The 55742-nt window shown below is 69.6% G+C and carries 55 protein-coding genes (2 of these 55 running past the window's edge); 36 read left to right on the top strand and 19 right to left on the bottom strand.

Translation table 11 applies throughout. The features are described from left to right. On the bottom strand, window positions 1-653 hold the 5' portion of the coding sequence (locus AC1RN5_RS00575) for a YebC/PmpR family DNA-binding transcriptional regulator (protein ID WP_493039352.1). The gene continues 91 nt to the left of window position 1, outside the view; 653 of the gene's 744 nt are visible here — the first part of the coding sequence; the start codon lies at window positions 651-653; the stop codon falls past the left edge of the window. 117 nt (window positions 654-770) lie between these two features. On the opposite strand from AC1RN5_RS00575, the gene AC1RN5_RS00580 reads away from it, so the two are divergent. Then, on the top strand, window positions 771-1004 hold the full coding sequence (locus AC1RN5_RS00580; protein ID WP_493039353.1) for a hypothetical protein: 234 nt from the start codon (window positions 771-773) through the stop codon (window positions 1002-1004). On the opposite strand, the gene AC1RN5_RS00585 is transcribed toward AC1RN5_RS00580, so the two are convergent. The 5 genes from AC1RN5_RS00585 to AC1RN5_RS00605 all read right to left on the bottom strand — a co-directional run bounded on the left by AC1RN5_RS00585 (window position 973) and on the right by AC1RN5_RS00605 (window position 4773). Beyond that, window positions 973-1389, bottom strand: a complete 417-nt coding sequence (locus AC1RN5_RS00585; protein ID WP_493039354.1) for a hypothetical protein — start codon at window positions 1387-1389, stop codon at window positions 973-975. The two genes, AC1RN5_RS00580 and AC1RN5_RS00585, sit on opposite strands and share 32 nt — an antisense overlap. Continuing rightward, on the bottom strand, window positions 1386-1967 hold the full coding sequence (locus tag AC1RN5_RS00590) for a histidine phosphatase family protein (RefSeq protein WP_493039355.1): 582 nt from the start codon (window positions 1965-1967) through the stop codon (window positions 1386-1388). The genes AC1RN5_RS00585 and AC1RN5_RS00590 overlap by 4 nt, the downstream gene beginning before the upstream one ends. Continuing rightward, window positions 1964-2749 carry an SDR family NAD(P)-dependent oxidoreductase gene (locus AC1RN5_RS00595; protein WP_493039356.1) on the bottom strand — a complete coding sequence of 262 codons (786 nt, stop codon included), beginning with the start codon at window positions 2747-2749 and terminating at the stop codon, window positions 1964-1966. The genes AC1RN5_RS00590 and AC1RN5_RS00595 overlap by 4 nt, the downstream gene beginning before the upstream one ends. Window positions 2750-2810: 61 nt before the next feature. Further along, window positions 2811-3644 carry an alpha/beta fold hydrolase gene (locus AC1RN5_RS00600; RefSeq protein WP_493039357.1) on the bottom strand — a complete coding sequence of 278 codons (834 nt, stop codon included), beginning with the start codon at window positions 3642-3644 and terminating at the stop codon, window positions 2811-2813. 163 nt (window positions 3645-3807) lie between these two features. Beyond that, window positions 3808-4773, bottom strand: coding sequence for a quinone oxidoreductase family protein (locus tag AC1RN5_RS00605; protein ID WP_493039358.1), 966 nt, complete (start codon window positions 4771-4773; stop codon window positions 3808-3810). Window positions 4774-4869: 96 nt separating this feature from the next. On the opposite strand from AC1RN5_RS00605, the gene AC1RN5_RS00610 reads away from it, so the two are divergent. The 7 genes from AC1RN5_RS00610 to AC1RN5_RS00640 all read left to right on the top strand — a co-directional run bounded on the left by AC1RN5_RS00610 (window position 4870) and on the right by AC1RN5_RS00640 (window position 10667). Beyond that, window positions 4870-5553: a VOC family protein gene (locus AC1RN5_RS00610; RefSeq protein ID WP_493039359.1), complete on the top strand. Its 684-nt coding sequence runs from the start codon at window positions 4870-4872 to the stop codon at window positions 5551-5553. A gap of 322 nt (window positions 5554-5875) precedes the next feature. After that, a complete protein-coding gene (locus tag AC1RN5_RS00615) occupies window positions 5876-6394 on the top strand; it encodes a hypothetical protein (RefSeq protein ID WP_493039360.1) in 519 nt (172 codons plus the stop codon). A gap of 4 nt (window positions 6395-6398) precedes the next feature. Further along, window positions 6399-7037 (top strand): LpoB-related protein, encoded by a 639-nt coding sequence (locus AC1RN5_RS00620; RefSeq protein WP_421933112.1) that lies wholly within the window; start codon window positions 6399-6401, stop codon window positions 7035-7037. 8 nt (window positions 7038-7045) lie between these two features. Then, window positions 7046-8218: a COG3014 family protein gene (locus AC1RN5_RS00625; protein ID WP_493039361.1), complete on the top strand. Its 1173-nt coding sequence runs from the start codon at window positions 7046-7048 to the stop codon at window positions 8216-8218. An 11-nt stretch (window positions 8219-8229) separates the two neighbouring features. After that, complete coding sequence (locus AC1RN5_RS00630) at window positions 8230-8691, top strand: DUF1425 domain-containing protein (RefSeq protein WP_493039362.1); 462 nt, start codon at window positions 8230-8232, stop codon at window positions 8689-8691. A 19-nt stretch (window positions 8692-8710) separates the two neighbouring features. After that, window positions 8711-9565 (top strand): hypothetical protein, encoded by an 855-nt coding sequence (locus tag AC1RN5_RS00635; RefSeq protein ID WP_493039363.1) that lies wholly within the window; start codon window positions 8711-8713, stop codon window positions 9563-9565. A 211-nt stretch (window positions 9566-9776) separates the two neighbouring features. Continuing rightward, window positions 9777-10667, top strand: a complete 891-nt coding sequence (locus AC1RN5_RS00640; RefSeq protein ID WP_493039364.1) for a patatin-like phospholipase family protein — start codon at window positions 9777-9779, stop codon at window positions 10665-10667. Between the two features lie 134 nt (window positions 10668-10801). Here the strand turns inward: AC1RN5_RS00640 and AC1RN5_RS00645 are convergent, their stop codons facing one another. After that, window positions 10802-11965: a DegT/DnrJ/EryC1/StrS family aminotransferase gene (locus AC1RN5_RS00645; RefSeq protein ID WP_493041461.1), complete on the bottom strand. Its 1164-nt coding sequence runs from the start codon at window positions 11963-11965 to the stop codon at window positions 10802-10804. A 128-nt stretch (window positions 11966-12093) separates the two neighbouring features. After that, the gene (locus AC1RN5_RS00650; protein ID WP_493039365.1) at window positions 12094-13680 is read right to left on the bottom strand and encodes an AMP-binding protein; all 1587 of its coding nucleotides are present in this window, start codon (window positions 13678-13680) and stop codon (window positions 12094-12096) included. A 333-nt stretch (window positions 13681-14013) separates the two neighbouring features. Between AC1RN5_RS00650 and AC1RN5_RS00655 the strand changes: the two genes are divergently transcribed. Continuing rightward, entirely contained in the window at window positions 14014-15510 is a 1497-nt protein-coding gene (locus AC1RN5_RS00655; protein ID WP_493039366.1) for an ATPase domain-containing protein, read from the top strand. After that, window positions 15510-17183: a response regulator gene (locus AC1RN5_RS00660; protein WP_493039367.1), complete on the top strand. Its 1674-nt coding sequence runs from the start codon at window positions 15510-15512 to the stop codon at window positions 17181-17183. Before AC1RN5_RS00655 ends, AC1RN5_RS00660 begins: the two co-directional genes overlap by 1 nt. Before the next feature lie 109 nt (window positions 17184-17292). Here AC1RN5_RS00660 and AC1RN5_RS00665 read toward each other — a convergent pair whose 3' ends face one another. Together AC1RN5_RS00665 and AC1RN5_RS00670 are read right to left on the bottom strand one after the other, a co-directional pair. Further along, window positions 17293-17697, bottom strand: a complete 405-nt coding sequence (locus AC1RN5_RS00665) for a DUF2177 family protein (RefSeq protein ID WP_493039368.1) — start codon at window positions 17695-17697, stop codon at window positions 17293-17295. A gap of 11 nt (window positions 17698-17708) precedes the next feature. After that, on the bottom strand, window positions 17709-18734 hold the full coding sequence (locus AC1RN5_RS00670) for an SAM-dependent methyltransferase (protein ID WP_493039369.1): 1026 nt from the start codon (window positions 18732-18734) through the stop codon (window positions 17709-17711). A 134-nt stretch (window positions 18735-18868) separates the two neighbouring features. Here AC1RN5_RS00670 and AC1RN5_RS00675 point away from each other — a divergent pair, with 134 nt between their 5' ends. The 4 genes from AC1RN5_RS00675 to AC1RN5_RS00690 all read left to right on the top strand — a co-directional run bounded on the left by AC1RN5_RS00675 (window position 18869) and on the right by AC1RN5_RS00690 (window position 25004). Further along, window positions 18869-20212: an NAD(P)/FAD-dependent oxidoreductase gene (locus AC1RN5_RS00675; protein ID WP_493039370.1), complete on the top strand. Its 1344-nt coding sequence runs from the start codon at window positions 18869-18871 to the stop codon at window positions 20210-20212. A 2-nt stretch (window positions 20213-20214) separates the two neighbouring features. Further along, window positions 20215-20994, top strand: a complete 780-nt coding sequence (locus AC1RN5_RS00680) for a DUF1365 domain-containing protein (protein WP_493039371.1) — start codon at window positions 20215-20217, stop codon at window positions 20992-20994. Window positions 20995-21345: 351 nt separating this feature from the next. After that, window positions 21346-23145: an ABC transporter ATP-binding protein gene (locus AC1RN5_RS00685; RefSeq protein WP_493039372.1), complete on the top strand. Its 1800-nt coding sequence runs from the start codon at window positions 21346-21348 to the stop codon at window positions 23143-23145. Further along, window positions 23142-25004 (top strand): ABC transporter ATP-binding protein, encoded by a 1863-nt coding sequence (locus AC1RN5_RS00690; protein WP_493039373.1) that lies wholly within the window; start codon window positions 23142-23144, stop codon window positions 25002-25004. The genes AC1RN5_RS00685 and AC1RN5_RS00690 overlap by 4 nt, the downstream gene beginning before the upstream one ends. Here the strand turns inward: AC1RN5_RS00690 and AC1RN5_RS00695 are convergent. The 3 genes from AC1RN5_RS00695 to AC1RN5_RS00705 are packed head-to-tail and all read right to left on the bottom strand — an operon-like array spanning window position 25001 to window position 26461. After that, on the bottom strand, window positions 25001-25294 hold the full coding sequence (locus AC1RN5_RS00695; protein WP_493039374.1) for a type II toxin-antitoxin system RelE/ParE family toxin: 294 nt from the start codon (window positions 25292-25294) through the stop codon (window positions 25001-25003). The two genes, AC1RN5_RS00690 and AC1RN5_RS00695, sit on opposite strands and share 4 nt — an antisense overlap. Further along, entirely contained in the window at window positions 25284-25568 is a 285-nt protein-coding gene (locus AC1RN5_RS00700; RefSeq protein WP_493039375.1) for a type II toxin-antitoxin system ParD family antitoxin, read from the bottom strand. Before AC1RN5_RS00700 ends, AC1RN5_RS00695 begins: the two co-directional genes overlap by 11 nt. Window positions 25569-25624: 56 nt before the next feature. Beyond that, on the bottom strand, window positions 25625-26461 hold the full coding sequence (locus AC1RN5_RS00705) for a TauD/TfdA dioxygenase family protein (RefSeq protein ID WP_493039376.1): 837 nt from the start codon (window positions 26459-26461) through the stop codon (window positions 25625-25627). Window positions 26462-26531: 70 nt separating this feature from the next. Here AC1RN5_RS00705 and AC1RN5_RS00710 point away from each other — a divergent pair, with 70 nt between their 5' ends. After that, window positions 26532-27203 carry a Crp/Fnr family transcriptional regulator gene (locus AC1RN5_RS00710; protein WP_493039377.1) on the top strand — a complete coding sequence of 224 codons (672 nt, stop codon included), beginning with the start codon at window positions 26532-26534 and terminating at the stop codon, window positions 27201-27203. On the opposite strand, the gene AC1RN5_RS00715 is transcribed toward AC1RN5_RS00710, so the two are convergent. Next, window positions 27200-27652 carry a winged helix-turn-helix transcriptional regulator gene (locus AC1RN5_RS00715; RefSeq protein WP_493039378.1) on the bottom strand — a complete coding sequence of 151 codons (453 nt, stop codon included), beginning with the start codon at window positions 27650-27652 and terminating at the stop codon, window positions 27200-27202. The genes AC1RN5_RS00710 and AC1RN5_RS00715 overlap by 4 nt on opposite strands. Window positions 27653-27745: 93 nt before the next feature. Between AC1RN5_RS00715 and AC1RN5_RS00720 the strand changes: the two genes are divergently transcribed. Genes AC1RN5_RS00720 through AC1RN5_RS00730 form a run of 3 tightly spaced genes read left to right on the top strand, consistent with a single transcriptional unit; the run spans window position 27746 to window position 30808 of the window. Further along, a complete protein-coding gene (locus AC1RN5_RS00720; RefSeq protein ID WP_493039379.1) occupies window positions 27746-28504 on the top strand; it encodes an SDR family NAD(P)-dependent oxidoreductase in 759 nt (252 codons plus the stop codon). Next, the gene (locus AC1RN5_RS00725) at window positions 28504-29109 is read left to right on the top strand and encodes a 2-hydroxychromene-2-carboxylate isomerase (protein ID WP_493039380.1); all 606 of its coding nucleotides are present in this window, start codon (window positions 28504-28506) and stop codon (window positions 29107-29109) included. The genes AC1RN5_RS00720 and AC1RN5_RS00725 overlap by 1 nt, the downstream gene beginning before the upstream one ends. Before the next feature lie 40 nt (window positions 29110-29149). Continuing rightward, on the top strand, window positions 29150-30808 hold the full coding sequence (locus AC1RN5_RS00730) for a M28 family metallopeptidase (RefSeq protein WP_493039381.1): 1659 nt from the start codon (window positions 29150-29152) through the stop codon (window positions 30806-30808). 88 nt (window positions 30809-30896) lie between these two features. Here AC1RN5_RS00730 and AC1RN5_RS00735 read toward each other — a convergent pair whose 3' ends face one another. After that, complete coding sequence (locus AC1RN5_RS00735; protein ID WP_493039382.1) at window positions 30897-31322, bottom strand: hypothetical protein; 426 nt, start codon at window positions 31320-31322, stop codon at window positions 30897-30899. Between the two features lie 162 nt (window positions 31323-31484). After that, window positions 31485-32171: a hypothetical protein gene (locus AC1RN5_RS00740; protein WP_493039383.1), complete on the bottom strand. Its 687-nt coding sequence runs from the start codon at window positions 32169-32171 to the stop codon at window positions 31485-31487. 147 nt (window positions 32172-32318) lie between these two features. Between AC1RN5_RS00740 and AC1RN5_RS00745 the strand changes: the two genes are divergently transcribed. The 13 genes from AC1RN5_RS00745 (at window position 32319) to AC1RN5_RS00805 (ending at window position 46922) form a co-directional block, all read left to right on the top strand. Continuing rightward, window positions 32319-32777: a DUF7832 domain-containing protein gene (locus tag AC1RN5_RS00745; RefSeq protein WP_493039384.1), complete on the top strand. Its 459-nt coding sequence runs from the start codon at window positions 32319-32321 to the stop codon at window positions 32775-32777. A gap of 117 nt (window positions 32778-32894) precedes the next feature. Then, the gene (locus AC1RN5_RS00750) at window positions 32895-33026 is read left to right on the top strand and encodes a hypothetical protein (protein WP_493039385.1); all 132 of its coding nucleotides are present in this window, start codon (window positions 32895-32897) and stop codon (window positions 33024-33026) included. A gap of 124 nt (window positions 33027-33150) precedes the next feature. After that, on the top strand, window positions 33151-33801 hold the full coding sequence (locus AC1RN5_RS00755) for a LemA family protein (protein ID WP_493039386.1): 651 nt from the start codon (window positions 33151-33153) through the stop codon (window positions 33799-33801). Next, window positions 33798-34595, top strand: a complete 798-nt coding sequence (locus AC1RN5_RS00760; RefSeq protein WP_493039387.1) for a TPM domain-containing protein — start codon at window positions 33798-33800, stop codon at window positions 34593-34595. Before AC1RN5_RS00755 ends, AC1RN5_RS00760 begins: the two co-directional genes overlap by 4 nt. Then, window positions 34595-35287 (top strand): TPM domain-containing protein, encoded by a 693-nt coding sequence (locus AC1RN5_RS00765; protein ID WP_493039388.1) that lies wholly within the window; start codon window positions 34595-34597, stop codon window positions 35285-35287. Before AC1RN5_RS00760 ends, AC1RN5_RS00765 begins: the two co-directional genes overlap by 1 nt. Before the next feature lie 164 nt (window positions 35288-35451). Beyond that, window positions 35452-36819 carry a PAS domain-containing protein gene (locus AC1RN5_RS00770; RefSeq protein WP_493039389.1) on the top strand — a complete coding sequence of 456 codons (1368 nt, stop codon included), beginning with the start codon at window positions 35452-35454 and terminating at the stop codon, window positions 36817-36819. Between the two features lie 19 nt (window positions 36820-36838). Next, entirely contained in the window at window positions 36839-38155 is a 1317-nt protein-coding gene (locus tag AC1RN5_RS00775) for a CitMHS family transporter (RefSeq protein ID WP_493039390.1), read from the top strand. Window positions 38156-38210: 55 nt separating this feature from the next. Continuing rightward, the gene (locus AC1RN5_RS00780) at window positions 38211-38678 is read left to right on the top strand and encodes a (2Fe-2S)-binding protein (RefSeq protein WP_421933083.1); all 468 of its coding nucleotides are present in this window, start codon (window positions 38211-38213) and stop codon (window positions 38676-38678) included. Between the two features lies 1 nt (window position 38679). Further along, complete coding sequence (locus tag AC1RN5_RS00785) at window positions 38680-40869, top strand: xanthine dehydrogenase family protein molybdopterin-binding subunit (RefSeq protein WP_493039391.1); 2190 nt, start codon at window positions 38680-38682, stop codon at window positions 40867-40869. Window positions 40870-41078: 209 nt separating this feature from the next. Further along, complete coding sequence (locus AC1RN5_RS00790) at window positions 41079-42326, top strand: TetR/AcrR family transcriptional regulator (RefSeq protein ID WP_493039392.1); 1248 nt, start codon at window positions 41079-41081, stop codon at window positions 42324-42326. A 51-nt stretch (window positions 42327-42377) separates the two neighbouring features. Then, entirely contained in the window at window positions 42378-45740 is a 3363-nt protein-coding gene (locus tag AC1RN5_RS00795; RefSeq protein ID WP_493039393.1) for a carboxyl transferase domain-containing protein, read from the top strand. Between the two features lie 71 nt (window positions 45741-45811). Further along, window positions 45812-46387: a hypothetical protein gene (locus AC1RN5_RS00800; protein ID WP_493039394.1), complete on the top strand. Its 576-nt coding sequence runs from the start codon at window positions 45812-45814 to the stop codon at window positions 46385-46387. Window positions 46388-46430: 43 nt separating this feature from the next. Then, a complete protein-coding gene (locus AC1RN5_RS00805; RefSeq protein ID WP_493039395.1) occupies window positions 46431-46922 on the top strand; it encodes a hypothetical protein in 492 nt (163 codons plus the stop codon). A 21-nt stretch (window positions 46923-46943) separates the two neighbouring features. Here the strand turns inward: AC1RN5_RS00805 and AC1RN5_RS00810 are convergent, their stop codons facing one another. Together AC1RN5_RS00810 and AC1RN5_RS00815 are read right to left on the bottom strand one after the other, a co-directional pair. Continuing rightward, window positions 46944-48290: a VWA domain-containing protein gene (locus AC1RN5_RS00810; protein WP_421933077.1), complete on the bottom strand. Its 1347-nt coding sequence runs from the start codon at window positions 48288-48290 to the stop codon at window positions 46944-46946. Window positions 48291-48309: 19 nt separating this feature from the next. Continuing rightward, window positions 48310-49224, bottom strand: a complete 915-nt coding sequence (locus AC1RN5_RS00815) for an AAA family ATPase (protein ID WP_304697521.1) — start codon at window positions 49222-49224, stop codon at window positions 48310-48312. Between the two features lie 206 nt (window positions 49225-49430). On the opposite strand from AC1RN5_RS00815, the gene AC1RN5_RS00820 reads away from it, so the two are divergent. The 3 genes from AC1RN5_RS00820 to AC1RN5_RS00830 are packed head-to-tail and all read left to right on the top strand — an operon-like array spanning window position 49431 to window position 53666. Then, the gene (locus AC1RN5_RS00820; protein WP_493039396.1) at window positions 49431-50060 is read left to right on the top strand and encodes a cupredoxin domain-containing protein; all 630 of its coding nucleotides are present in this window, start codon (window positions 49431-49433) and stop codon (window positions 50058-50060) included. Window position 50061: 1 nt separating this feature from the next. Then, entirely contained in the window at window positions 50062-52413 is a 2352-nt protein-coding gene (locus AC1RN5_RS00825) for a putative bifunctional diguanylate cyclase/phosphodiesterase (RefSeq protein ID WP_493039397.1), read from the top strand. Between the two features lie 11 nt (window positions 52414-52424). Further along, the gene (locus AC1RN5_RS00830; RefSeq protein WP_493039398.1) at window positions 52425-53666 is read left to right on the top strand and encodes a hypothetical protein; all 1242 of its coding nucleotides are present in this window, start codon (window positions 52425-52427) and stop codon (window positions 53664-53666) included. Here the strand turns inward: AC1RN5_RS00830 and AC1RN5_RS00835 are convergent. After that, window positions 53663-54310, bottom strand: a complete 648-nt coding sequence (locus AC1RN5_RS00835) for a methylamine utilization protein (protein ID WP_493039399.1) — start codon at window positions 54308-54310, stop codon at window positions 53663-53665. The two genes, AC1RN5_RS00830 and AC1RN5_RS00835, sit on opposite strands and share 4 nt — an antisense overlap. 104 nt (window positions 54311-54414) lie before the next feature. Here AC1RN5_RS00835 and AC1RN5_RS00840 point away from each other — a divergent pair, with 104 nt between their 5' ends. Continuing rightward, window positions 54415-55293 carry a DUF3034 family protein gene (locus AC1RN5_RS00840; RefSeq protein ID WP_493039400.1) on the top strand — a complete coding sequence of 293 codons (879 nt, stop codon included), beginning with the start codon at window positions 54415-54417 and terminating at the stop codon, window positions 55291-55293. Next, window positions 55293-55742: the 5' portion of a group I truncated hemoglobin gene (locus tag AC1RN5_RS00845; RefSeq protein WP_493039401.1), read on the top strand. The gene runs 27 nt beyond the window's last position; 450 of the gene's 477 nt are visible here — the first part of the coding sequence; the start codon lies at window positions 55293-55295; the stop codon falls past the right edge of the window. The genes AC1RN5_RS00840 and AC1RN5_RS00845 overlap by 1 nt, the downstream gene beginning before the upstream one ends.

A 55742-nucleotide genomic window follows, 5' to 3' on the forward strand; every position in this document is an offset into this window, starting at 1 on the left:
TTCATCAGGGTGCCCACCGAATCGCCGGAGATCGGGGTCAGGTTCTTGGGTCGCCAGATGATCTTGGTGGACTTGGCCTCGCCGAGGCTCGCCTCCAGCGCGCTGGCCACCTCGGCGAAGGCCTCGTAGGCGGTGAAGATGGTGTGGGTCTCATTGTCGGACTCCACATCCTCGGCGCCGGCCTCGATGGCGGCCTCCATCACCTTGTCCTCGCTGCCGACCTTGGCCGGATAGACGATCTGGCCCAGGCGATCGAACATGAAGGCCACCGAACCGGAGGCGCCCATGTTGCCGCCGTTCTTGGAGAAGGTGGAGCGGATGTTGGCCGCGGCGCGGTTGCGGTTGTCGGTCAGGCCCTCGACGATCAGGGCCACGCCGCCGGGGCCGAAGCCCTCGTAGCGCACCTCGTCATAGGACTCCGCGTCGCCGCCAGCCCCCTTCTTGATGGCCCGGTCGATGTTGTCCTTGGGCATGGACTCGGCCTTGGCGTTGGCCACGGCCAGGCGCAGGCGAGCGTTCATGGTGGGGTCGGGCAGGCCCGACTTGGCGGCCACCGTGATCTCGCGCGACAGCTTGGAGAACAGCTTGGAACGCACCGCGTCGGCGCGCCCCTTGCGGTGCATGATGTTCTTGAACTTGGAATGTCCGGCCATGAGTGGTCTGTTGTTCTCGTTCAGGCGGTTCTTAAATGGGTTGAGGGCTTCTACCGTCCGCGGGCGGGGATGACCAGCGGGGGAGGAACCTCCCCGATTTCGAAGGGTTTGAGTGGCATGAGAGACCAGTACGAGCCGATGAGCGACTATGCCGAGGCCTGGGACGGTTCCCTGATCTACGGCAAGGAGCATCCTCGGAATGGATTGGGCCCGGTGGCGGCCTCGGGCGCCATGTTCGGGTCGTTTGTCCTGGGCGCCCTGGTGGGCGTCGGCGTCATGGTCCTGCTGCGCCAGCTCGACGACGCCAATGACGGCGGGGTCATCCTGCGGCGGGTCCAGCCCGCGCGCTGAGGGCCGTCAGGCACATTAGGCAGCCGACCGCCGAGGCCGCGCCCATGCCGTAGCGCTCGGCGTCGCCCTGGGCGGCGAGGTTGGCCAGGGTGTTGAACCCCAGCTGAACGGCGAGCAGCAGGTTGAGCCACCAGAAGGGCCGCCGGGGCAGGCGCGCGCCCAGGTCGCCAGCGCGCACGAGCATCACCAGGGCGGCGAGCGCCAGATAGACCGCCGCCCCGGCGCTGGCGACCTTCAGCGTGTCGGGCAGCACGGCGGGGCTTGCTCCGCCCCAGGCCATCTCGCCGAAGGGCGCGCCCAGAGCCAGGGCGACCTGGAAGCCGGCGAAGCCCAGGCAGAACATCGCCGCGCCTCGCGCCGCCCAGGCTCCGAGTCCATGCCTCATGCGGGTTCGCAGTCGATCTGGACGACCTCGCCCTTTTCCAGGCGATAGATGGCGTCCTGCGGCACGGGCAGGGTCAGCATCATCTCACGTGGCAGCCCGCCATAGAGTCCACGCAGGATGCGGCCCGACAGGCCGTGGGAGACGAGGATGATGTTCTGCGTCTCGTCCACGGAGGCCAGCCAGTCCGACAGGCGCGCCAGCACGCCCTCGAAGCTCTCGCCGCCGGGCGCCCCGAAGTAGCGCTCGGGATAGGGCAGGTCGATGGGCCTGCGCGCCTCCAGCTCATCCAGGGACAGGCCTTCCCAAGACCCCATGCTGACCTCCGCCAGCCGGGCGTCGAGTTCGGGGGCCAAGGCTCCGCCCATGGTCTGGGCGATGATACGCGCGGTGTGATGGGCGCGGCCCAGGGGGCTGGCGACCATCCGCCACCCGGCCGGGTCCGGGACCAGGCGGGTCAGCAACTCGCCCATCCGCCGGGCCTGGGCCTGGCCAAGCTCGGTGAGGGGAGAATCCGATCCGCCCTGGTACCGGCGCGCCAGGTTCCATTCGGTCTGGCCGTGGCGCGCCAGGTAGATCACCGCTTGCGGCGCACGACCGGGTGCGACGAGGAGAGCCCGCCGTCGACGGCGATGGCCTGGCCGTTGACATAGGAGGCCTCGTCGCTGGCCAGGAACAGGGCGGCGTTGGCGATCTCGATGGGCACGCCGCCGCGGGTCAGCGGGTTGAGCTGGCCGATCTTGTCCTCGTTGCCGCGCGCCCGGGCGCCGTCGAAGATCGGCTGGGTCATGCCGGTCTCGATCAGGCCGGGGCAGATGGCGTTGACCCGCACCCCGGTGCCGTAGAACTCGTTGGCCGCGGTCTGGGCCAGGTTGATGACCCCTGCCTTCGAGGCCGAATAGGGCGAGCCCCCGGCGCCCGACCGGATGCCGGCCACCGAGGCGGTGCAGATGATCGAGCCCTTGCCCTTGGGGATCATCACCCGGCTGGCGTGCTTCACCAGCAGGAAGGCGCCGATCAGGTTCACCCGCAGGATCTCGGCCCAGAAGGCGGCGTCCTGATCGTCGAAGGCGGTCCAACCGCCGGAGATGCCGGCGTTGGCCCAGGCCACGTCGAGGCCGCCGTATTCGGACACCGCCTTGGCTGTCAGGCTGGCCACGAAGGCCTCCTCGCCCGCGTCGCCGGTGAGGGCGACGACCTTGCCGCCGGCGTCGGTGACCATCTTGGCGGTCTCCTGGACGGTGTCCATCTTGTCGGCGATCACCAGGTTGGCGCCCTCCTGGGCGAACAGCACGGAGGCCGCGCGGCCGATGCCCGAGCCGGCGCCGGTGATGACGGCGGTCTTGCCGGAGAGACGTCCCATGGGAATTTCCTCAAGTTTGGCTGATCCGGCCTAGGCCGGTGGAAGGTGGGGGATGGGCGCCTCAGCGCGCCCGGGCGGCGGCGTCCAGGATGGCGTCGGCGACGATGTCGAACAGGGCCGGCGGCAGGTCGTGGCCCATGCCGGCGATCACCCGAAGCTCCGAGCCCGGAATGGCCGCGGCCGTCGCCTCGCCCCCGGCCAGGGGCACCAGGGGATCGTCGGCGCCGTGCAGGACGATGGTGGGGACCTTGAGGGCCTTCAGCTTCTCGGTGCGGTCGCCATAGGCGCGGATGGCGGCCATCTGGCGGGCCGAGCCGGTGGGGTTGAAGGCCCGGCCATGCTCGGCGATCACCCGGGCGCGCAGGGCGCCCTGCGGCCACGGATAGCCGGGGCTGCCGATGGTGAGCGCGTTGTTGACCCCGTGGGCGACGAAGGCCTCGAAGTCGGCCTGCGGATTGGGCGGCGGGGTGGAGAGCACCGCCGCGGCGGCCGGGGTGGAGTCCATGGTGCCCGGCCCGCCGGTGGCCGACATGATCGAGGTGAGCGAGAGGGTCCGGTCCGGGTGCTCGATGGCCACCACCTGGCCGATCATCCCGCCCATGGAGACGCCGGCCACATGGGCCTTGGCCGCGCCCGCCGCGTCGAGCACCGCCATGGCGTCGGCGGCCATGTCCGAGAGCGTGTAGGCCTGGCCGGGCTCGAACCAGGTGGAGAGGCCGGTGTCGCGGTTGTCGAACCGCACGGCGCGGTAGCCCTTGGCGGCCAGCTTGGCGCAGAAGGCCTCCGGCCAGCGGGTCATCTGCGAGCCCAGGCCGTTGATCAGCAGGATGGTCTCCGGCCCTTCGCCGAACACCTCGTACTCGATCGCGACGTCGCCGTTGCGGGCCTTGGGCATGGTCGTTTCCCCTCGTTGGCGTGATTGAACCCCATCGGTGTCATCCCGGAAAGCGCGAAGCGCTTGTCCGGGACCCAGACGCACCGGGCCCTCTGGAGAGGTCGGCGCCTCTGGGTCCCGGACAAGCCGCTCGCGCGGCTTTCCGGGATGACAGATGGGATGCTTACGGCACCATCACCACGCGGCCGACGGCGGCGCGGCTTTCGATATAGGCGTGGGCCGCGGCGGCTTCGGACAGCGGGAAGACCCGGTCGATCACCACCTCCAGCTCGCCCTTGGCGGCGTCGTTGATCAGCTTCTGGATGTTGTCGTGCACCCGGTCGGTGGAGATCTCGGCGCCGAGGAAGACCCCCGACAGCGAGCGGTTGCCGCCCATCAGCGAGCCGACATCCACGACCATGGGCTCACGCCCGGCGGCGCCGACCATGGAGACCCGGCCGCGATAGGCCAGGGCGTTGATGGAGCCCTGCAGGGTGGGGCCGCCGACGGAGTCGACGATCACGTCAACGCCCTTGTTGTCGGTGAGGCGGCGGGCTTCCTTCACCACGTCGTCGCGGGTGTAGTTGATGCCGTGGTCGAGACCCAGGCGCTTGAGCTTCTCCAGGCGCTCGTCGGAGGAGGCGGTGGCCAGGATCAGGCCCGCGCCGGCCCGCTTGGCCAACTGGATGGCGGCCACGCCCACGCCCGAGGCGCCGGCCTGGATCAGGACGGTCTCGCCCTTCTTCATGCGGCCGAACTCGAACAGGCAGTCGTCGGCGGTGCCGAAGGTGACCGGAATGGCCGCGGCCTTCTTGATGTCGTAGCCGTCGGGGACGAGCCAGCAGTTGCGAGCGGCCACGGCGCGCATGGAGGCGTGGCTGCCGTAGTTCATCACCGTGGCGACCCGCTGGCCGACCCTCAGGTGCTCGACCTCGGGGCCGACCTCGACGATGGTCCCGGCGGCCTGGTAGCCCACCACGTGGGGCTTGGTGGCCAGGGGCCCGCGCCAGCGGCTGAGGGTGTCGCCGCCCTCGATGGCGATGGCCTCGACGGCGATGATCACGCCCTTGGGATGGCAGGTGGGGTCGGGCAGGTCCTCGTACTTCAGGACTTCGGGCCCGCCGTTCTCGTAATAGACCGCAGCCTTCATGGGTCGCTCCTAATGACTTAAAACAAATGTTTGACTTAGGTCTCACGCCCTCGCTGATGAGACAAGGCGAGGAAATCTAAAGGCGGAAACGGGCGCATGGAACTGGCGAAACCCCGGGTGGACATCGGGCTGTCCACCAACGATCTGCAGCCCATGTTGGCGTTCTGGCAAGAGCAGGCGGGCATCCCCTTCGACCACCTGCTGAGGATCCGCCGCGGCCAGGACCAGCACCGCCACGACGCCCTGGGCTCGGTGCTGAAGATCAACCACCATGCCGAACCCCTGCCGCAGACGGCCCCCAGCGGCTACCGGGAGCTGATCGTCGCCCGGCCCGGCCTGACGTCGCCCAGGACCCTGACCGACCCCGACGGCAATCGCGTGACCCTGGTTCCGCCGGGCCTCGGGGGCGTCACCCAGATCGGCGTTCGCCTGGCCATCCGCGACCTGGCCGCCCACTGCAGGTTCTACCGGGAAGGGCTTGGCCTGACCGAGGAGGCGCCCGGCGCGTTCCGGGCCGGTGAGACCCTGCTGATCCTGGAGCAGAGCCCCGACGCGCCTTCCGACGCCGGCATGGCGGGCAAGGGTTGGCGCTACATCACCTTCCAGGTCTTCAAGGTCGACGAGGAACACGCCCGCATCCTGGCCAAGGGCGGCCGCGAGGCCATGCCCCCCACCACGCTGGGGACCACGGCGCGGATCTCCATGGTGCGCGATCCCGACGGCAACTGGATCGAGATCTCCCAGCGCGCCTCCATCGTCGGAAACCTCGACGCCCATTGAGGCGACGGGCGGGCGCCAAACGCCGGCTCATAGTCCATTTGGATCATGCGGCGGCTCGCCGCAGGGGTCAGACAGGATGGGCGAACACCAAAGACCTACCCCCAAGGGTCGACCATGCGTCCTGTCATCACCGCTTCCCGCGCGCCCGCGCCCGCCGCCGATCCCGGCGCGCGAGCCTGGGCTGACACGACCCTGGCCGATCGTGGGGGCGGCCCTTCGGCGGAATGCGGAGCACCCGGCGCAGCCTGGGGACCGCAGAGAGCTTCCGCCGGCGGGCCCGACATCAACCCGTAAGATCCTATCGGCTGGGGGGCCAACCAACATGAAGAAGATCCACATTCCCGTCGTCGTCGCCGGGGCTCTGATGCTGACCGCCTGGGGCGCGCCCCAGATCGCCGCGCCCACGGCGCTCACCGCGCCGGCGCCCATCGAGGGCTCGGCCGGCAAGTACGCCTCGCCCTTCACCTCCGACGGCGTCACCGCCGGCTGGGTGACCAAGTCCATGCAGGTCAAGGCCGCCGGCCAGATCGGCTCGATGGCGGGCAACTACGCCGGCCAGAAGGCCATGGAACAGGTGCCCTTCGTCGGCGGCTTCCTGGGCAAGAAGGCGGGCGCGGCCATGGGCCGGGGCATCGCGCTGAAGGCCATCGGCGGCGAGGAATTCCTGCGCTCGTCCACCGACCTTTCGTTCAATTCCCTGAACGACATGGCCCTCTACATGTACGTCAACTACTCGTCGAACCCCGAGTACCAGAAGATCCTGGACGCCACCTACGCGATCTATCCGGAGTTCCAGACCGCCTACCTGCCGGCCCTGCAGACCGCCTCCGTCGGCAAGTAGGATCATGCGTATCCAACTTCCGCTCATCGGCCTGGCGGCCGCCCTCGGCGTCGCGGCGGCTCCGGCCGCCGCGGCCCCCAAGCTGAAGCCCCAGGGCTCCGCCACGGTCTATCGCGACACCACCACCTCCGACGGGGTCAAGGGGATCGGCACCGAGAGCCAGGACATAGTCTCCATGGCCGACGCCATGTTCCGCGACCTGCTGAACGTGCCCGAGCTGATGAACCGCCCGACCCCGCCGCGGATCATCGTCGACCCGAAGTACTTCCGGAACGAGAGCTCCGAGATCATCGACAAGGCCCTGATCACCGACCGTATCCGGGTCAACCTGCTGCGCGCCGCCGGCGGCCGCATGCGCTTCATCGGCCGCGAATACGCCGGCGCGGTGGAGGAGGAGCGGGCGCTGAAGGACGAGGGTCGCGTCGATGTGGGCACCACGGGCCGCACCCGGGCCCAGGCCGGCGCCGACTACCGGCTGGTGGGCCGCATCGGCACCCGCGACGCCATCGACACCCGCACGGGCACGACCTCGCGGTTCAGCCAGTACACCTTCGAGCTGCTCGACATGGAGTACGGCGAGATCATCTGGTCGAACCTGTACGAGTTCAAGAAAGAGAACCGCGACGACGTCGTCTACCGCTAGGCCCGACGATGAAACCCGCAGTCCTCGCCGGCGCGCTGCTGCTGGCCGCCGCCCGCGCGGCCCAGGCCGCCGCGCCGCCCCCCTTGCCGCCCGTGCCCTATGAGGCGGGGCCGGAGGCCTTCGTCGGCCGCCTGGCCACCGACCTGCCGGCCAACCGGGTGCTGAACCAGATGGAGATCGGCGCCCGGGCCTTCTGGCGCGCCGACTACGCCACCGCCAGACCGGCGCTCGACGACGCCATCGCGCGCATCGACTCGGTGTTCTCCGACAACGCCAACGCCGCCAAGGCCCGCAAGCTCTGGTACGACGAGGGCTCGAAGGACTTCAAGGGCGAGCCCTACGAACGGGCCATGGCCTTCCTGTACCGCGGCCTGATCTACCTGCACGACGCCGACTACGAGAACGCCCGGGCCGCCTTCCGGCGGGGCCTGATGCAGGACGCCTTCGCCGAGGAGGACCAGAACCGGTCCGACTTCGCCCTGCTGCTGTTCCTCGACGCCTGGGCCAGCCACCTCAACGGCGACACCGACCTGCGCGACGAGACCCTGGTCCAGCTCAAGAAGTTGCGCCCCACCTATGGCGGCATCGGCGAGAAGGACGACACCCTGGTCCTGGCCGAGACCGGCCTGGCGCCGCGCAAGCTGGGGGACGGGGCGGCCCACGCCTTCTTCGTCTACCGGCGCGGCAAGCCCATCGCCGAGAACCAGGTCCAGGTGATGAACGGGGCGGCCCCCATGCAGGCCTATCCGATGGAGGACCTCTTCTACCAGGCCTCCACCCGGGGCGGCCGGGAGATCGACAAGATCCTGGCCGGCAAGGCCCAGTTCAAGGCGACCACCGGCGGGGTGGGCTCCTTCCTGGCCGACACCACCGTGGCGCTCTCCTCCAACAACGCCGCCTTCAGCGCCAATGGCCAGTACGGCGACGCGGTGGCCGCCGTGGGCGTGCTGTCGGGGGTGTTCCTGATCGTCTCCTCCAATTCCAAGCCCCAGGCCGACGTGCGCACCTGGAGCTCCCTCCCCGACACCATCCATGTCCTGACGCTCGCCTCCGGCGGCCGGCCCATGACCCTCAACGCCCACTTCCTGAAGGCGGGCGTCCCGGTGGAGGGCGCCGACAAGCCCATCGCCTGCGCCACCGACGCCAACCGCAAACAGCTGTGCCTCGTGCGCGCCCACTAGAGAGAACCCCGATGACCACGCTCCGCAAACATCTCGCCATCGCCTGCGCCGCCGCCGCCCTGGCCGCCGGTCTTTCGGCCTGCGAGACCACCCCGCCCGAGGGTGGGGTCCGCATCGACCAGCAGAACAACATCCGCCCCGAGCTGAACTCGGTCCGGGTGATCGACGGCACGCTCGCCCGCTATGTCGGCGCCAAGTTCAAGGTCGACAGCCTGCTGGACACCGAGGGCGCCTATGTCTCCACCGGCCCCACGGGCTTCAAGAAGATCACCGTCCAGATCCGCAACAAGACCAATGTCGCCCTGCCGCTGCAGGCCCGCGCCAGCTGGTACGACGCCGCCGGCGTCCCCACCGACGGAGCCCAGTCCTGGACCTCCCTCTTCGTCCAGCCCAACGCCATGGTCACCTTCGAGCAGAGCTCCGCGCGGCTGAACTCGGCCCAGTACTACGTGGAAATCCGCGGCGCCCAATAGGGCCAGACAGGAGGGTTCGATGACCGCTTTGAAGCTTCTCGCCCCGGCGCTGGCGGGCCTGCTGGCCGCCGGCCCGGCGCTCGCCCAGACCTACCGGCCCCAGGCGCCGGCGGTGACCTATCGCGAGGGCATGCCCGAGGTGAACGCCCCGCCGCCGAGCGTCAATCCGGACGCCGGCAACTACAGCGCCTCGAGCGCCTTCGCCCGCTGGTACGCCGGCGCCGGGCGGCCCTCGATGCTGCTGTTCTGGAACCGCCAGCTCATCGAGGACGCCACCAGCCAGTACGACAGTGTCCAGACCACGAGCTCGGCCGCGGTGGCGATGGGGGCGGGCGCGGCGGTCAGGGGACGGGGCTGGGCCGCCGGCGCCTCCAGCGGCATGGCGGCCTCCGCCAGCGAGAGCCGCCAGTACCAGGAGCGCATGACGGACTCGAGCTACGGCTTCCGCAGCAACAACTTCTCGCGCGGCGTCGAGAGCTCGATCCTCAACACCTTCTTGTCGGCCGGCGCCCGGATCGTCGACCGCGAGGCGGTGATCCGCAAGGTCTCGGCCAAGCAGAGCCGCGAGGACCGGCTGGACATCCAGTACCTGGAGACCTTGGCCCTGGGTCAGGGCATCCAGTACCTGATCGAGGTCCTGCCCGACGATGACCTCGCCTCGCCCACCGGGGTCACCTTCACAGTGAAGGTCACCCACCTGCCGACCTCCACGGTGCGCGCCCAGTTCACCACCTCCGGCGATCCGCCCCGGGGAGCCGCCAAGTGGGTGGCCACCAATGGCGCGGGCTTCGAAAAGCGCGCCGCCGCGAGCCGTCAGACCCCCCAGCTGATCGGCGCCCAGGTGGCCTACGACACCATGACCAAGCTTCGCTAGGGCGCCGCTCCGGCGCACGGAAAGGGCCTGGGGATGGCCCGTCGTCTTCCCCTTCTTGGGAGGGCGGAACGGCTGGGCTTGGGGGAGTTACCGGCCGGATCTCCAGACAGGCGCGGCCACCCCCCGGCGGCCGCGCCTGTCGCTTGCATGGACAAGGCCAGCCGCCTGGCCGATCCTGGCCGCAACAAGACACAGCCGGGAAGAGACGATCATGACGACGCGGGCCTTGGTGCTGGGCGGGGGCGGGCCGGTGGGCATCGCCTGGGAATCGGGCCTGATCGCGGGCCTCGCCCAGGGCGGGGTGGACCTGGGGAAGGCCGACTTCATCCTGGGCACCTCGGCGGGCTCCTTCGTCGGCGCCCGACTGGCCCTGGGGGCGGACGCCGCCACCCTGGCCGACCCCATCCTGGCCGAGCCGCCGCCGGCCCCGCGTCCGCCCGGCGAGGCCCGCGCGCCGGGCGCCGACCTTTCCGTCCTGGTGAAGATGATGGCCGAGGCGCAGGGCGGGGTCCGCGATCCCCAGGAGGTCCGCGCCGAGATCGGCGCCTTTGCACTGGCGGCCAAGACCTCCGACGAGGCGACCTTCCTTCAGAGCTTCGGGCGGTCCTTCGCGAGCCTGCCGCAGGACGCCTGGCCCGAGCGCGGCTTCGCCTGCACGGCGGTGGACGCCCTGACCGGCGAATTCAAGATGTGGACCAAGGCGTCGGGCGTCGGGGTCACCCGGGCGGTGGCCTCCTCCTGCAGCGTGCCCGGCGTCTATCCGCCGGTAACCCTCGAGGGCCGCCGCTATATCGACGGCGGCATGCGTTCGACCATCAACGCCGACCAGGCCGTGGGCCATGACCTGGTGGTGGTGATCCAGGTGCGCGGCGGCGCCAACGCCGGCGCGGCGGCCGAGGCGACCGCCGCCCGGGTGGAGGCCGAGCTCGACGTCCTGCGGGACGCCGGCGCCAAGGTGGTGCTGATCGGTCCCGACGCGGGCAGCCAGGCGGCCATGGGCCTCAACCTGATGGACTTCCGAAAGCGCGCCGACGCGGCGCGGGCGGGGCTGGCCCAGGGCCTGGCCCAAGCGGCGGAGTTGACGGCGGCCTGGGTGGGGTAAACCCCCAACCGCTCGTCCCGGCGAAGGCCGGGATCCAGGTGAAGCCCACGAGAGACGGCGCGAACCCTAGGTCCGACCGCGGGTCGACCCCAAGCTCGGCGGATGCATCTGGGTCCCGGCCTTCGCCGGGATTGCTACCCGTTCCGCTTCACGAAGGCCCGGATGGCGGCGATCACCTGATCCTGGTCGTCGGGGGTCAGGTAGGGGTGCATGGGCAGGCTCATGACCTTCTCCGCCGCGGCGTCCGTCACCGGCAGGCCGCCGGGGGCCGGGTAGCGGGAATAGACCTCCTGGCGGTGGATCGGGATCGGATAGTAGACGGCGCTGGGGATCTCAGCGGCCTTCAGGTGGGCCACGAGGCCGTCCCGGTCCTCGGTCTCGATAGTGTACTGGGCCCAGACGCTGACCCCGCCCTCGATCACCGTCGGGACCCGCACCACGTCGTTCAGGCCCGCCGCATAGCGGTCGGCCACCACGTTCCGGGCGCGGATCTCGTCCTCGAAGATGGTCAGCTTCTGCAGCAGCACCGCGGCCTGGATGGTGTCCATGCGGCTGTTCATGCCGATGCGCATGTTCAGGTACTTCGGGTCGTGGTCGAAGGTCTTGCCGGCGATGTCGGACTTCACCGCCTGGCCGTGGACCCGCAGGGAGACCAGCAGGTCGTGCAGCCGCTCGTCCTTGCACAGCACCGCCCCGCCGTCGCCGTAGCAGCCCAGCGGCTTGGCCGGGAAGAAGCTGGTGGTGGTGACGTCGGCCCAGTGGATCGGGTGCTGGCCGTTCAGGGTGCAGCCGAAACCCTGCGCGGAGTCGGCGATCAGCTTCAGGCCGTGCTTCTTCGCGACCGCCGAGATGGCCGGATAGTCGGCGGGCTGGCCGAACAGGTCGACGGCGATGACGGCGCGGGGCGTCAGCCTGCCCTCCGCCTTAACCGACTCGATGGCGGCGTCCAGCTTCACCGGATCGAGATTGTAGGTGCCGGGCAGCACGTCGACGAACACCGGCGAGGCGCCCACCAGGGGCATGACCTCTGCGGTGGCCGCGAAGGTGAAGGAGGGGCAGAAGACCGCGTCGCCGGGGCCGATCTCCCAGGCCATCAGCGGCAGCTGGATCGCCTCGGTGCCCGAGCCGCAGGAGAGCACGAAGGGCGCCTGGCCGAAGTCCGACAGGGCCTTCTCGAACTGGGCGATCTCCGGGCCCATGATGTAGGCGCCCGAGCGCACCACCTTCAGGATGGCGTCCTCCAGCGGCTGGCCGAGGCGCGCCCGCTGGGCCTGGAGGTCGATGAACGGAATGGGCATGGCGTTGAAGTCCCGGGTCACGAAGCGGCGCGCTTCATGACACGGGGAGTCTAGCCAAGCCAAACACGCTTGTTTTCGAAAAATTGCGGCGAAGCCCCCTCTCCCGCGTGCGGGAGAGGGGGAGACCCCTAGATCTGCCGGGCGCGGCCTTCCCAATAGGGGGCGCGGACCTTGTTGCGCTGGATCTTGCCGGCTTCCGAGCGCGGCAGCTCGGTGACGAAGTCCAGGCCGCGCGGCACCTTGTAGGCCGCGAGCGTCTGGCGGCCGAAGTCCAGGATCTCCTGGGCCAGCTTGTCGGAGGGTTCGTAGCCGGGCTTGAGCAGGATCACGGCGCGGACCTGTTCGCCCCACTCGTCGTGCGGGATACCGACGGTGGCGCTGTCGGCCACGGCCGGGTGCTTGATCAGTTCGTTGTCGATCTCCTGCGGATAGATGTTCACCCCGCCCGAGATGATGGTCTCGGCGTTGCGCCCGGTGAGGAACAGGTAGTCGTCCTCGTCGAAATAACCGACGTCGCCCATGGTGAAGAAGCCGTCGCGCCGGTTGGCGTTGGTCTTGGCCTCGTCCTTGTAATAGGTGAAGCCGCCGCCGGGCGGGAGCTGGTGGTAGATGCCGCCGGGCACGCCGGGGGGCAGCTCGTTGCCCTCCTCGTCGAGGATGCGGACCTGCAGCATCTGCGGACGCTTGCCGACGCTGCCGGGCTTCTTCAGCCACTCCTCGGAGGTGATGGCGAAGCCCGCCCCGCCCTCGGAGCCGGCGTAGTATTCGCTCAGCACCGGGCCGAACCACTCGATCATGGCGTGCTTGACCTCCGGCGGGCAGGGGGCCGCGCCGTGCACGATGTATTGCACGTGGTCGATGGGGTAGTTGGCCTTCACCTCCGGCGGCAGGGACAGCAGCCGCTGGAACATGATGGGCACCAGGTGGAAGTGGGTGACCTTCTTTTCCGAGATGGTCTTCAGGACGTGCTCGGAATCCCACTTGTCGATGAAGTGCAGCGGCACCCCGGCGTTCATCGAGGCGTTGATGTCGAAGGCCAGGGGGGCGGCGTGATAGGCCGGGCCGGCGCACATCTGCACCGAGGTCTCCGGATCATAGCCGCGCAGGGCCAGCATGCTGGGCGGAATCACCGGCGGGTTGGCGCGGTGCACGCCCTTGGGCCGGCCGGTGGTGCCGGAGGTGTACATCATCTGGCTGCCGCGCACGGGATCGGGGATGTCCGAACCGTCCTCGGGCGCCAGGGTCGCGTCGTAATTCAGGAAGCCCTCGATATCGCCGCCCACCGACAGCTTGATCAGCAGGTCGGGACATTCGGCGGCGGCCGGCGCGGCGGCGGCCACGCGGGCCTCGGCCACCAGGGCCTTGGCCTCGCAATCCTTGATGATGTAGGCGATCTCGTCGACCGTCAGGTGCCAGTTCACCGGGGTGATGCGCAGGCCGCTGCGCTGGGTGGCCGCCAGGGTTTCGATGAATTCGGCGCGGTTGGAGCAGAGCAGGGCCAGGCTGTCGCCGGCCTTCAGCCCCGCCTTGCGCAGGGCGCGCACCAGCTTGTTGGCGTTGGCGTTGACCTCGGCGAAGGTCTTGGTGCGCCCGGAGGGGTCCACCACCGCGGTGCGGTCCGGCGCCTGATCGGCCCAGAAGGCCACGGTCATGCCGTGGTTGGCCGATTCATCCAGAGCCGCGGTAAAGTCTTCTCGCGTCTTAAATTCCTGCATTCAAATTCCTCCCGTCGCCCGGTGGCCGGCTGCGGCGTTCACGCGGTGCAATCAATTTTCTATGGTCCGGGGCGGCGTTTTGTCGGCGATCGCGGGCGCAATATGCCTGCGACGGTGACCGTTTCCGCTCCGGAACCCCACAATGACAGGGCTTGCCGCGCCCGACAACGCTCCCTGAAATCCGGACGCTGACCGGATCGGGAACCCGGCCGGCGCGCCAGCGTTCGCGCCAGGTTGGGGAGCGGAAAACCAGTTCATCCGTTGAGTGTTGCTGACGGTCCCGCGCGGCGAAGCTTGCCGAGCCCGTCCCCTGGAAACAACGCGAGTAGGCGCTTGACTGTTCAGACGAAGATCGAAGGCCGGCTGGCCAGTACGGGCGTCGAGGGACTCGACGACATCCTGCGCGGCGGCCTGGCCCGCAACCGCGTCTACCTGATGGAGGGCACGCCGGGGGCCGGCAAGACCACGGCGGCCCTGCAGTTCCTGATGGCCGGCGCCGAGGCCGGGGAGCGGGGGCTCTACATCACCCTGTCTGAAACCCGCGACGAGCTGCTCAGCACCGCGGAGTCCCACGGCTGGACCCTCTCGGACCTGATCACCATCTTCGAGCTGATCCCGCCGGAGAACCTGCTGGACGAGCAGCAGCAGCAGAGCCTGCTCTATTCCTCCGACCTCGAGCTGGGGGAGACCACCAAGCTGATCTTCCAGGCCATCGAGGAGAGCAAGCCCTCGCGGGTGGTGATCGACAGCCTGTCGGAGATCCGCCTGCTGGCCGGCGGCTCCCTGCGCTATCGCCGGCAGATCCTGGCCCTGAAGCACTATTTCGCGCGCCACGGCGCCACCGTCCTGATGCTGGACGACATGACCACCGACACCAATGACAAGACCGTCCACAGCGTCGCCCACGCGGTGATCCGGCTGGAGGAGCTGGCGCCCGTCTATGGCGCCGAGCGCCGGCGGCTGCGGGTGGTGAAGTACCGTGGCCAGGCCTTCCGGGGCGGCTACCACGACTTCATGATCCGCCACGGCGGCCTGGCGGTCTTCCCGCGCCTGGTGGCCTCCGAGCACCGGGTGGCGTTTCACCGGGAGAGCCTGGCCAGCGGGATCGAGGGCCTCGACACCCTGCTGGGGGGCGGGGTGGCCCGCGGCTCCAGCACCCTGGTCCTCGGCCCCGCGGGCACCGGCAAGTCGCTGCTGGTGCTGCAGTTCGTGGTGGCCGCCATCGCCCGCGGCGAGAAGGCCGCCATGTTCGTCTTCGACGAGGAGCTGGGGCTGCTCTTCGCCCGCGCCAAGGGCCTGGGGATCGACCTGGAGGCCCTGCGCGAGTCCGGCTCGCTGCTGATCGAACAGATCGACGCCGCCGAGCTGGCGCCGGGCGAATTCACCCACAAGGTCCGCAGCTGCGTGGAGACCCTGGACCTGCAGACCATCGTCGTCGACAGCCTCAACGGCTACCAGGCCGCCATGCCCGAGGAACAGTTCCTGGTGCTGCACATGCACGAGTTGCTGACCTTCCTGAACCGCCGCGGCGCCACCACCTTCCTCACCGTCGCCCAGCACGGCCTGGTGGGGGACATGAAGGCGCCGGTGGACGTCACCTACCTGGCCGACACCGTGATCCTGCTGCGCTACTTCGAGGCCTCGGGCCGGGTGCGTCGGGCCATGTCGGTGATCAAGAAGCGCACCGGGGCCCACGAGGACGCCATCCGGGAGTACCAGATCGACGGCCGCGGCCTGACCGTCGGATCGCCCCTGGAGGGCTTCCAGGGCGTGCTGCGCGGGGTGCCGGTCTATGTGGGGCAGGCTGGTTCCCTGCTGGAAGACCGCTAGTGCCCACCTCCGTCTCGCGCTCCGAGACCGCCCTGATCCTGACCCCGGTGGGGCGGGACTCGCAGATCGCCGCCAACCTGCTGTCCGAGGCCGGCGTCGACAGCCGCATCTGCGCCGGCATCGAGGACATGTGCCGCGAGCTGGCCAAGGGCGCCGGCTTCGCCCTGGTGGCCGACGAGGCCCTGCACACCGCCGATGTCGGCCCCCTGGCCGCCTGGGTGTCCGACCAGCCGCCCTGGTCGGACTTCCCCTTCATCCTGCTCACCGAGCGGGGCGGCGGACTGGAGCGCAATCCCCTGGCCACCCGGCTCACCGGGGCCCTGGGCAATGTGGTCTTCCTGGAGCGGCCCTTCCATCCCACCAGCCTGGTGAGCGTGGCCCGCACCGCCCTGCGCGCACGCCGCCGTCAGTACGAGGCCCGGCAGCGTATCGAGGAGATCCGCGAGGCCGAGAGCCAGCTCGAGCGCCGGGTGGACGAGCGCACCGGCGAGCTGGCCGCCGCCAACCGCCAGCTGGTGGCCCAGATCGAGGAGCGTGAGCGGGTGGAGGCGGCCCTGCGCCAGGCCCAGCGCCTGGAGGCCGTCGGCCAGCTCACCTCCGGTGTCGCCCACGACTTCAACAACCTGCTGACCGTGGTGCTGGGCAATGTCCGCCAACTGGCCAAGGACGTCACCGATCCCATGGTCCGCCGCCGCCTGGACATGATGGAGCAGGCCGCCCAGCGGGGCGCCAAGCTCACCGCCCAGCTACTGGCCTTCTCGCGACGCCAGAAGCTTGAGCCGCAGCTGGTGGACCTCAACCAGACGGTCTCCAGCATGCGCGACCTGCTGCAGAGCACCATGGGCGCCCACGCCCGCATCGAGACCGAGCTGGACCCCGACCTCTGGCGGGCGATGATCGACCCGACCCAGATCGAGCTGGTGATCCTCAACCTGGCCATCAACGCCCGCGACGCCATGGCGGTCGGCGGCGTGCTCACCGTGGGCACCGCCAACGCCAGCCTCGGCGCCCCCCGCCGTCCGGAGGAGCCGCCGCCGGGCGACTTCGTGATGGTCAGCGTCTCCGACACCGGCTCGGGCATGACGCCGGAGGTGTTCGCCAAGGCCTTCGAGCCCTTCTTCACCACCAAGGCCGTCGGCAAGGGCTCGGGTCTGGGCCTGTCCCAGGTGTTTGGCCTGGCCAAGCAGTCCGGCGGCGGGGTGCGCATCGACACCCGCCCTGGCGAAGGGACCTCGGTGAAGGTCTATCTGCCCCGCTCCCAGGCCGCCCCCGGGCCGCTGACGGCCAAGCAGGCCCGGCCCGCCCGCGTCGACGGGCGCCCGGTGGTGCTGCTGGTGGACGACGATAGCGCGGTGCGCGAGATCACCGCCGGCATGCTGGACGAGCTCGGCTACGCCGTGGTGGAGGCCGGCAGCGGCGGCGCCGCGCTGGAAACCCTGCAGGGCCGGCCCGACGTCGACCTGATGCTGCTGGACTTCGCCATGCCCGGCATGAACGGCGCCGAGGTGGCCCGGGAGGCCCGCAGCCGCCGGCCGCAGCTGCCGATCATCTTCGTCACCGGCTACGCCGACCTCGACGCCCTGGCCCACGCCGGCGAGGCCGGGGTGATCACCAAGCCCTTCGAGGACCACGAGCTGGCCGGCAAGCTGCGGGCGGTGCTCGAGGGCGCCTAGGGCGCGCCAGGGCTAGGTGGACGCCGGCTAACCCGCCTGGCGCGCTCTACGTCTTGGAATTAGAGCCTTTTTGAACGGGTCAGATGTTTCCATCTGACCCTAAAAGGCTCTAGCCGAACTTCGCCCGCGCCCAGCGCAGGACGAAGTAGCCGGCGGTGGCGGCCAGGCCGGTGACGAAGGTGCCCCAGGCGACATCGGCCACGGTGATCTTGGTGGCCCAGACCTTCAGGGTCGCCTGGTTGGTCAGGTCATAGGTGGCGTAGGCGAGCGCGCCCACCATGGCGCCGTTGGTCATGGCCTTGGTCCAGGAGGTGGCCGGCGAGACCGCCAGCGCCATGATCCCCAGGATGTAGACCAGGTAGAAGACCGCGGCGGCCTTGAGGTTGACCTCGTCGGCCAGGACCGGGTCGAGGGTGGGGCGGTACAGCCGCGCGTTGCTGAAGGTCAGCCAGACGGCGTCGACGGCGGCGAAGACCAGGCCGGTCCCCAGATAGGCGATGATGTATTTCAGCATGTCGGGTCCCCTCAGGCCGGTCGCAGGCGATAGTGGCTGACACCCCACTCGGCGCCACCCCGGTGGCCGAACAGGCCCGCCGTGGCCAGGAAGAACAGCCGCCAGCGCCGCCGCCACAGCACCGCCTCGTCGCCATAGACCGCCCGCAGCACCGGACCGATCACCGCGGCGTTGCGATCGTAGTTCGCCAGCCAATGATTGGCGGTCTTCTCGTAATGGGTCCCGCTCCAGCGCCAGTCGGCCTCGACCGTGAACAGGTCGGGGAATTCGCGCATCAGGTCATGGCTGGGCATCACCCCGCCGGTGAAGAAGTGCTGGCCGATCCAGTCGGCCTCGTCGTTCACGTCGAAGCGGTACGGCGTGCTCTTGTGGGTGAAGACGTGGATGAACATCGCCCCGTCGGGCTTCAGCCAGCCCTTGGCCTTGGCGAGCAGGCCGCGCCAGTTGGCCATGTGCTCGAACATCTCCACCGAGACGATGCGGTCGAAGGCGCGGGCCTCGGCCTGGAAGTCGTTCATGTCGGCGGTGATCACCGTCAGGTTGGTGAGCCCCTGGGCGGCGGCCCGGCCGCGGATGAAGTCCCCCTGGCTCTTGGAGTTGGACACGCTGGTGATCCGGGCGCCCGGCAGGTTGCGCGCCATCCATAGGGACAGCGAGCCCCAGCCGCAGCCTAGCTCCAGGATCTGCTGGCCGTCCTTGAGGTCGGCGTGGGCGGCGGTCTGCGCCAGGGCCTGTTCCTCCGCCGCCTCAAGGGTGGCCGCCCCGTCATAGAGGCAGCAGGAGTATTTCAGCTGCGGACCCAGCACCGCCTCGAAGAAGGCGGCGGGCAGCTCGTAGTGCTGGCCATTGGCCTCGGCCGTGTGCTCGGCGATGGGGCGCTGGGCCATCTCCAGGGCGAACCGGGCCTGGGCGTCGGCCGGCGCGCCGGCCAGCTGCCTGCGCGCATTGGCCACGAGCAGGTCCACCGCGGCGCGGCGCACAAGGTCGGGAAGGGGCGCGCCCTCGAAGGCCTGGATGGTGTTGGCGACAAGCCTCATGGCGACGGACCTCTGCTGGTTCGGAGAAGGAAGCCTCCAGGACCATTACGGATGCAGCTTGGCGGCGGATGCGGCGTTTGCATCCGGGGCGGACAGCTTTGCGTACCTCCACCAGCTTCGCTCCAGGAGGTCCCGTGACGCTCGACACCCCCCACAAGCCGCTCCGCATCGCCGTCGTCGGCGGCGGCATCGCCGGACTCTCCGCCGCCTGGCTGCTGGGGGAGCGCCACCAGGTCACGGTGTTCGAGGCCGACGGCCGCCTCGGGGGCCACGCCAACACCGTCGAGGCCATGGGCCCGAAGGGTCCGGTCCCGGTCGACACCGGCTTCATCGTCTACAACGCGCCCAACTATCCCAACTTCACCGCCCTGTTGGCCCACCTGGGGGTGGAGAGCCAGGCCGCCGACATGGCGCTCAGCGTCTCCCTGGACGACGGGGCCTTCGAATATTCCAGCGGCGCGATCTTCGCCCAGAAGCGCAACCTGTTCAGCGCCCGGTTCTGGGGCATGCTGCGCGACGTCGCCCGCTTCTACCGCCAGGGCCCCAAGGACCTCGCCGCCCTGGAGGCGCCGCTCACCTCGCTCGACGACTATCTGGTGGAGAAGGGCTACTGCCAGGCCTTCCGCGACGACCACCTGATCCCCCAGGCCGCGGCCATCTGGTCCACGCCGCTGGCGGCCATCCGCGACTATCCGGCCGCGTCCCTGATCCGTTTCTTCCAGAACCACGGCATGATGACGATCTTCGGCCGCGGCGCCTGGCGCACCGTCACCGGCGGCAGCCGCAGCTATGTGGCCCGCCTCACCGAGGCCTTCGCCGGCCAGGTCCGCACCGGGGTGCGCGTGGTCTCCATCCGTCGCGACGCGCACGGGGTGGAGCTGCGGGATTCCACCGGCCATGCCGAGCGGTTCGACCAGGTGGTGATCGCCACCCATGGCGACCACGCCCTGCGCCTGCTGGAGGACGCCACGCCGCAGGAGCAGCGGCTGCTAGGGGCCTTCAAGTACAGTCGCAACCTGGCGGTCCTTCACACCGACGCCAGCCTGATGCCCCGGCGCCGCGGCGCCTGGACCAGCTGGAACCACATCGGCCGGCGCGCCGCCCCCGGCGAGGGCTGCGTCACCTATTGGATGACCCGGTTGCAGAGCCTGAAGAACGCGCCGGACCTGTTCGTCACCCTCAACCCCACCAAGGCCATCGCGCCCGAGGCCGTGATCCACACCGACGTCTATGAACACCCGCTGTTCGACGCCGGCGCCATCGCCGCCCAACGGGAGATCTGGTCCCTGCAGGGCGCGCGGCGGACCTGGTTCTGCGGCTCCTATTTCGGCCACGGATTCCACGAGGACGCCCTGCAATCGGGCCTGGCGGTAGCCGAGGCCCTTGGCGGGGCGCGCCGGCCCTGGACGGTGGAGGGCGAGTCCGGCCGCATCCACCTCGACGCCGCGCCGCTGGATCTCGCCGAGCAGGCCGCCTGACCGTGTTCGCCTCGGGCCTCTATCCCGGGATCGTCACCCACACGCGGCGACGGCCGCGGGCGCACCGGCTGCGCTATCGGATCTTCATGCTGTTGCTGGACCTGGACGAGCTGCCGGCCCTCGACCGGGCCCTGAAGCTGTTCGGGCAGGACCGACTGCGCCTCACCAGCTTTTCGCCGGCCGACCACCTGGACGGCGCTGCCGTCTCGCTGAAGAGCCAGGTGGAGGGCGAGCTTCAGGCGGCCGGCCTGCCCACGGGCGGACCGGTCCGCCTGCTCTGCATGCCGCGTATCCTGGGCGGGGTGTTCAATCCGCTGAGCGTCTATTTCTGCCACGGCCCGGACGGGACGCTGTCGGCCATGCTCTACGAGGTGCGCAACACCTTCGGCGAACGCCACAGCTACCTGATCCCCGCCCGGGGGCCGAGCGTGATCGAACAGGCCGCCGACAAGGTCTTCTATGTCTCGCCCTTCATGGACATGGACCTGGCCTACGCCTTCCGCATCCAGCCCCCCGGCGAGCGGGTCGCCGTCACCGTCGACGTCCACGACGCCGAGGGCCTGCTGCTGGCCGCCACCTTCGCCGGCGACCGGGTGGAGCTCAGCGACGCGGCGATCTGGCGGGCCTGGCTCGGCCACCCCCTGATGACGCTGGGCGTCATGTCGGCCATCCACTGGGAGGCGCTGAAGATTTGGCTGAAGGGCGAGAAATTGCGGTCCCGGCCCCCGGCGCCGGGCCATCCGGTGACCGTGGTCCCGGCGTCCCGGGTCAGCGCGGCCTGAGTCCCTAAAGCGTGTCATCCCGGTTTCCGCGGCACGCGGAAGACCGGGATCCAGACGCGCGGGTTTCTCAGGACAGATCGGTGAGTATGGGTCCCGCACTTCCGCGGCTTCGCCGCTCCATGCGGGATGACACGGGGAGGGGTTGGCGGGGTTCCCGGCGTCTCAGAAACATCAGCGCAATGATCCCCGCCTATTCGACCCTGGCGTGAAAACAGCCCTGGCGCGCCCGGAACCGGCGCCTCAGAATGTTTTCATACAAGACGATGGAAATTTGAGATGAGTGATTCACACCCCTCCCGGCGGGGTGCGGCCTCGGCTGACTCCGAGCCAATCCAAGTCGATGTGAAGACCATGCCCCGCGTATTGCAGCGGATCGTGGTGCTGGCGTTCAACTACCCCGGGCTGGTGGCGCTCGCCATGCTGTGCTCCCTGGGCGCGGCCCTGGCCAGCCTCGCCCTGCCGCGCCTGCTGGGCCGCGCCGTGGACCAGGCCCATGGCCTGCTGCTGCTGGGCGCCTCCCATGCCGCGCAGACCCAGCGCGCCCTGCTGCTGACCGCGGTCCTGGTGATCGGCGCCACCATCGTGCGCGGCGCCATGACCATGTGGTCGGGCTATCTCGGCGAGCTGGTGAGCCAGAAGGTCGGCCACGACCTGAGGCTGCAGTTCTTCCAGCAGCTCCAGCGCCTGTCCTTCGGCTTCCACGACAAGATCCACTCCGGGGACCTCATCACCCGGGGCATGCTCGACCTGGAGGGCGCGCGGGTGTTCATCCAGGGCGGGCTGATGCCGCTCCTGACCCTCTTCCTGCTGCTGGGCTTCGCCGCCTGGCAGATGCTGGCCACCGACCTGACCCTGGGCCTGATCGGCCTGGCCTTCGTGCCCTTCTCCGCCGCGGCGCTCGGGCGGATGGGCTTCCTGCTGCGGGTCACCTGGCTGCGGTTCCAGGAGCTGATGGCCCAGCTGACGCTCACCATGGAGGAGAACCTCCAGGGCATCCGCGTGGTCCGCGCCTTCGCCGGCAAGGCCTTCGAGATGGCCAAGTTCGACCGCGCCTCGGTGGACGCCCTGGCCTATTCCTACAATCGCATCACCCTGCGCTTCCGGGCGGTGGCGGTGATGCAGGTGACCTTCAACGCCTCCATGGCCGGGGTCCTCTGGTACGGCGGCCACAAGGTGGCGGCCGGCACGATGAGCGTGGGCACGCTCACGGCCTATCTCACCTACATGACCCTGCTGCAGGGGCCGATCCGGCAGATCGCCATGATCTTCAACGCCGCGGCCCGGGCCACCTCCTCGGGCGCCCGCCTGTTCGAGGTGCTGGACCTCGAACCCGAGATCGCCGACGCACCGGACGCCAGGCCCCTGGCGCCCACCAAGGGCGTGCTGCGGTTCGAAAGCGTCGACTTCGGCTATGTCCCCGGCAAGCAGGTGCTCACCGGCGTCGACTTCGAGGTCGGGCCCGGCCAGACCCTGGGCATCGTCGGCCCGCCCGGCTCGGGCAAATCCACCATCGCCAACCTGATCCCCCGTTTCTACGACGTGAACGGCGGCGCCATCACCATCGACGGGGTCGACATCCGCGACGTGACCCTGGCCTCCCTGCGGGAATATGTCGGCCTGGTGCAGCAGGAGGCCTTCCTGTTCGACAGCTCCATCGGCCACAACGTGGCCTATGCCGATCCGTGGGCGGAGGAAGACCGCATCGTCGGCGCCGCCAAGACCGCCCAGATCCACGAGCACATCATCGGCCTGCCCGCCGACTACGAGACGCGGGTGGGCGAGCGGGGCGTGGCCCTGTCCGGCGGCCAGCGCCAGCGGATGAGCATCGCCCGCGGGGTGGTGCCGGGGCCGGGGATCATGATCTTCGACGACTCCACCGCCGCCATCGACGCGGTGACCGAGCGTCGCGTGCGCGACGCCCTGGCCGAAGCCACCCGCACCAAGGCCACCATCATCATCGCCCACCGACTGTCGTCCCTGATGCACGCCGACCAGATCATCGTCCTGGACGACGGGGTGGTGGTGGAGCGGGGGAACCACGCCCAGCTGCTGAAGGCCGGCGGGGTCTATGCCGACCTCTATGAGCTGCAGTCGCGCTCCGACGCGGCGGCCACCCTGGACGACGCCCCGTTGGAAGAGGTGCAAGCGTGACCGAGACCACCGCCGGCGCCGCGCCCCGCAAGACCCCCCGCGCCTCCCTCGGAACCTCCGAGGGCGACGACATCTTTGGCACCTTCGACGTCAATATCGCCCGCCGCTTCCTGGCCTTCCTGGCGCCGCACAAGCGCTCCCTGATCCTGGCCCAGGTCGCGGTGCTGGCCTCGGCCGCCACCCAGGTGGCGGTGCCGGCCATGATCGGCCAGGCCATCAACGCCGCCGTCGCCCACGACGGGGCGCGGCTGGACAGGACCCTGGTGATCTTCGCCCTGGTGGCCTGCGCCTACGCCGCCTGCTTCTTCACCGGCGAGTGGCTGTCCTCGCGCCTGGCCCAGCGGGTGATCTTCGACATCCGCCGCAAGATGTTCGCCCACTTCCAGGACGTCTCCCTGTCCTTCATGGACAAGACCCATGTGGGACGGATCATGGCCCGGCTGCAGGGGGACGTGAACGCCCTGCAGGAGTTCCTGGAGAACATGAACGGGGCCCTGGGCGACTTCGTCATGCTGGTGGGCATCACCGTGGTGCTGCTCACCACGGACCTCAAGCTCGGCCTGCTGACCCTGACCGTGCTGCCGGCCCTGATCGCCATCCGCGCGGTCTGGCTGCCCTTCTCCAAGAAGAGCTTCCGGGTGGCCCGGGACGCCTCCTCGACCGCCAACTCGGCCCTGGCCGAGAACATCAACGGCATCCGCACCGTCCAGGAGAGCCGCCGCGAGGCGCTGAACTTCGAGCTCTTCAAGGAAAAGGCCCAGGAGAACTTCACCGCCCAGGTCCACGCCTCCTGGATGACCCAGATCATGGTCCCGACGGTGGACGTGCTCACCGGCCTGGCCATGGCCATCGTCATCATCGTCGGCGGCAATGCGGTCCTCGGCGGCACGCTGAACGTGGGCGTGATGGTGACCTTCATCCTCTATGTGCAGCGGTTCTTCGAGCCGGTCCGCATGCTGTCGATGCAGTACACCATCATGCAGCGGGCCATGGCCGCCGGGCACCGGATCTTCGAGGTGATCGACGTCCCCGTCACCATCGCCGACAAGCCCGACGCCATCGAGCTGAAGGACGTTCCGGCCACGGTCGAGTTCCGGAACGTGACCTTCGGCTACGACCCCAAGCGCCCCATCCTGCACGACATCAGCCTGATGGTGCGCCCCAAGGAAGTCGTGGCCCTGGTGGGGCCCACCGGCTCGGGCAAGACCAGCATCATCGCGCTCACCCACCGCTTCTACGAGGTCGACCAGGGCCAGGTCCTGGTGGGCGGTCACGACGTGCGCGAGGTGACCCTGGATTCGCTGGGGGCCAATATCGGCATGGTGCTGCAGGAGCCCTTCCTGTTCACCGGCACCATCGAGCAGAACATCCGCTACAATACGCTCACCGCCACCAAGGACGACGTGATCGCCGCGGCCAAGGCGGTCAGCGCCCACGACTTCATCATGCGCCTGCCCGATGGCTACGACACCCAGCTTGGCCAGCGGGGCCGCAACATCTCCATGGGCCAGCGGCAGCTGATCAGCTTCGCCCGCGCCCTGGTGGCCAACCCGCAGATCCTGATCCTCGACGAGGCCACGGCCAATATCGACTCCTTCACCGAACAGGCGATCCAGAAGGCGCTGAAGGTGCTGTTCGCCGGCCGCACCTGCATGGTCATCGCCCACCGGCTGGCCACCATCCGCGACGCCGACCGCATCGTGGTGCTGCAGCAGGGCCGCATCTTGGAACAGGGGAGCCACGACCAGCTGATGAAGACCGGCGGCCTCTACTCGCACCTGTACACCTCGGCCCACGCCTCCTTCGACGACCAGGTGGTGGCGGTCACCGGCGACGCGGAATTCGCGACCCGGACCTAGTCCTCGCCGAGTTCGCGGCCGGCATAGAGGACCCGGTCGATCGTCACGACGCCCTCGCCAAGGTGGAAGGCGAGGGTGACGCGGCCCTCGAAGCCCACCGTTCTCAGGCCCGGACGGATTTCGTCTCGCCGGGTTCCGCGTTCAGGGAAGTCGGCGAAGGCCCGGCAGTAGGTCTCGATACGCTCGACATAGGCCATCGCCCGCTGCGGACTGGCCTGCTCGGCGATATAGTCATAGAGGCCGATGATGTCGGCCCGCGCTTCCGGCGAGAAGACGACCCTAGCGCGCACGCTTGGCGGTCTGATCGGCGTGCCGGGCACGGATCTCTGAGAAGACGTCCTCGGCAAGAATGCCGCGCGCCGGATCTTCCATCATCGCGTCATAGACCGGCGCCACCTCGTCCCGCAGCCATCGCTCCACCGCGGCATCCCGCTCCTGCAACGCCCGGAGGCCAGCGCGCACCACCTCGCTGGCCGAGGCGTAGCTGCCGGAATCCACCAGGGCGTCGATGTAGCGAGCCTGCTCGGTCGGCAGGCTGAAGGTGCGTTTGGCGGCGGCGGACATGGCGACGAATCCCGTGCGAGTATGACTATTGCATACCACGCCGAGCCGCTCGGCGCCTAGTTCAGCGGACCCCCGTCCAGGGTGATGCGGTGCATCAGGCGGTACTGGCCGGGATAGTCGTTCAGGGCCTGGTGCCAGGTGCAGCGGTTATCCCAGATGGCCATGGAGCCCTTGGCCCACTGGAAACGGTGGACGAACTGCGGCTTCACGGCGTGCTGGTAGAGGTAGCCCAGCAGGGCCATGCTCTCCTCGCGGGTCCAGCCGACGATGCCGGTGGTGAAGGCCGGATTGACGTAGAGCGCCTTCTTGCCGCTGCCCGGGTGGGTGATGACCATCGGATGGATCGCCTCGGGCACGTCCTTGTGGCCGGCGAGCTCGGCGCGGTCGGTCATGGCGTAGACGCTGCTCTCCCCGAAGACGTGCTCCGACGCGTGGTGCGCCTTCAGGGTGGCGAGCGTCGCCTTCAGGCCGTCGGAGAGGGCGTCGTAGGCGGCGTACATGTCGGCGAACAGGGTGTCGCCGCCGGTGGGCGGGGTCTCGATGGCCAGCAGCACCGAACCCATGGCGGGCGCGATGTCGTAGCTGTGGTCGGTGTGCCAGCCGCCGCCGATATTGGTGACCTGCTCCGGCGTCTTCTCGACCTTGGCGATCTCGGGATAGCGCTCGGTCTTGGGGAAGTAGCGGTTGACGACGATGGGGGCGAGGCGCCTGGCGAAGGCGATCTGCTGCTCGGGCGTCATCTGCTGGCCGTGGACGAAGGCCACGCCGCGGTCGAAGACGGTGGCGCGGATCAGGTCGATCTCGGCGTCGGTGGCCCGGTTCAAGTCGACACCCTGAACCAGGGCGCCGCAGCCTTCAGTCGGGCGGATCGAGAGGTCGAGGGTGGTGGTCATGGCGGGCTCCTGTTGAGGAGAGCCTAGGCCGGCGGCTTGGCGGAGTTTGTCACCAAGGTTACAATTTGGAATGAGCCCTCGCGAGCGCGCCGCCGAACTGCTGACCCGGGCCGTCTGGCTGCAGGGCCATGGGCCGGAGATGGTGGAGGCCCTGCTGACCCATGGCCGCATCGTCAACCTGCCGGCCGGGGCCTGGGCGCAGTCGGAAGGGGATGAGCAGACCGGCATCACCCTGGTGGTGGAGGGCGCCGTGCAGATGATGTGCGCCGCGCCGGGCGGGCGCGAGGTGCTGTTCGGCCAGGCCGGGCCCGGCGTGGCCCTGGGCCAGACCCTGAGGTTCGGCGGCGGCCCGCGCCTGGTGACCCTGATCTGCGTCGAGGAGAGCGTGCTGCTGGCGGTCCCCGACCATGCGCTGACCCGGATCGCGGCGGAGCGGCCGGAGGTCTGGCAGGCGGTGGCGGCCCTGGTCTATCTGCAGCTGCGCGGCGCCCTGATGATCGCCGCCGAGGCCGTGGCCCTGCCGCCGCGACAGCGGCTCGCCTCCCGGCTGGACATGATGGCGCGGACCGGCGGGCCGTCCCTGCGCATGAACCAGCAGGCTCTGGCCGAGATGCTGGGCCTCAGCCGCAAGACGGTGAACGGCCACCTGCTGGGCTTCCAGCGCGCGGGGCTGCTGCGCCTCGGCTACGGGCGGATCGAGGTGCGCGACACCGCGGGTTTGCGGCGGATCGCCGAGACCTAGGCCGCGCCGGGTCCGGGGCGCGTCTCCACCTCGCGGGCGGCGACCGGGGCGTGGCATTCCGAGCAGGTCATCACCGGATGGAAGTCGCAGCCGCAGGCCTTGTGGCGGTGGAGCAGGGGGGCGCCGGCTTCGCCCGCATAGTGGCGGTCGCCCCAGGTCACGATGGCCATGACCACCGGATAGAGGTCCAGCCCCTTCTCGGTGAGGCGATATTCGTGGCGCACGGGACGGTCCTGATAGGCGACCCGGGTCAGGACGCCCTCGTCCACCAGCAGCTTCAGGCGCTCGGTGATGATGGTGCGCGAGATGCCCAGGCGCGCCTGGAAGGCCTCGAACCGCCGCACGCCGAGGAAGCAGTCGCGCAGGATCATCAGGGTCCAGCGGTCGCCGATCACCGCCACCGAGCGGGCGAGGGAGCAGGGCTGGTCGGCGAGGTCTTCCCACTTCACGGGCAGCTGTCCTTGTGTGCGCCGCGACTATCCCATTGACTGGGTCCAGATTCAATACGATGGTTCGTCCAGAAACTGAACTTAGGTGAGGTCATGACCCGCGAACCCCAGCAAACGGCGCCGAAAGTCTGCCTGGTGATCGGGGCGGGAGATGGGGTCGGCGGCGCTATCGCCAAGGCCTTCGCGGCCGAAGGGATGACCGTCTGCGTCACCCGCCGGGCCCGCAATCTCGAACAGCTCGAGGCCCTGGCCGAAGACATCCGCAAGGCCGGCGGCAAGGCCCACGCCTTTGGGGTCGACGCCCGCGACGAGGCCGAGATGGTCGCCCTGGTGGACCGCGTCGAGGCCGAGGTCGGGGCGCTGGAGGTGGTGGTCTTCAACATCGGCGCGAACGTCAGCTTCGGTATCGTCGAGACCACCACCCGGGTCTTCACCAAGGTCTGGGAAATGGCCTGCTTCTCAGGCTTCCTCACCGTGCGGGAGGCCGCCCGGGTGATGACGCCCCGCGGCCGCGGCACGATCCTGGTCACCGGGGCCACGGCCTCGATGCGCGGCGGCAAGGGATTCTCAGCCTTCGCCTCGGCCAAGGCCGCCCTGCGCGCGGTGGCCCAGAGCGCGGCCCGTGAGCTGGGCCCGCTCGGCGTCCACGTCGCCCACATCGTGGTGGACGGCGCCATCGACGGGACCTTCACCCGCGCCAACAACACCCCCGAACAGGTGCAGGCCAAGCTGGCCGGCGACGAGATCCTGAAGCCCGAAGACATCGCGGCCAATTACGTCTGGCTGCACAATCAGAAACGCTCGGCCTGGACCCATGAACTGGATCTGCGCCCCTGGAAGGAGACCTGGTGATGGCCAAGACGATCGACTTCATCTTCGATTTCGGCAGCCCCAACGGCTACCTGGCCTGGAAGGTCCTGCCCGGCATCGCCGCCCGGCACGGCGCCACGGTCAACCTGATCCCCTGCCTGCTGGGGGGCATCTTCAAGGCCACCGGCAACCAGTCGCCGGTGACCGCCTTCGGCGGGGTGAAGGGCAAGCTGGAATACGAGGCCCTGGAGACAAGGCGCTATGTCGCCGCCCACGGCCTGACCGCCTATCGCTCCAACCCCCACTTCCCGGTCAACACCCTGCTGATCATGCGCGGCCTGGTGGCGGCGCGGCGGATGGGCGTGGGGGACGCCTATCTGGAGGCCGTGGTGTCGGCCATGTGGGAGCAGGGGCTGAAGATGGACGATCCCGAGGTGGTGGCCGGCGTGCTCGCCAAGGCCGGCCTCGACGCCAAGGCGATCCTGGAGGCCACCCAGGACCCGGCGGTGAAGGCCGAGCTGGTCGCCAACACCGAGGCCGCCGTGGCCCGCGGGGTCTTCGGGGTGCCGACCTTCTTCGTCGACGGCGAGATGTTCTTCGGCAAGGACCGGCTGGGCGCGGTGGAGGCGGAGCTTTCGCGGGGCTGACAGGGGCCTTAGGGTCGCCGCCAGTTCGCTGGAGTCGCCCATGAAGACCGCCGCCCTCACCCTCGCCGCCGTCCTGACGGGGACCGCCGCCCAGGCGCAGTCCTCCGGCCCCATCGATCCGGCCCGGCTGTCGGAGATCGTGAAGGTGATGGCGTCGGATGAGTTCGAGGGCCGCGCGCCGGGCTCGCCCGGCGAGCAGAAGACGGTCGACTACCTGATCGGCCAGTTCAAGGCCCTGAGGCTGGAGCCGGCCGGCGACAACGGCGGCTGGACCCAGGACGTCAAGCTGCAGCGGTTGCAGGTGCAGCCCGACGCCCGGCTCCGGATGTCGGTGGCCGGCAAGCCCATGCCCCTGGTCCAGGCCCAGCAGATCAATGTCGCCACCCTGCGGCCGGTGGACCGGGTGAAGATCGTCAACGCCCCGATGGTCTTCGTCGGCTACGGGGTGAAGGCCCCCGAACGCGGCTGGGACGACTTCAAGGGCTACGACCTGAAGGGCAAGGTGGCGGTCTTCCTGATCAACGACCCCGACTTCGAGGCGAAACCCGGCGAGCCGGTGGCCGGCAAGTTCGGCGGCCAGGCGGCCGCCTACTACGCCCGCTGGACCTACAAGTACGAGGAGGCGGTGCGCCAGGGCGCCATCGCCGCCCTGATCGTCCACGAGACCCCCGGCGCCGGCTATGGCTGGTCGACGGTGGCGGCCTCCAACGGCGAGAGCTTCGACATCGTCCGGCCGAACCCGGCCAAGGACAAGCTGCTGCTGCAGGGCTGGATCCAGCGCGACCTGGCGGTGGATGTGTTCAAGCAGGCCGGGCTCGACTTCGAGGCCCTGAAGACCCGCGCCCGCAGCCCCGGCTTTCGGCCCGTGCCGCTGACCGGCGCCACCTTCTCGGCCGACTACGGCGTCAGCCACAGCCAGGTGACCAGCCACAACGTCCTGGCCAAGCTGACCGGCGCCGGCAAGCCCCAGGAGAGCGTGATGTTCTCGGCCCACTGGGACGCCTTCGGTCTCGGCGCCCCGGTGGAGGGCGACAAGGTGCGTCACGGGGCGGCCGACGACGCCATCGGGGTGGCCGGCGTGCTGGAGATCGCGCGCGCCTTCGCCGCGGGCCCGCGCCCGGCCCGCACCACCCTGTTCGCCGCCTGGACGGCGGAGGAACGCGGCCTGCTGGGCTCGGAATATTATGGCGTCCACCCCACCACCCCCCTGGACCGGATGGCGGCCAACTTCACCATGGACGTGCTGCAGACCGCCGGACCGTCCAAGGACGTGGTGCTGGTGGGCTATGGCCAGAGCCAGCTCGACGACCGGCTGATCGCCGCGGCGAAGGCGCAAGGGCGCACCGTGACGCCGGACGCCCATCCGGAGCGCGGCCTGTTCTTCCGCGCCGACCATTTCAGCCTGGCCAAGCATGGCGTGCCGGTGATGCTGATGATGGGCCTGGGCGGCGGGCCGGACCTGGTCTCGGGCGGCCGCGAGGCCGGCGACAAGTGGGTCAGCGACTACACCGCCCACTGCTACCACCAGCCCTGCGACGCCTGGAGCCCCGACTGGGACCTGCGCGGCGCGGCCCAGGACGTCGAGTTGCTCTATGTGATGGGCAAGGCCATCGCCTCCGATCCCAAGGACTGGCCGGACTGGAAGGCCGGGTCGGAGTTCAAGGCGATCCGCGAGCGGACGGCGGGGGTGAGGCGATAGCCGTTTTCGAGCGCTGCGCGGTCGACGAGCCTATTGGCGAAGAGTTGGGTCCGCTTCGCGAGCGGACACTGACGGCCGCATTCGACCCCTAGCAGACGTTCGCCGCCCGCCGAATAAGCCGCCACTCGGTCGCCATGCACTCGAAGGTCTGATCGCGCAGGTAAAAAAGGAAGTGGCGCCGTTCGGGCTGAGACGCGTTGATCTGCTGCCAATCGTTTGGAGCGTCCCGAACAGAGTCCTCGCCGACGATTTCGTAGAACTCGCCCCAAGCCGGCGCTACGCCGCTGTAGCGGCAGTTCCCCCGATGCCAGCCTTCGTCGTTCGTCGCTCCTAGCCGCCATTTTTCGCATTCTGAAAATACGAGTTCGGCTCGCTCACCCTCGACAGCTTCAAATTCCCACGGGTTTAGGATGAAGCTCAGGCGCAGGTCTGCCCCAGTTACCTCTACCCGCTCGCAGGGGTCATTCGGTTCGGCATTCCAATTATGGTTTAGGCGAATGAAGTCTGAGGGCATTGGTGGACCGTGCCCCAAGCACATTCCGCTTTCCACCATCTCTGACCTCGACGGGGTCCGGTTTCCGGCGATCTCAGGAATGTCTGCTTGCGGCCGCCTGGTTCGAGACCGCTCGCGACCCTTCTCTGACTTTGGGAATGTCCGTTGCTGGGGCTGTGTCGTTCAACGTGCCATAAGGAAGACGAGGCCGAACACTGTGAAGGTTCCAGCGAGGGCCAGGACGAAAACCGTCCGCGTTACAATGCGCAGCCGCAGAAATGCTTCGTCGCGCGTCGCCGGCTTAGACCACCAAATGACGCCCAGTACCGCCAGGGGATCGCCTAGGGTGGCGGTCGCACCCAGGCAGAGCGAATTCCAGCGAGCGCTGAGACGCCAGGCCAGCACTAGGTAAGTGACGTTTCCCAAGAGCGCAGCGGCAAACACAATACCGAAGGTTGGGGTCATGCTCGAGGCAGGGAGGTTTGGCGCTGCGCCAATAGACTCTGGTCGGGTATCAACGGACGGTCCCGTCGCCTGCCCAAGCAACCAATCAAGCGATAGCGGCTGCAAAGCAACGCCGGTGATGAGGGCAAGCGCGAGAAGCCCCCAAGCGCCGTATGCCACGAAGAGCAGGAGCTTGAATTGCTTTACACGTTTCGTGAGTTCTGGGTCGTTCAGACTGAGATCGCGACGCTGCCACGCAAACTTGGTTATGGCGTTGCTGGAAGAACCAAAGAATGATTTGCTCAAGAGGCCCTGCAATACGTCAGGATGGCGAGCTGACAGGGCTCGTTTGACTCGGTCCAGGAAGAAAAACTGCGCGACGCCGCACGCGAAAAATATCGAGAACGGGATCAAGGCAACCGGCAATCGCGCCCCCCAAATAAGTCCATGGCGAACTCATAGCGCATGAGATTGTGAGTGTCCGATTTCGGCATGCACCACAGTGACCGCAGACCACCCTTATGCGACCTTGGGAAGGTCTGCTGACGAGCGCAGAGTCACGGGGGCGGGCACGTGAAATACGACGACGCATCATGGCACTATGGCGGCGACTTCCCCTCCCACCTGCCGAACGAGGCCGGAGCAACACACATCGCGATGTTCGTCGCGTGGTGCGCGCTGAACGGAATGGCAGGCGACCTACACACTGCCGATGACGATGACCTTCTGGCCAAGCTGAAGGCCCGCACCATCACACCGACACAGTGGTTCATCGCCGCTTGTGACGAGAAATTCACGGACGAGGACCTGAACGACGAAGGCAATGCGTTCGCTCGTGCGTACTACGGCGCTGCAGGCGAACCGGCATCTGATCCCAACGACTACCTCGCCGACTACGAAAAGGAATTTCCGGAAGCCACAAGCCTCTATGATGTCCCTGACACTTGGGGCAGCTACGATCGCATGGCCCCCAGGATCGCGCGGCGGCTGAAGAGGCGTTCCAAGCCACAATGGCTGAGGCGCTGGTTCTAGCGTCCGCTAACCACCCATCGCTGACGCTCGGCGCGTCGGCTTTCAAGCGCCTATCAGGGCGGGCGCCTACACCGCCAGCCCTGCGACGCCTGGAGCCCCGACTGGGACCTGCGCGGCGTGGCCCAGGACGTCGAGTTGCTCTATGTGATGGGCAAGGCCCTCGCCTCCGATCCCAAGGATTGGCCGGCCTGGAGGCCGGGGTCGGAATTCAAGGCGATCCGCGACAAGACGGCGAGCCCGCGGAAATAGACCGCCCTTGCCCCGCTGAGCTTTCCAAAGCTTAATCCCGCCACCGTTGCGCGTGATCAAGGTCGAGGCCACATAGGCCGCCAGTCATGCTCGTTTCTGACGCTGCTCTCAAGGAGCCACACACTTGTCCACGCTTCGCAATCGCCTCGCGCGCGCCGCCCTCCTGGTGCTCGCGCCCGTCCTGATCGTTGGCTGCGGGATCAACAACATCCCCACCAAGGAAGAGCGCGCCAAGGCCCAATGGGCCGAGGTCCAGAACCAGTATCAACGCCGCGCCGACCTGATCCCCAACCTGGTGGAGACGGTGAAGGGCTACGCCGCCCAGGAGAAGAGCGTCCTGACCGCGGTGACCGAGGCGCGCGCCTCGGCGACCCAGGTCAAGGTCGACGCCTCGACCCTGACCAACCCGGCCCAGTTCCAGCAATATGCCGCCGCCCAGGACAAGCTGTCGGGGGTGCTCGGCCGGCTGATGATGATCCAGGAGAACTACCCGGACCTGAAGTCCAACCAGAACTTCCTGGCCCTGCAGAGCCAGTTGGAAGGCACCGAGAACCGGATCGCCGTGGCGCGCCGCGACTACAACGAGGCGGTCCGCGACTACAATCTGGAGTTCCGCAAGTTCCCCAACAGCTTCTGGGCCTCCACCGTCCATAGCGGCTCCAAGCCGATGGTGATGTTCCAGGCCAACGCCGCGGCCCAGGCCACGCCCAGCGTCAGCTTCTCGCCGACGACGGCGCCCGCGGTCTCCACCCTCCCGGCCGCGCCGGCCCAATGACCCAGCGCAAGGGACCGCGCGGCCTTCTGGTCCTCGCGGTCCTCAGCCTCTTTGTGATGGCGGGCGCGGCGCTGGCCGCGCCCAAGTTCCCCCCGCTCACCGGACGGGTGGTGGACAATGCCGGCCTGTTGTCGCCCGACGCCGAGCAGAGGCTGACCACCGAGCTCGCCGACCTGGAGGCCAAGACCGGCCGCCAGATGGTGGTGGCGACCCTGCCCGACCTGCAGGGCTATGAGATCGAGGACTACGGCTACCAGCTCGGCCGCGCCTGGGGCATCGGCGACAAGACCCGCAACGATGGGGTCCTGCTGCTGGTGGCGCCCAACGCCAAGAAGGTGCGGATCGAGGTCGGCTACGGCCTCGAGGGCATCCTCACCGACGCCCTGTCGAGCCTGATCATCCAGGACAAGATCCTGCCGGCCTTCCGGTCAGGCAAGATGGAGGAGGGAGTGGTCAGCGGCGCCGAGGCGGTGATCGGCCAGCTCTCCCTGCCAGACGATCAGGCCAAGGCCATCGCCGCGGCGACCCCCGCGCCCGAGCCTGAGTCGGAGTCCAGCCTGCCCGGCGTGATCATCTTCATGGTGGTGATCATCTTCTGGGTGCTCAGCAGCATCCTGCGGGCCGGCCGTCGCGGTCGCGGTCGCGGTCGTGGCGGCGGCAGCGGCTTCTGGTGGATCTTGCCCCTGCTGCTCTCCGGGGGCGGCGGCGGCGGTCGCGACGGCGGCGGCGGTGGCGGCGGCTTCAGCGGCGGCGGCGGATCGTTCGGCGGCGGCGGCTCTTCAGGAGGATGGTGATGCTTTCAGAGGCCGACCGCACACGCATCGAGGCCGCGGTGACCCGCGCCGAGCTGCGCACCAAGGGCGAGATCTACACCGTGGTGGCCCGGGAATCCTCGGACTATCGCGAGGTGCCGGTGGCCTGGGCCGCCATCGCCGCCCTGGCCGCCCCGGCGGTCCTGCTGGCCGGCGGCATCCAGGTGACGGCGCCGGACATCCTCACCGGCTGGACCGCCGCCCAGATCGGGGCTGTGGCCGAACAGGCCGTCCGCGGCGCCCTGATGGGGGCCATCCTGCTGCAGGGCGCGCTCTTCGTCCTGGTGGCGATCGTCGTGGGGATGATCAAGCCCCTGCGCCGGCTGTTGACCCCCAAGGGGCTGAAGCGCGAGCGGGTGCGACGCCGGGCCCAGGAGCAGTTCCTGGCCAAGAATCTCGCCGGCACCCGGGAGCGCACCGGGGTGCTGATCTATGTCTCCGCCGTGGAGCGCATGGCCGAACTGATCGCCGACGAGGGCGTCGCCGCCAAGGTCGACCCCAAGGTCTGGGATCAGGCCATGGCCGCCCTGACCGACGGCATCCGCGCCAAGAAGCCCGCCGAGGGCTTCGAGGCGGCCATCGCCCTGTGCGGTGACATCCTGGCGCAGCACTTCCCCGCCGCCCCCGGCGACAATCCCAACGAGCTGTCTGATTCGGTGGTCCTGCTGCCCTGATCGACGTCGCGACGCGCCTTCCGCGGCAGGTTTGACCTGCAACTGAAGCGGGAAACGCCTCTTTTGCTCGCTCGCCAGGGATGCGTCGTTATTCGCAGTTGTGGGGCAAGCTCCACCAGACCAGAGTGCCCGCCGCTCAATTCCGGGCGCTCGGGAGCCGTCTCGTGGGAAAGCCGCCGTCCGAAGCGCGCGATCCGACCTTTCGCGCCCTGGCGCCCGCCATGGCGCTGGGCATGGTCTACCAGATGGAGGCCTCGCCCGATGCGGCCGAGCGCCGCTTCGTCTACGTCTCCGAGAACTGCCTGGCCCTCAATGGCGTCACCGCCGAGGCGGTGATGGCCGACCCCACGGTCTTCTTCCGGCTGGTGGCGCCCGAGCACCGGGAGCGCGCCGCCCTGGCGACCCGCCAGGCGATCATGGCCCGCACGCCCCTGGACATCGAGCTGGCCTTCAACCGTCCGGACGGCGAGGTCCGTTGGCATCGCCTGACCTCGGCGCCCCGGTCGGAGCAGGGCGGCTGGACCCTGTGGGACGGCATCCAGATCGACATCACGCCGCGCAAGCGGGCCGAACTGGAGCTGGAGGAGCAACGCCGGCGGCTGGAAGTGGCGGTGGACGCCACCGGCCTGGGCTTCTGGGACTACGACATCCGCACGCGGAAGATCACCTGGTCGGGACACACCAAGGCCCTGTTCGGCCTGCCGTCCGACGCCGAGGTCTCCCTCGAGAGCTTCATCGCCGCCATCCACCCGGAGGACCGGCCCCTTCTGAGCGCGGCCTTCGTCGAGGCGCGGGACCTGAAGGGGGGCGATTTCGCCCTCGACCACCGGATCGTGCTGCCGGACGGCGCCATCCGCTGGCTGTCCTCCTCCGGCCGCATCATGGTGGACGACGGCGGCCCCAAGGTCGTTGTGGGAACCTCCCTCGACATCACCGAGCGCCAGGCCGCCGAGGCGCGTCAGCGTCTGGTGATGGGGGAGCTGGCGCACCGGGGCAAGAACGGCCTGGCCATGGTGATGGCCATCGTCAGCCAGACCGGCCGCAGCGCCTCCACCGTGGCCGAATACCAGCAACTGCTCACCGCGCGGCTGGAGGCCATGGCCCGCTCCCAGGACCTGATGACCGGGACCGGCGGACGGCCCCCGGACCTGCTGTCCCTGCTGACCGAAGCCCTGCGCCCCTTCGACGGCGCGCGGATCCGGCTGGACCCGGACCTCGGGGCGGTGATGCTCAACCCCGACCTGGCCCTGGCGCTCGCCCTGCTGCTGCACGAGCTGGCCACCAACGCCACCAAGTACGGCGCCCTGTCGGTGGCGGCGGGACAGATCGAGGTCAGCTGGGTCGCGTCCGAGCCCGGGCGCTCGGCCTTCCTCTGGCGCGAGCGCGGCGGGCCCCCGGTCAGCAAGCCCAGCCGCATCGGCTTCGGCAGCCGCCTGCTGCAGGCGGCCCTTCGCCCCCAGGGCGGGCGCATCGATAGCGCCTTTGAGCCGGAGGGATTCTCGGCGAGGCTGGAGTTCCCGGCGCAGACCTAGCGGGCGGGTGGGAGACCGCATGCTGACCCTGCTCGCCTTCGCCATGGTGGCGACCTTCATGACCCTGATCATGACCGGCCGGGTCTCCGCCCTGGTGGCCCTGATCCTGACGCCGGTCGTCTTCGGCCTGCTGGCGGGGCATGGCGCCGACCTCGGCCCCATGATGCTGGAGGGGGTCAAGGCGCTCGCCCCCACCGGGGTGATGCTGGCCTTCGCCATCCTGTTCTTCGGCCTGATGACCGATGCGGGCCTGTTCGACCCCCTGGTGGCGCTGATCGTGCGGGTGGTCCACGGCGATCCGGTGCGGATCGTGGTGGGCTCGGCGGTCCTGGCCCTGCTGGTCTCCATGGATGGCGACGGCTCCACCACCTACCTGATCTGCTGCACGGCGATGATTCCGCTCTACCGGCGGATGGGGCTCAATCCGCTGATCCTGGCCTGCCTGCTGATGCTGGCCTGCGGGGTCACCAACATCACCCCCTGGGGCGGGCCCACCGCGCGGGCGGCCAGCGCCCTGCACCTCGACGCCGGCGACGTCTTCGTGCCGATGATCCCGGCCATGCTGGCGGGCGCGGCCTTCATCCTGCTGACGGCCTATGTCCTGGGACGTGGGGAGAAGCGCCGGCTGGCGGCCCTGTCGTCGGACGGGACGGTGCGCGATCCGGGGGACGCCGACCTCACCGAGGATCTGGTGCGGACCAACGACCTCACCGAGCGGCCCAAGCTGATCCTGGCCAATCTCGCCCTGACCCTGACCCTGCTGGCGGGGCTGGTGTTGGGGGTCCTGCCCCTGCCGGTGCTGTTCATGATCGCCACCGCCGTCGCCCTGGTGCTGAACTATCCGTCGCTCGCGGCGCAGAAGGCGCGGATCGCGGCCCACGCCCCCAACATCCTGCCGGTGATCAGCCTGATCTTCGCCGCCGGCGTCTTCACCGGCATCCTCAATGGCACGGGGATGACCGACGCCATGGCCGGCAGCGTCACCGGCCTGATCCCGCCGGCGCTCGGTCCCCACATGGCGCCGGTCACGGCCCTGCTGGCCATGCCCTTCACCTTCTTCATCTCCAACGACGCCTTCTATTTCGGCATCCTGCCGATCCTGTCCCAGGCCGCGGCGGCCCACGGGATCGCCCCGGTGGAGATGGCGCGCGCCTCGCTCACCGGCCAGGCGGTGCACCTGCTCTCGCCCCTGGTGCCCTCGACCTATCTGCTGGTGGGGCTCGTGCGGGTGGAGCTGGCGCAGCACCAGAGGTTCACCCTGGCCTGGGCCGTGGCGCTCTCCCTGGTGCTGCTGGGGGCGGGAATTCTCTCCGGCGCCATTCCTCTGGCTGGCTAAGGTCCGAGCCGCCCGCTAGGATTTCCCCAACGACAGAATGGGGAGAGGGCGCGTCATGGCCTACAGGATCAACGTCAACGGCAAGGCCCGGAGCGTCGATGTCGAGGAGGGCACGCCCCTGCTCTGGGCCCTGCGCGACGGGCTGGGGATCCTGGGGCCGAAGTTCGGCTGCGGGATCGGCCAGTGCGGCGCCTGCACGGTGCACATCGACGGCCAGCCGGTGCGCGCCTGCTCCTTCCCCATCGAGAACGTCGGCGCCGCCAAGGTGGTGACCATCGAGGGGATCGGGGCCACCCCCAACGGCAAGAAGGTGCAGGCCGCCTGGATGGAGCTGGACGTGGCCCAGTGCGGCTACTGCCAGCCGGGCCAGATCATGTCGGCCACCGCCCTGCTGAACGCCACGCCCAAGCCCGCCGACGCCGACATCGACTCAGCGATGAGCGGCAACATCTGCCGCTGCGCCACCTACAGCCGCATCCGGGCGGCGATCAAACAGGCCTCCGGCCAGAAGGTGGAGGCGTAAGATGGCCGACGGTTTCACCGACGGCGCCTCGCGCCGCGACCTGCTCAAGACCGGCGCCCTGGCCGGCGGGCTGATCCTGTCCTTCAGCGTGGCGGCCAAGGCCGGCGCGGCCGAGGCCGGCGTCGCCAAGCTCAACGCCTATGTCAGCCTGACCCCGGACAACAAGGTCACCATCGTCTCCAAGAACCCGGAGATCGGCCAGGGGATCAAGACCTCCCTGCCCATGATCATCGCCGAGGAGTTCGACGTCGACTGGAGTTCGGTGACGACGAAACAGGCCGACGGCGATCCGGCCACCTACGGCCGCCAGTTCGCCGGCGGCAGCATGGCCACCCCCCTGCACTGGGACGAGCTGCGCCGGGTGGGCGCCGCGGGCCGGGCCATGATCGTGGCCGCCGCCGCCCAGACCTGGGGCGTTCCGGCCGCCGAGTGCACCACGCTCTCGGGCGTGGTCCATCACAAGGCCTCGGGCAAGAAGGCCACCTACGGGTCCCTCGCCGCCAAGGCCGCGACCCTGCCGGCGCCGGACCTCAAGACCGTCGCCCTGAAGGACCCCAAGGACTACCGCATCCTGGGCAAGTTCATGCCGCAGGTGGATTCCGAGGCCCTGGTCACCGGCAAGCCGCTGTTCGGGATCGATGTGGTGGTCCCGGGCATGCTCTACGCCACCTTCGAGAAGGCCCCGGTGTTCGGCGCCAAGGTGGCCAGCGCCGACCTCGCCGCCGCCAAGGGGGTGAAGGGCGTGCGCCAGGCCTTCGTGGTGGACGGCGGGACCGACCTCTCGGGCCTGCTGCCCGGCGTGGTGGTGGTGGCCGACAGCTGGTGGCAGGCGCGCAAGGGCCGCGAGAAGCTGAATATCCAGTGGGCGGACCATCCGACTTCGCAGCAGTCGACGGCGGCCTTCGACGCCCAGGCCCTGGCGCTCTCCAAGGGTCCGCCCCTGCGCACCGAGCGCAACGACGGCGACGCCGCCGCTGGGCTGAAGGCCGCGGCCAAGACGGTGGAGGCGGCCTACGCCTATCCCTTCCTGGCCCACGCCGCCCTGGAGCCGATGAACTGCACGGCCCACTACAAGGACGGCAAGCTGGAGATCTGGGCGCCGACCCAGAACCCCGAGGCCGGCCGCCAGCTGGTGGCCAAGACCCTCGGGATCGCGCCCGCCGACATCACCCTGCACATGACCCGGTGCGGCGGCGGCTTCGGCCGCCGCCTGGCCAACGACTACATGGTCGAGGCCGCCTGGATCGCCAAGCAGGCGGGCGCGCCGGTCAAGCTGCTGTGGACGCGGGAGGATGACCTGCGCCACGACTTCTACCGTCCGGCCGGCTATCACTTCCTCTCCGGCGGGGTGGACGCCTCGGGCGCCGTCACGGCCTGGCGTGACCACTTCGTCAGCCTCGGCGCCGACGGCAAGTTCGCCTCCAGCGCCGGCATGTCGGCGGCCGAGTTCCCGGCCCGCTTCGTGCCCAACTTCCGCTACGACCTGTCCCTGATCCCTTCGGGCGTGCCCACCGGACCCCTCCGGGCGCCGGGCAGCAATGCGCTCGCCTTCGTCATGCAGTCCTTCATCGACGAGCTGGCCCACGCGGCGGGCGCCGACCCGGTGGCCTTCCGCCTGAAGCTGCTGGGGGACGGCGCCATGATGGGGACCCCCGGCCGCGATGGCTACGCCGCCGACCGCATGCGTGGCGTGGTCAAGCTCGCCGCCGAGAAGTCCGGCTGGGGCAAGACCAAGCTGCCGGCGGGGACCGGCATGGGAGTGGCCTTCCACTTCAGCCACATGGGCTATTTCGCCGAGGTGGTGCAGGCCAGCGTCGCCGCCGACGGCGCGGTGAAGGTGGACAAGGTCTGGGTCGCCGCCGACGTCGGCCGGCAGATCGTCAATCCGGCCGGGGCCATCAACCAGGTGCAGGGCTCGGTGCTCGACGGCCTGTCGGCGGCGCTCGGCCAGAAGATCACCATCGAGGGCGGGGCCGCGGCCCAAAGCAACTTCGGCGACTATCCGCTGCTGCGAATGGCCGACGCGCCGCCGGTGGAGGTGCACTTCCTGATCACCGACAATCCGCCCACCGGGCTGGGCGAGCCCGCCCTGCCGCCGGCGCCGCCCGCGCTCTGCAACGCGATCTTCGCGGCGACCGGCAAGCGGATCCGCAGTCTGCCGATCGACACCGAGGCCCTGAAGCGCGCCTGAGGCACGGTTTCAGCGTCCGGGCGGCTTTCGCCCGGACGCGGGTCCGGGCTAGAGCCTGTCCGTTTCAGATGGCTCATCTGAAACGGATAAGCAGGCTCGCTCTTTCATATTTAGAGCGTGACGGGCGCCTGAACCGGTAGCCACTTCAGGCTGTCACGCTCTAAGGTGATTTCAGAAGATGCGGTACGACCGCGCGAAGTGATGGGCGGATGAGTCAGGGCGTCGAACTGCAGGAGAAGGTGACTCGAGGCCCCACCCGGCGCTTCGAGCAGCGCAAGAGCGCCATCGTCAGCTCGGCGGTCGAGGTGCTGAACCGCAAGGGCGTGCGCGGCATGACCCTGGGGGAGGTGGCCGCCCGGCTGAACCTGGTCCCCACCGGGGTCATCTACTATTTCCGCAACAAGGAGGACCTGGCCGCGGCCTGCTTCCTCCAGGGGATCGCCCGGTTCAACGCGCTGCTGGCGGCGGGCCGGGCGGGGGCCGACGTGCGGGCCCGCCTGACCCTCTTCCTGGACGCCTATTTCGACTATCGCCGCCGGGCGGCCCTGGGCGAGGCCGAGCCCATCGCGGTGTTCAACGATGTCCGCGCCCTGAAGTCCGAGCCGGTCAACGCCGCCTATGTCGACATGTTCCGGCGCGCCCGGGGCCTGCTGTCAGGGCCGGAGACGGCGGGCCTGACCCGGCTGGCGCTCAACGCGCGCACCCACATGCTGGTCTCGGAGATCTTCTGGACCGTGGCCTGGCTGCACCGCCACGACCCGGAGGACTATGGCCGCGTCTCCCAGCGCATCCTCTCCATCGCCGCCGACGGCCTGGCCGCGCCGGGCGCCGCCTGGAACCCGCGGCCCCTGCCGGACCTGATCCCCGAGCCGCCGCCGGGCGGGGAGATCTCCAGCGAGCTCTTCCTGCGGGCGGCCACCGAGCTGATCAACGAGGAGGGCTATCTGGGCGCCTCGGTGGAGAAGATCTCCGCCCGGCTGAACGTCACCAAGGGCGCCTTCTACCATCACAACGAGACCAAGGACGAACTGGTGGCCGCCTGCTTCGAGCGCACCATCGAGGTGATGCGCCGCGCCATCCGCCAGGCCGAGGCGGTCTCCGCCACCGGCCTGCAGACCCTGGCCACCGTGTCCGCCGCCCTGGTGGCCTATCAGATGTCGGGCAACGCCCCCCTGCTGCGCACCTCGGCCCTCACCTCGGCGCCGGAGTCGATCCAACCGCAGCTGGTGGCCAAGTTCGACCGCATCTCCGACCGCTTCGCCTCGCTGATCAGCGACGGCATCGCCGACGGCTCGGTGCGGGCCGTCGACACCAATATCGGGGCCCAGATGATCACCGCCATGATCAATGCGGCCGCCGACCTGCACCACTGGACGCCGGGGGCCAGTCCGGAGATGGCGGTGAACCTCTATGTCCGGCCCTTCTTCGAGGGCCTGCTGTCACCCCCCGTCTCCTGAGGCGCCGGGACCAAACAATGAGACGGCCGCAGGCGGCCGCGAAGGGTAGGGATGTCCGTGAAGAAGCTGCTGATCGCCAACCGCGGCGAGATCGCCGTGCGCATCGCCCGCACCGCCGCCGAGATGGGACTCCCCACGCTCGCGATCTACGCCCAGGACGACGCGGCCTCCCTCCACACCCGCAAGGCCGACGAGGCCGTGGCCCTGAAGGGCTCGGGACCGGCGGCCTACCTGGATGGGACGCAGATCCTGGAGGTGGCCAAGGCGGCGGGGGCCGACGCCATCCACCCCGGCTACGGCTTCCTCAGTGAGAACGCCGCCTTCGCCCGGGCCTGCGCGGCGGCCGGCGTCACCTTCGTCGGTCCGAGCCCCGAGACCCTGGAGCTGTTCGGCGACAAGGGGCAGGCCCGGGCCCTGGCCGCCCGCTGCGACGTGCCGATCCTGCCGGGCACGGAGGGAACCACGACCCTGGATCAGGCAAAGGCCTTCCTGGCGGGGCTGGGCGCCGGCGGGGCGGTGATGGTCAAGGCGGTGTCCGGCGGCGGCGGCCGCGGCATGCGGCCCGCTCGCTCGGCGGAGGAGCTGGAGCAGGCCTTCGAGCGCTGCGCCTCCGAGGCCCTGGCGGCCTTCGGCGACGGCGCCCTCTATGTCGAGCAGTTCCTGCCGCGCGCCCGGCACATCGAGGTGCAGATCCTCGGCGACGGCGCCACCGTCTCCCACCTGTGGGACCGCGAGTGCAGCCTGCAACGCCAGCGGCAGAAGGTGGTGGAGATCGCCCCGGCCGACACCCTGCCCCTGGAGATCCGCGAGCAGCTGTTCGAGGCCGCCGTCACCCTGGGCCGCGCCGCCCACTATCGCAGCCTGGGCACGGTGGAGTTCCTGGTGGAGGCGGGCGATCACCCGCGCCTGGTGTTCATCGAGGCCAATCCGCGCCTGCAGGTGGAGCATACGGTCACCGAGGAGGTGCTGGGGCTCGATCTCGTCCGCCTGCAGATCGAGGTGGCGCTCGGCAGGTCCCTGGCCGACCTGAACCTCACCCAGACCCAGGTCCCGAGCCCGCGCGGGGTCGCCGTCCAGGCCCGCGTCAACCTGGAGACCATGGGCGCCGATGGCTCGGCCCGGCCCGCCGGCGGGGTGCTGTCGGCCTTCGAGCCGCCCTCGGGGCCAGGCGTACGGGTCGACGGCTTCGGCTATGCGGGCTATCGCACCAGCGCCCGCTACGACTCCCTGCTGGCCAAGCTGATCGTCCATGCCAGCGCCGGCGGCCTGCCGACCGCCGTGGCCAAGGCCCATCGCGCCCTGTCGGAATTCAAGATCGCCGGGGCCCCCACCAATATCGGCTTCCTGCAGAGCCTGCTGGCCCACCCGGCGGTGGCGAAGGGCGAGGTCCACACCCGTTTCATCGAGGAGACGATGGGCGCGCTCGCCGCCACGGCCGAGGCCCCGAAGCTCTATTTCGAGACGGCGGCCTCAGGCGCGGGCGCCGCCAAGCGGGCCGGCGTGCAGATCGACGCGACCGATCCCCTGGCGGTCCTGGCGCTCGGCAAGGAAGAGCGGGTCGCCGCCCCAGAGCCCGACGTCGAGGCCGAGGGACCGGAGGGGACCAAGCCCCTGCGCGCGCCGCTGCAGGGCACGGTGATCGCGCTGTCGGTGACGGTGGGCGACGCCGTGCGGGTGGGCCAGCCCCTGTTCATCATGGAGGCCATGAAGATGGAGCACGTGGTGGCCGCCAGCTTCTCCGGCCTGGTCCGCGAGATCACCGTGGCGCAGGGCGACACCGTCTTCGAGGATCACCCCCTGGCCTTCCTGGAGGAGGCCGAGGTGGAGGGCGACGCCGGCGAGGCCGAGGAGGTCATCGACCTGGATTACATCCGCCCCGACCTGGCCGAGGTTCTGGAGCGCCACCGCCTGACCCTGGACGAGGCCCGGCCCGAGGCTGTGGCCCGGCGGCGCAAGACCAAGCAGCGGACCACGCGGGAGAACGTCGAGGATCTCTGCGACCCCGGCACCTTCACCGAGTACGGCGCGCTCACCATCGCCGCGCGGCGCAAGCGCAACACCCTGGAGGAGCTGATCGCCACGACGCCCGCCGACGGCATGGTCATGGGCCTGGGCCAGGTGAACGGCGACCGGTTTTCCGAGGACAGGGCCCGGGTGGCGGTCATGGCCTATGACTACACGGTGCTGGCCGGCACCCAGGGGGCGCACAACCACGAGAAGCTCGACCGCATGAGCGAGCTCGCCCTGCGCTGGCGGGTTCCGACGGTGTTCTTCACCGAGGGCGGCGGCGGGCGGCCGGGCGACACCGAGGGCGGCGGCTTCACCCGGGGCTTCGAGTTCTGGGGCCGGCTGTCGGGGGCGGTGCCCCTGGTGGGGATCAATTCCGGCCGCTGCTTCGCCGGCAACGCCGCCATCCTCGGCTGCTGCGACGTGATCATCGCCACCAAGGACTCCGCGCTGGGCATGGGCGGTCCGGCCATGGTGGAGGGGGGCGGGCTCGGCGTCTTCCGGCCCGAGGAGATCGGACCGCTGAAGGTCATGCAGGCCAACGGCACCATCGACGTGCTGGCGGAAGACGAGGCCGACGCCGTGCGCCTGGCCAAGCAGTACATCTCCTACTTCCAGGGCCCGACAGCCGACTGGACCTGCGCCGACCAGCGGCTGCTGCGCCGGGCGATCCCGGAGAACCGGCTGCGGGTCTATGACGTGCGCAAGGTGATCGAGCTGATCGCCGACGCGGGCTCGGTGCTGGAGCTTAGGCCCAAGTTCGGCCTGGCCATGATCACCGCCTTCATCCGCATCGAGGGACGCCCGGTCGGCGTGTTCGCCAACAACCCCCACCACATCGGCGGCGCCATCGACTCCGACGCCTCGGACAAGGCCGCCCGCTTCATGCAGCTGTGCGAGGCCTTCGACATTCCCCTGCTGTCCCTGTCGGACACGCCGGGCAACATGGTGGGGCCGGAGGCGGAGAAGACCGGCCTGATCCGCCACTGCTCGCGGCTGTTTGTGATCGGGGCGAACCTGACGGTGCCGATCTTCTCGGTGATCCTGCGCAAGAGCTATGGCCTGGGCGCCATCGCCATGACCGGCGGCAGCTATCAGGCGGCCATGTTCTGCGTCGCCTGGCCCACCGGCGAGTTCGGCGGCATGGGGCTGGAGGGTTCGGTGAAGCTGGGCTACCGCAACGAGCTGGCGGCCATCGCCGATCCGGTGGAGCGGAAGAAGAGCTTCGACGAGCGCGTCGCCCGCGCCTACGCGGCCGGCAAGGCCCTGGCCCGTGGGGCGGGGACCGACCTGGACGACGTCATCGATCCCGCCGACACCCGCCGCTGGGTGCTGGCCGGGCTGAAATCCCTGCCGCCGGCTCCGCCGCGCACCGAAAAGAAGCTGCGCTGGATCGATTCCTGGTGAGACGGCCTCCAGCTTGACCGCGCGGGCTGGTCGAATGACTGTGCGGGCAGGCCGGAAGAGGGGGCTGACGCATGTTTCGATCCATCGCCGCGCTCCTGAGCGTCGCCCTGCTGCTGGGGGGCCAGACCGCCGCGGCCCAGTCGTCCAAGCCACCCGCCGTGGTCGCCGCCGGGCCCGCGCCGAACGTGCCCTGGTGCCCGCCAGGCCAGACCAAGGACCCCGCCGGCAAGTGCGTGGCGCCGGTGGCCGGCAAGGCCGCGCCGGCCGAGACGCCCACGGTCTACCAGACGGTCAATGGCGTGCGCACGCCTGTCGCGGGACCCGGCGCCGCGCCGCCGGCGGCCGCCAGACCTGCCGCCGCCAAGCCGGTCGCGGCCGGGCCGATCCCCGCCGCGAAACCCGCCGCGACGCCGACGAGCGTCTACGCCAAGCCGCCCGTGGCGGCCAAGCCGACCCCGGCCGCGCCGGTCCCCATCGCGGTGGGCGAACCCAATGGCGACTGCACCCGGCGCGCCCCCAACCTGATCCATGACAGCCGCTCGCCGGGCGGCTGCGCCCCCTGTCCGCGGGGCCGGATTCCCAACAGCGCCCGCCAGGCCTGCGTCATCCCGCTCCCCAGTCCCTATCGGCGGCCTTCCGGCGGATGAGCCGCCGGGCTAGGTTGCGTCCCTCTCCGGCCCGAGGCGCGTCATGCGGACCCTGCTGATCTCCACCCTGCTGGCCCTGGCCGCGACCCCGGTCCTGGCCCAGTCCTATGAGCACGCCATCTCCCAGTCGCCGGCCTACGATGACCGCGACCCCGGCTATGGCGACCGCCGCGGTCCCCCGGACGACGGCTATCCGCGGGACGATCGCGCCCCGCCCGACCAAGCCGACCGCGACCAGGACCAGGGCGCCTACGGCCAATACGACCGGCCGCCGCCGCCGCGCCGCCGCCACCGGTCCGCAGCCGCGCCGGTCAGCCGCTACGCGGGCTTCGGCAATCCCGTCCATTATGACGACGGCATGATCCGCACGGGCCGCGACTATCCGGCGGGCACGGTGGGCCTGGCCTATGGCCCGCAGGCCCGGCCGCAGGTCTGCACCGTCCGCCGCAGCTATTACGACGCTGACCAGGGCCGCTACCGGGTCGTCCGCCGTCGCGTGCCCTGCGCGGGGCAGGGGCGCTACGAGGAGGAGTAGCCGCGGAGCCCCGCCCTTGGCTCAGTGCGGCACGTAGGTCCGCAGCACGTCCTCGATGATCCGCTCGAGCTGGGCCAGCGTGTTGCAGGGCTTGGCCACGTGGCAGAACCGCTCGTAGCGGTGCATCACGCTGTCGCCCTGGCCCCAGTAGCTCTCGGGCTCGGGGTTCAGCCAGATCATCGCCCGGCAGCGCTTCTGGATCGTGGCGAACAGGTCCAGCCGCGGGTCGGCGTAGTTCGAGCGCGCGTCGCCCAGGAAGATCACCGTGGTGTGGCGGTCGATCTGGTCCAGGTGCTGGTCGCAGAAATCCTCCAGGCTCTTGCCGTAGTCGGTCTGCTGGAAGCCGATCTTCTTGAGCACCTCGAGGATGGCGGTCTCGACCTTGTTGTCGTCCAGCAGGTCGTTGACGCTGATCATCCGGCCGGAGAAGGCGAAGGCCTCCATGCGGTCCACCACCTCGTTGAGGCTGTAGAGGAAGGTCAGCAGGAACTGGGCGGCGGCGGCGACGGACTTGGAGACGTCGCAGATGGCCACGATGTTCGGCTTCTCCACCTTCTGGGTCTTCCAGACGATCTCGAAGGGCAGGCCGCCATAGGCCATGGAGCGGCGCAGGGTGCGGCGGACGTCCAGGTGCCCGCGGCGGGCGCGGTTGCGGCGGCGCGAATAGCGGTCGGCCAGCCGCTTGGCCATCTTCTTCACCAGGGCCTGCATCATGGCCAGGTCGGCGGGGTCGATGCCGCCCTCGGCGTTCAGCGCCTTGCGGGCCAGCAGCTCCTCGCGGAGGTTCTTGCCGCTCTCGGCGGCGTAGAGTTCGTGCTGGCGGTCCACATAGCGCTGGGCCTCTTCCGTCAGCGCCTTCTTGCCGGCCTCCAGCCGCCCCACCAGGGCCTGGCTGCGGGCGTCCTCCAGCTTCTTGGCCGCGGCGATGATCTGCTCGATCTCCGCCAGGCCCATTTCCTCCAGCATCTTCCGCGTCAGGCGGCTGCGCTGGGTGGAGAGCCGGATGGACGAGACCTGGGCCCGCTCGGCGGCGGCCTCCATGGCCTGGGCCAAGGCCGAGACATCGCCGTTGAGCAGCATCTGGGCCAGCTCGGACCCCGCGACCTCCGGCGGCAGGTCCTCGGGCTCGCCGTCCGCCCCCTGGGGGGGCGGCTCCATCTGGAAGGTCTCGCGGGCGAAGAAGGTCTCGAAGGTCTCGTCGAAGCGGTCGACCTCGTCGGCGGTCTTGGCCAGGGTCGCGCAGAGCGCGTCCTTGAACAGCTCGCGGTCGGCGAAGCCCACCATGGCCACCGTCAGGTGGGCGTCGATCGCCTCCACCGGCGAGACCTTGACGTCCGCGGCCCGCAGGGCCCGGAGGAAGTCTTCCATCGCGCCTTGCATGGCGGCCTCAGACCAGGGGCCGGCGGATCAGCTCGACGATCTGCGGCTCCACGGCGGCGATGTCCTGCTCGAACTTGAGCAGCACGTTGAGGCTGTCGCGCACCACCTCGCCGTCCAGGCTCTCGGCGTTGAGCAGGATGAGCGCGCGGGCCCAGTCCACGGTCTCGGAGATGGAGGGCGACTTGCGCAGGTCGAGGGTGCGCAGGGATTGCACGAAGGCCACCAGCTCGTGGGTCAGCTTGGCCTCGATGCCGGGGACGCGGCTGGCGACGATCTTCCGCTCCAGGGCCGCGTCGGGCAGGGGGATGTGCAGGTGCAGGCAGCGGCGCTTCAGGGCGTCGCCCAGGTCGCGCACATTGTTGGAGGTCAGGAAGACGATGGGCGGGGTCTTGGCCTTGAGCACGCCCAGCTCGGGGATCGAGACCTGGTAGGCCGAGAGCACCTCCAGCAGGAAGGCCTCGAAGGCCTCGTCGGACTTGTCGATCTCGTCGATCAGCAGGACGCAGCCGTCGTCCTCCTGCAGCGCCTTCATCAGGGGGCGCGGCTCCAGGAAGGGTTCGGAGAAGAACAGGTCGCCCATGCCGTGCAGGCGGTCCATGGCCGCGTCCATGTCGACGGCGTCGGCCAGCTGCGCGCCCATGCGGTCCTTGAGGATCTGGGTGTAGAGCAGCTGCTTGCCGTACTTCCACTCGTACAGGGCCTTGGACTCGTCCAGGCCCTCGTAGCACTGCATGCGGATCAGGGGCAGGCCGAGGAGGGCGGCGGTGGACAGCGCCAGCTCGGTCTTGCCGACCCCGGCCGAGCCTTCCACCAGGATGGGCTTCTGCAGGTGAACGGCCATGTAGAGGGCGGTGGCGATGCGCCGCGAGGCGATGTAGCCGACGCCGGCCAGGCCTTCGATCAGGGCGTCCACCGAGGACATGGGACTGCTCGCCGCGGCCGAAATCGCCGCCGTAGCCGTAATCGTCAAAGTCGTAGCTTTCAAAAATTGGCGCAAAGCACGCCGGAGAGAAGGTCAATGGGCCCACTGTGCCAAGGGCCGAGCCCCTTGTGCAAGCCTTCGCGTCGTCGCGGGCGAGCGCGGCGGCGCTTTACCAGAGGTTCACACCAGAATGGGTAAGGTTACCCATGCGCCTCCCCCCGGCTCTCTTCCTCGGGCTCCTGGTGGCGGGCCCGGCCTGGGCCGGCGACCTGGCGGTCAACCTCAAGACGCCGTCCGGCAAGCCGGTGGCGGACGCCGTGGTCGTGGTCGCGGCCCCGGCGGCGACGGCCAAGGCCCCGATCCGCTTTCCCTGGCCCTATCGCATGGCCCAGAAGGACATGAGCTTCCAGCCCTTCGTCCTGGTGGTCCCGGCCGGCGCCGAGGTGGCGTTCCCGAACTTCGATCCGGTGCTGCACCACGTCTATTCCTTCTCGCCGGCCAAGCCCTTCGAGCTGAAGCTCTACGGCCGCGACCAGACCCGGGTGGTGAGGTTCGACCGCGTCGGGATCATCGCGGTGGGCTGCAACATCCACGACGACATGACCGGCTATGTGCGGGTGGTGGACACCCCCTTCGCGGCCAAGACCAACGCCGCGGGGGAGGCCGTCATTGCGGGCCTGCCCGCCGGCCCGGTGACCTACAGCGTCTGGCATCCCTATCTGAAGGCCGTCCGCAACGAGGTGGCCCGCACCGCGGTGATCCCCGCCGCCGGCGCCCTGCGCCAGGCCGTGGTCGTCGATCTGCGGGCGCCCCCCATGAAGCACGGGGGCTATTGAGGTGGAGGTTCTGCTCGGCCGCCTGTCGCGGTTCAAATATCTGCGCACCAAGCTGACCCTGCTCTATGCGGCGCTGTTCGGCGTGACCCTGATCCTGATCTCGGCGGCGGTGTTCTCGGCCATCTCCGGCGCCGCCCAGCGCCAGGTGCGCGGCGAACTGACCGCCTCGGGCACGGTCTTCGACCGCGTCTGGTCCCTGCGCTCGGAACAGCTGCGCCAGGGCGCGGCCCTGCTCAGCCGCGACTTCGGCTTCCGCGAGGCGGTGGCCACCCGCGACCAGGCCACCATCGTCTCGGCCATGGAGAACCTGCGCGCCCGGATGCGGGTCGACCTGGCCTTCATCGTCGGCGTCGACGGTCAGGTGACCGCCGCCGACACCAGCCGCCTGACCCCGCGGGCCGACGACCTGACCGCGGCCCTCTACGAGTCCGAGGCGCCCGCCGGGGTCTTCGTCCTGGACGGGGTTCCCTATCAGATGATCGCCGCCCCGGTGATGTCCCCGGACCTGATCGGCTGGGTGGTGTTCGCCGCCCGCCTTGACCAGACCGAGATGTCGGCCCTGGAGCGGCTGGCCGCCATTCCGCTGGACGCCAGCGTGGCCCACCGGACCCGGGACGGCTGGGTCTCCAGCGAGGCGACCGGCCGGGGCGACCTGGCCAGGCTGGGCGCCTTCATCGAGACGGCGACCGCCGCCCGGATCACCGCGCCGCGCACCCTGCAGACCTCCTCGGGGGAGGCCATCGCCCTGGTGAAGCCCCTGCCGTCCCTCACCGGCCACGAGGCGGTGGACCTGGTGCTGAGCTATCCCCTGTCGCGCGCCTTCGGGCCCTACCAGCCGCTGCTGGCGGTGATCGCCGGGGCCAGCCTGCTGGGCCTGCTGCTGGTGATCTATGGCAGCTGGACCCTGGCCAAGAGCGTCACCCGACCGATCTCCGCCCTGGACGAGGGGGCCCGGCGCCTGCAGCGGGGCGAGGACGCCCAGGTGCCGGTGGACAGCCACGACGAGATCGGCCGCCTGGCCGAGAGCTTCAACATCATGGCCACCGAGATCCGCGAACGGGAGCGGCGGATCACCCACCTGGCCCATCATGACGCCGAGACCGGCCTGCCCAACCGCCTGGCCCTGGAAGAGGCTCTGGACCTGCTCCGCGCCCCCGGGGACGACGGACTGTTCGTCGCCGTCCTGGGGATCGACCGCTTCGCCCATGTCCGCGGCGCCATCGGCTACGCCCCCGCCGCCCAGGTGATCCGGGAGGTCGGCGAGCGCCTGGCCGGGCTGCAACCCCGCGGCGCGGTGGCCCGGCTCTCCACCGACGTCCTGGCCCTGGCCTTCGAGGCCGACAGCCTGGACGCGGCCGAGGCCCTGATGCTGCACCTGCTGGACGACCTGGAGCAGCCCCTGCATGTCGGCGGCGACGCCATCGACGTGGCCCTGACCGTCGGCCTGTCGGCCGTGGCGGCCGGCGATGGCCCCGGGGCGGCGATCGAGCGGGCCAATATCGGCTTCGACCAGGCCCGCGCCGCCCGGCGCAAGATCGCCGCCTTCGACGCCGAGGCCTATGGCGACCCGTCCTCCAACCTGGCCCTGATGAGCGGCATGCTCTGGGCGATCCGGTCGGGCCAGATCGAGCTCTATCACCAGCCCAAGTTCGACCTGCGGTCGCGCCGGGTGAACGCCGTGGAGGGCCTGGTCCGCTGGCGCCACCCGACCCGGGGCCTGCTGCGGCCCGACCTCTTCATCCCCATGGCCGAGGAGACCGGCCACATCCGCACCCTGACCGACTGGGTGCTGAAACAGGCCATCGAGGACCAGGCCATGCTCGCCAAGCAGGGCCACGAGATCGAAATGTCGATCAACATCTCCGGCCGCCTGCTGGGGGACCGGGACTTCGCCGACCTGGTGGACCGCCTGGCGCCCGGCGCGGTGGGCCAGCTCTGTTTCGAGATCACCGAGACGGCGGTCATCGACAATCCGGGCCTGGCCCTGGAGCTCCTCGACCGCTTCCGGCAGGCCGGGGTCTCGATCTCCATCGACGACTTCGGCACGGGCCTGTCGTCCCTGGCCTATCTCAAGCAGATCCGCGGCCAGGAGCTGAAGATCGACCGCTCCCTGATCATGGACGTCACCGAGAGCCAGAGGGACGCCCTGATCGTGCGCTCCACCATCGACCTGGCCCACAGCCTGGGCCTGAAGGTCACCGCCGAGGGGGTGGAGAAGCCCGACGCCTTCCAGCTGCTGGCGGCCATGGGCTGCGATGCGATCCAGGGCTACCTCATCGCCAAGCCCCAACCCTTGAACGAACTGCTGATCTTCCTGCGGGGGGATGAGCTGTCCAAACGCGGCTTCGGCTGACGGAGGGCCCCGTGGGACAGACCATCTGGCGGGCGGGCCTGGGCGTGCTGCTCCTGGCGCTTGGCGGCGGGACCGCCCGGGCGCAGGTGAGCCTCTTCGGGCCCGAGACCCTGCACGGGATCGTCGACCTGCGGCTGTCGGCGGCCGACGGCGAGACCAGCTGGCTCGACGGCGGGACGGGCAAGACCATCGCTTCGGGGGGCGGGGACGGGCTGTTCCTGGCCAATGCGGCCCTGGAGTGGAAGCCGCGCTTCAGCTTCGCCCTCAGCGGCGTCGTCACCGCCGAACTGCAGCCGCGGCTCGATCCGAAGGTCGATCTCGGCGAGGCCTATCTGACGTTCCGCGGGCCTCCGAGCCGCCTGGGGCGGATCTCGGCCCGCGCCGGGCTGTTCTACCCGCCGGTGTCCCAGGAGCATGACGGGGAGGCCTGGACCGACCCCGACATGCTGACGGCCTCGGCCATCAACAGCTGGATCGGCGAGGAGGTGAAGGTGGGCGGCCTGGAGGCCACGGCCGAGCACAGGTTCGGCGACCATCAGGTCTCGGCCACCCTGGGGGTCTTCGGCTGGAACGACACCTCGGGCACCCTGCTGAGCTTCCGCGGCTGGGCCCTGCATGGGGTGAAGACCGGCGCCAGGACCGAGTTCGAGCTGCCGCCCCTCTCCGGCTACATGAAGGCCAGGCAGGCCCCCGACACCTATCCGGTGCTGGAGCTGGACAACCGCGCCGGCTTCTACGGCCGGCTGGAATGGCGGCCGCCGGCCCCGGTGGTGCTGAACGCCACCTATTACGACAACGCCGGGGACCGCACCTCGGTGTCCGAAAAGCAGTGGGCCTGGGAGACGCGGTTCCTGAACCTGGGCGCCCAGGTGGCCCTGGACGACCGCACCCGTCTGCTGGCCCAGGTGATGTCCGGGGAGACCCTGATGGGTTACCGCGCCCCGGGCGGCCACTGGATCGACATGGGCTTCCACGCCGCCTACCTGATGGCCAGCCGGGACTATGGCGAGAACCGCCTCTCGGCCCGGGTCGACTGGTTCGAGACCAACGATCGGACCCTGCGGGCGCTCGACAACAACGACGAGACCGGCTGGGCCCTGGCCGCCGACTGGCGCCATCCCCTGTCCGCGCGCGCCGCCCTGCTGCTGGAGGCCCTGCATGTGAGCAGCGACCGTCCGGGGCGGGCCTATGGCGGGGTCGCGCCCAAACAGGACCAGACCGTCCTTCAGTCGGCCCTGCGGCTGACCTTCTAGTGGATCATGCCCATCGCCCCCGGCGCGGGGCGGAGGTCGACGCTGACCGTCTCGCGGCCCCCGGCGGCGGGGATGGCGATGGTCTTCACCACCTGGTTCCTGGCCGCCTTCAGATAGGGCTGCCAGACGGTCAGGGCCGCGGCGCCGGCCGGGGCGTCGCGGATCACGACCACGCCGTCGGCGCCGGTCTTGCCGGCGAAGGCGGTGTCCACCACCACCACATAGGCGATCATCTGGTCGTGAATGTTGCAGCCCAGGGGCACGACGCCGGCCTTGTCGAACACCACGCTTCGGCTCTCGTCGCGGCCATAGAGCTTCAGCTCGAATTTCTTGATGGGCGAGAAGGAATAGACGTGGTGGCGGACATTGTCCTTGTTGGGAAAGCTCACCTGGCTGCCCACCGGGACCACCAGGACGAAGGGGTTGAAGCTGATGTTCTGCTGGGCCACCGAATAGGGCCAGGCGAACTTGATGGGGACCCCGGCCGGGGCGCCGCCGGCGGGCTTCAGGGTGACGACGGCGTCGCGAACCGGCTGTCCGGCGGCGTTGCGCACCAGGATGCTGAGGTCGCCGGCCAGGGCCTGGGAGGCCAGGGCCAGGACGAAGATCGGCGACAGGATCAGGGCTTTCATGGGCGCCAGCATCGGCCCCTCCCGTCGCCTTGAGGTTAAGATCGGGGCCCCGACAGAACTTTCCATCAACAAGTATCGGGCATGGTCCCGCCCTTGGACACGGCGGGGGATGAGGCATGACGGTTCGGGCAGGCGCGCTGGGGCTCGCCCTGGGTCTGGCGCTGGCGGGGAGCGCGGCGCGGGCGCAGGACATGGCGGCCAGCGGCAAGCTGCTGCTGACGGGCGGGGTCACCACCGTGGAGGGCGCCGGCGGCGGCGGCCTGGCCTCCTGGGCCACGATCACCGGCTATGAGACCGTCGACGAGTGGGGCGCCAACGCCCACGCCACCCTGGTCCAGCTGCCCGACTACCAGCTCCGCGCGGCCGGGGTCGCGGTGGGCTTCCACGACCGCTTCGAGGTCTCCTACACGCGCCAGGCCTTCGACACCGGCGACACGGGCGCCAAGCTGGGCCTCGGTCAGGGCTTCACCTTCAACCAGGATATCGTGGGCGCGAAGCTGCGGGTGCTGGGGGACGCGGTCTACGCCCAGGACAGCTGGGTCCCGCAGGTCGCCGTCGGCGTCCAGTGGAAGAGGAACGACAAGGGCGCGATCATCAAGGCGATCGGCGGCCAGGACGACACCGGCGTCGACTACTATGTGGCCGCCACCAAGGTGCTGCTGAACCGGAGCCTGGTGCTGGACGGCACGTTGCGGGCCACCAAGGCCAACCAGACCGGCCTGCTGGGCTTCGGCGGCGGCAAGAACGACGACTACCAGCTGCAGTTCGAGGGTTCGGCCGGAGTCCTGGTCTCCAAGCGCCTGCTGATCGGGGCGGAGTACCGCTCCAAGCCCGACAACCTGACGGGGCTGAAGGAGGACGACTGGGTCGACCTCTTCGCCGCCTACGCGTTCAACAAGCACCTCTCGGTCACCGCGGCCTATGCCGACCTGGGGACCATCGCCACCTTCAAGGACCAGCGCGGTCTCTATCTCTCCATCCAGGCAGGCTTCTGATGTCCCGCACCCTGATCCTCGCCGCCGCCCTCGCCATGGCCGCTCCGGCCTTCGCGGAGGAAAAGCCGGTCGATCCCTATGTCCAGTCCAACGCCAACGCCGGAGCGGCGCCCTTCACCGGCGCGCAGATGCTGGCGGCCTTCCACGGCGTCGAAGGGGTGGCGCGCATCGTCGACGGCGCCCTGGACCGCGGCGTCGCCGATCCGAAGCTGGAGGAGATCTTCCACGCCACCGACATGGAGCGCCTGCGCCGCACCCTGAAGGAGCAGATCGCCTATCTGCTGGGGGCGCCGGCCGACTATACGGGCCGCGACATGAAGACCACCCACAAGGACCAGGGGATCAACACCGCCGAGTTCAACCGGCTGGTGGAGCACCTGCAGCTGGCCATGGACCGCGAGGGCGTCGCCTACCGCGCCCAGAACCAGCTGCTGGCCAAGCTCGCCCCC

It is taken from the genome of Phenylobacterium sp. GW821-FHT12F10 (genome assembly GCF_058806695.1).

Coding starts and splice junctions, on each gene's coding strand:
- AC1RN5_RS00805 (WP_493039395.1), top strand. CDS start 46,431: ATGCGGACCCTGCTGATCTCCACCCTGCTGGCCCTGGCCGCGACCCCG.
- AC1RN5_RS00765 (WP_493039388.1), top strand. CDS start 34,595: ATGCTTTCAGAGGCCGACCGCACACGCATCGAGGCCGCGGTGACCCGC.
- AC1RN5_RS00800 (WP_493039394.1), top strand. CDS start 45,812: ATGTTTCGATCCATCGCCGCGCTCCTGAGCGTCGCCCTGCTGCTGGGG.
- AC1RN5_RS00670 (WP_493039369.1), bottom strand. CDS start 18,734: ATGAGGCTTGTCGCCAACACCATCCAGGCCTTCGAGGGCGCGCCCCTT.
- AC1RN5_RS00615 (WP_493039360.1), top strand. CDS start 5,876: ATGAAGAAGATCCACATTCCCGTCGTCGTCGCCGGGGCTCTGATGCTG.
- AC1RN5_RS00620 (WP_421933112.1), top strand. CDS start 6,399: ATGCGTATCCAACTTCCGCTCATCGGCCTGGCGGCCGCCCTCGGCGTC.
- AC1RN5_RS00635 (WP_493039363.1), top strand. CDS start 8,711: ATGACCGCTTTGAAGCTTCTCGCCCCGGCGCTGGCGGGCCTGCTGGCC.
- AC1RN5_RS00580 (WP_493039353.1), top strand. CDS start 771: ATGAGAGACCAGTACGAGCCGATGAGCGACTATGCCGAGGCCTGGGAC.
- AC1RN5_RS00595 (WP_493039356.1), bottom strand. CDS start 2,749: ATGGGACGTCTCTCCGGCAAGACCGCCGTCATCACCGGCGCCGGCTCG.
- AC1RN5_RS00705 (WP_493039376.1), bottom strand. CDS start 26,461: ATGACCACCACCCTCGACCTCTCGATCCGCCCGACTGAAGGCTGCGGC.
- AC1RN5_RS00645 (WP_493041461.1), bottom strand. CDS start 11,965: ATGCCCATTCCGTTCATCGACCTCCAGGCCCAGCGGGCGCGCCTCGGC.
- AC1RN5_RS00685 (WP_493039372.1), top strand. CDS start 21,346: ATGCCCCGCGTATTGCAGCGGATCGTGGTGCTGGCGTTCAACTACCCC.
- AC1RN5_RS00730 (WP_493039381.1), top strand. CDS start 29,150: ATGAAGACCGCCGCCCTCACCCTCGCCGCCGTCCTGACGGGGACCGCC.
- AC1RN5_RS00790 (WP_493039392.1), top strand. CDS start 41,079: ATGAGTCAGGGCGTCGAACTGCAGGAGAAGGTGACTCGAGGCCCCACC.
- AC1RN5_RS00775 (WP_493039390.1), top strand. CDS start 36,839: ATGCTGACCCTGCTCGCCTTCGCCATGGTGGCGACCTTCATGACCCTG.
- AC1RN5_RS00835 (WP_493039399.1), bottom strand. CDS start 54,310: ATGCTGGCGCCCATGAAAGCCCTGATCCTGTCGCCGATCTTCGTCCTG.
- AC1RN5_RS00700 (WP_493039375.1), bottom strand. CDS start 25,568: ATGTCCGCCGCCGCCAAACGCACCTTCAGCCTGCCGACCGAGCAGGCT.
- AC1RN5_RS00610 (WP_493039359.1), top strand. CDS start 4,870: ATGGAACTGGCGAAACCCCGGGTGGACATCGGGCTGTCCACCAACGAT.
- AC1RN5_RS00820 (WP_493039396.1), top strand. CDS start 49,431: ATGCGCCTCCCCCCGGCTCTCTTCCTCGGGCTCCTGGTGGCGGGCCCG.
- AC1RN5_RS00640 (WP_493039364.1), top strand. CDS start 9,777: ATGACGACGCGGGCCTTGGTGCTGGGCGGGGGCGGGCCGGTGGGCATC.
- AC1RN5_RS00605 (WP_493039358.1), bottom strand. CDS start 4,773: ATGAAGGCTGCGGTCTATTACGAGAACGGCGGGCCCGAAGTCCTGAAG.
- AC1RN5_RS00780 (WP_421933083.1), top strand. CDS start 38,211: ATGGCCTACAGGATCAACGTCAACGGCAAGGCCCGGAGCGTCGATGTC.
- AC1RN5_RS00735 (WP_493039382.1), bottom strand. CDS start 31,322: ATGCCCTCAGACTTCATTCGCCTAAACCATAATTGGAATGCCGAACCG.
- AC1RN5_RS00810 (WP_421933077.1), bottom strand. CDS start 48,290: ATGGAAGACTTCCTCCGGGCCCTGCGGGCCGCGGACGTCAAGGTCTCG.
- AC1RN5_RS00720 (WP_493039379.1), top strand. CDS start 27,746: ATGACCCGCGAACCCCAGCAAACGGCGCCGAAAGTCTGCCTGGTGATC.
- AC1RN5_RS00585 (WP_493039354.1), bottom strand. CDS start 1,389: ATGAGGCATGGACTCGGAGCCTGGGCGGCGCGAGGCGCGGCGATGTTC.
- AC1RN5_RS00725 (WP_493039380.1), top strand. CDS start 28,504: ATGGCCAAGACGATCGACTTCATCTTCGATTTCGGCAGCCCCAACGGC.
- AC1RN5_RS00785 (WP_493039391.1), top strand. CDS start 38,680: ATGGCCGACGGTTTCACCGACGGCGCCTCGCGCCGCGACCTGCTCAAG.
- AC1RN5_RS00710 (WP_493039377.1), top strand. CDS start 26,532: ATGAGCCCTCGCGAGCGCGCCGCCGAACTGCTGACCCGGGCCGTCTGG.
- AC1RN5_RS00840 (WP_493039400.1), top strand. CDS start 54,415: ATGACGGTTCGGGCAGGCGCGCTGGGGCTCGCCCTGGGTCTGGCGCTG.
- AC1RN5_RS00815 (WP_304697521.1), bottom strand. CDS start 49,224: ATGTCCTCGGTGGACGCCCTGATCGAAGGCCTGGCCGGCGTCGGCTAC.
- AC1RN5_RS00625 (WP_493039361.1), top strand. CDS start 7,046: ATGAAACCCGCAGTCCTCGCCGGCGCGCTGCTGCTGGCCGCCGCCCGC.
- AC1RN5_RS00630 (WP_493039362.1), top strand. CDS start 8,230: ATGACCACGCTCCGCAAACATCTCGCCATCGCCTGCGCCGCCGCCGCC.
- AC1RN5_RS00600 (WP_493039357.1), bottom strand. CDS start 3,644: ATGCCCAAGGCCCGCAACGGCGACGTCGCGATCGAGTACGAGGTGTTC.
- AC1RN5_RS00665 (WP_493039368.1), bottom strand. CDS start 17,697: ATGCTGAAATACATCATCGCCTATCTGGGGACCGGCCTGGTCTTCGCC.
- AC1RN5_RS00795 (WP_493039393.1), top strand. CDS start 42,378: ATGTCCGTGAAGAAGCTGCTGATCGCCAACCGCGGCGAGATCGCCGTG.
- AC1RN5_RS00650 (WP_493039365.1), bottom strand. CDS start 13,680: ATGCAGGAATTTAAGACGCGAGAAGACTTTACCGCGGCTCTGGATGAA.
- AC1RN5_RS00760 (WP_493039387.1), top strand. CDS start 33,798: ATGACCCAGCGCAAGGGACCGCGCGGCCTTCTGGTCCTCGCGGTCCTC.